Raw genomic sequence first — 57,671 nt, 5'->3', positions numbered from 1 at the left:
CCTTTCTCGTGACCGAAAAGTTCACTTTCGAGAAGGTTGTCCGGCAACGCGGCACAGTTCACCGCGAGGAACGTCTCTTCGCTACGCCGGCTGTATTGGTACAACGCGCGGGCAACCAGTTCTTTCCCTGTCCCGCTCTCGCCGCGGACAAGAATCGGAACGTCCTGCTTGGCGACCTTCCCGATCGCTTTGAACACATCGAGCATCGCGGGCGAGCGACCGATGAACAACTCGCCGCTGGCATCAGCCGATTCGTCGTCCGCCGAAATCGCGACGGGAACGCTGCTGATCTGTCGCTGCTCGATCGCCTTCTCGACCAGGTCTCGCAACGGGTCGACCGCGAGAGGTTTGGCGATGTAGTCGAACGCGCCCAACTGCATCGCTTCGATCGCGGTGTTACTGGCCGCCTCAATCGTCATGAAGATCACCGGGATGCGGCGGTCGTATTCGCGGATTTCGCAGAACACCGCCAACCCGTTCTGATCGGGCAGCTGGATATCCAACAGGACGGCGTCGAAATCACCCGCTTTCAGCTTTTCCATCCCCTCGGCCGCAGATGACGCGGTTTCGACATCGGCTATCGACGCGAGGGATTTCTGCGCAAGCGTCAGAATGAGACGATCATCGTCGATAACTAATAAACTCGGCATGGTTTTGCACCAAGAGGATTTGGGCTGCGTTTGATCCACCTTCGATGGCGAATTCTTTGGAACAGCAATTCCAGCGGACATAGATTTGCACCTGCGAGTTTACGCGATGAGTGAATCGGGTGTCGATCGGTTCAAAATGAGGACACCCCATTAGGAGAAGAATTCATGGACTCGGCCCTAAAAGGAGAACCGGGAACTTCTTTGATAAAACAGCGAACCACGGTCAGAAATGGCTCGAACAAACGCCACCGGCCGGACAAAGCGAGAGGCGGCGATTAGGGGCAGCACGATGGATTTCAACAACAACTCGCCCACCACAGACGACTCGTAGCGAAACTCGCGGAGAGTTTCGGCAGGTCCTGGGAATCACCGAAAGTCTTGGCGACTTTCGCTACGGCATTTGCCCTGACTCTTGGCCGTGGAACGCGACGAGCCCACCGCGGCGAACGGTGGGCTGGCGATGCCGCGGTGGTTGCGGCCTACGGTTTCAGTTTCCATCCGACAATGACGCCGAGGCCGAACGCCCAGCAAGCGGCAACGTCGGGATTTTCGCGTGCGTACTGCTTCGCGATACTGAACAGATCCTGAGCCGGCTCACGGACGAAGTGACGGGCGGCGTCCTGGGCCACTTCACCGGCCTGGCTGGCTGCTCGGGAAGCGGCCTGACGTGCCTGATCGGAGACCTGTTCCGTGTGGGTTGCGGTGGGATGATGAGTTGCGGTGGGATTAACGGACTGCGACATGAGATTTACCTATGGGAAAGGGGGTTACGTTCGAGGAAACGATCGGAGTAATGGGATTCGTCGTACCCGCCCTCGTTTGATGGGCGGCGGGAAGCGGCGTGCGGGTCGTCGAATGACTCGCGGCGGAATTGGTTCCGCGGTGAGCTCTCGGGTGCGATCAACGTCGCCTTGAGCCATCGCAGGTTTTCTGCGAACTCGGACTTGGTTTCCGCCATCGCATCGCTCGCCGCTTGAACCGCTCGCAGGGCGAGCCACCCGAGCACCGCGACCACTACGAAGACCAGCAGGCAAACCACCAACATCGCCCCACCGTCAGACAGTTCCGTGAACTCACCGAGCAGCAAGCCGAACGCGATCATCAACACCGTCAACGCGGATCCCGCCAGGACGGCGGCAGTAACCGCAAAAACAATCGACCGGGTGAGCTTTCGTTTTGCTTCTTGCGAATCGACCGAAATCAACTGCATCTGCAACTCGAATAACTCACACACGTCTTGCGCGACGCGTCGGAAACTCGATGGTCTGGATGAAGGGTTATCTTGCATTGGGGTCACCAATTCTTTCTTTTCACGAGCCAACCAACGGTCAGCCCAAATACGAGTGCGGCGGACAGCGCCGCGACTGGCTGTTTCTCAACGAACCGCTCGAGCACACGCACGGGCCGCTGTTCGTCTTCTTCGACTGCGACGGCGTGGTGGCGGGCGACATCGGGACGGTTCTGGATGGGAGCAATCATTGACGGATCTCCGGGTGTGGGCTCATCGAGTCGACGGGTGCGCTGGAAGGCATCGCACCGCCCGCTGAGAACTTGGTGGCGATTTGGTTCGCAGCCACCGTTGCGGCTTGACGCATCAACAGTGTCGCGAAGGCGCCAGCAACCCCGCCGAGCAGACCTCGCTTGGTTGGCTCTGCCGGCGGTGCTGATGTCTCGTGACGGACGACCACCGGGGCCGATCGCTTGGCGGGCACGACCAGGTAGCCGAGCACGGCGGTTGCCGCCATGACCGCGAGCGGCCGACGCGACACGTGGTACTTCCAATCCGACAGTTGCTTCACGCGCTCGCGAGCGTCGTCGACGTCATAGGGCAGTTCGCTGCGAATCTCGCGCATCGAGGCGCGAATTGCTTCGGACTGACGGCGTGTTGCGGTCGTGACAGCCATGACTATTTCTTTCGGCCGAGGAAGAACAACGCACCGGCGGCGATCCCCAACCCGAAGGCGATCGCCATCGATTCGGCAGGTCGCGTTCGAACCGTATGGGCGACCTTGGCGGAGTAGTCCGACGAATACGCGGCGATCCGGTCGGCTTGCTGGCGTGCGTATTGGGTCGCCTCATCGGCCATCCGCTGAGCCGTGTCGGCATACTGCTGAACGGTCTCGGCGGCTTGGTCGCTCATCGAACCGTTGAACATTCCGTCGATGAAGTTTTCGATCTCACGACGCGTTGCACCGGTCTTCTGCTGGACGACTCCGACGAGCTGGTCGGCGTTGCCTTCGGCTTGACTCAGGTCGTCATCGGTGAGTTGCCCCCAATGCTCTTTGAGGCGTCCTTTGACTTCGTTCCAGTGGCCTTTGATTTCTTCTCGATTCATAGCAATCTCCTTCCAAAAAGTTGTGCGGTTTTCAGCCCTGCGATTCTCTGTTGGGCGAGCGGTGGAGACTGAGTTGCATTCGGCGTGCCACTTTTGAAAACACGCTACAGATTAGGAAACCGCGTCGACAAATGGCCGATAAACGCACACGCTGAACGCTCGGCGATCGCCAACGGACAACTCGAAAACGCGGGTTGCAGGCGGAGTTACCTGCGAATCAGTCATTCGTGGGTGCGGCCATTCCGCTCCGCTATCTGTACTTTGGAGCGACGTTCCTTCCGCCGTCCGGATTTGCTATCTTCGCGTCGTTGTGAAATCCACCTCCTTTGCCAACACTACTACTTCATGTCCGCATCCCCACCCGCAAACTCGCCCGCTGTCGATACTTCGGTGAATTCGAACGGATCGCCTCGTCGTCCTGTCACGAGTGTCGTGATCACCGGATTAGGCGTTATCAGCCCGCTGGGCAACACACCGGACGAACTGGTCGACGGTCTGAATGCCGGCAAATCCGGGATCGCAGCCTTCACCCAAGTACCGACCGAGGCGTTTTCGGCGAGCTATGGTGCCGAGGCGACTCAGTTCACCGGGCACATCAGCGACTACGGTCCGCTCGAAAAGGCGCTGCAGCGGACGATCCGCAAAGGTAGCAAAGTGATGTGCCGCGAGATCGAAATGGGGGTCGCATCGGCCCAGTTGGCTCTGCATGACGCCGGACACTCGGCCGAAACATTCGACCGCGACCGTACCGGTGTGCTGTTCGGTTCCGACTACATCATGTCGTTGCCGGACGAATACACCGCCGGGATCGCCGCGTGCATCGAGGACGGGGAATTCAACTTCGCCAAATGGGGCGAGTTGGGACTGCCGAAGGTCAACCCGCTGTGGTTGTTGAAATACCTCCCCAACATGCCGGCGTCGCATATCGCGATCTACAACGATCTACGCGGTCCGAATAACTCACTGACCCTGCGGGAAGCCTCCGGTGGAGCAGCGATCGCGGAAGCCACCTCGACCATCTTGCGCGGCCATGCCGAAGCGTTGGTCGTCGGCGCGACCGGTTCACGTGTCCACCCGCTGCGGACCTTGCACGCGTCGCTGCAGGAAAAACTCGCCGGCAATCGCGACGACTGCGACACGATGTCGCGACCGTTCGATTCCAGCCGCGACGGCAGCGTTCTTGGCGAAGGCGCCGCCTCGATGCTCTGTGAAGCTCGCGAACACGCCGAAGCACGCGGCGCCAATATCCTCGGAGAAGTACTCGGCTACGGCACCAGTGCGGTGGGCGAGAGCGGCGGGCCACGCCCGATTCAAATCGCGATCGCCAACGCACTCAAAGCGACCCTGCGATCGGCCAAAGCAGCCGGCCACGGCGAAACGCCGATCGGACATATTCACGCTCACGGTTTGTCGGATGTCGACATCGACAAAGATGAAGCCGCTGCGATCTGCGAAGTGTTCGGCGACGCGAAAACACAACCACCGGTCACGACCGCCAAAGGCCACTTCGGCAACCTCGGTGCCGGTGGCGGCATGGTCGAAATCATCGCCAGCCTCAAAAGCCTCGGCGGCGACCTGTTCCCGATTCGCAACCTCGAATCGCTCGATGAAAACTGCCCGATCAACGCGGTCAACGCCCCTGGCGTTCCAGCCGGCGACAGCTTCATCAGCGTCAACGTGACGCCTCAAGGCCAAGCCTCCGCAGTCTGGATCCGCAAAGCATCCTGAGAGCCTTGTGCCGCGTCACGATCAAGAATGAGGATTCAAAGGCGTAGCAAAAGTCGCCAAGACTTTCGGTAATTCACGAGCCCTCCCGAAACTCTTGGCGGGCTGTTGATTTATTCGTTTAACGGGCAGCCAAAGGCGACCTGCTTGCCACTGCACGTCGCCTACGGCTACCGGTTAAACGAAAACAGGTTGACTCTTGAATTAAATCGACAAACCGTTGGCGAGTTTCGCGACCCGAAAACGAGGCTTTGACGCACCACTAGGATCACGGCAACCGAATCCAGACGCTCGGCACAGACACCGTTGGAGTCCAGCCTTTAGGCGATCCGGAGCTGATCGTGGCTGGTAATGCACCAGGGCGTCTTCTCTATTTGCCCAACCGCGCCTCGAAGATGGCGCGTTCTTTCTCGGCAAGCTCTTTTACAGAAGACAGGTTCATTCCAGGACTCGTCTTTTTCCTCGCGGGATTGCGCCGCGGCATTTCGGCCGACATTCCCTTCAATGCGAGATCCAATCGATGGTTGAGAGCAGCCAGCCTTTCGGGAGTAGTCGCCGCAAGATCCTTTTGCTCGTAGGGATCATCCTTCAAGTTATAAAGCAAGCATCCCCCGGTTTCGTCGTTGAAAAACCGTATCAGTTTCCATCCGTCGACAATGATCGCCGAGTACGGTCCGGTGGCGTGTGTGTAATGGGGAAAGTGAAAGACGAGAGGACGGTCCTCCAGCTCAGTCCCCTTCGTGAGATGCGGCATCAGGTTGATCCCATCAACGTGTTGCTGCGGGCGTTGCGGCAATCCGGTCGCGGCCAACATCGTGGGATAGAGATCCATCGCGATCACACGCTCTTGCGAAACCGTCGGCTTGATTTTCCCGGACCACTTCACGATGAACGGCACCCGCGTGCCGGCTTCGAACGGAAAACTCTTGCCACCCATGAGCGGATAGTTCGATGTGGCGCGCGGCGTCCAACCGCCGTTATCTGACGTAAACAAAACCAGCGTTTTTTCTTCCAAGCCCAACTCCTGCAGCGCCGCGGACAAACGTCCAATGCTTTCATCGATCGATTCCATCACCGCCGCGTATTGGGGATTGTTCTGATCGGTGGCGGGTTTGTTTTGATAGTGGCCTACCTTTTCGGGTTTGGGATGGATAGGTGCGTGGGCCAAATAGTGAGAGAGTACCGCCAGAAAAGGTCGGTCTTTGTTTTTGGTCATGAAGTCGATGCATTGGTCGGTGAGCACGTCGGCCAAGTAGGCCTCGGGATCAACTCCCTCCATGTTGGCACCGTAGTCTTTGAAGGTTTTCATCCAGTGGCCCGACTTTCCCGTCCCCACCGCTTGGACGCGATACCCCTTCGCCACCTGAAAGCCGCGGTCGTCCGGATAGTAGTTCGGACATTCGCCGATATGCCATTTTCCGAAAAAGCCCGTCCGGTAGCCGCCGTCGACAAAGGCTTCCGCGAAAATCACCTCCGAAATGGGCAAGACATGACGGTTCCGCGCTTCGAGCGCCCGATGGTCAGCCCCGGAATACTTGCTCGTGTCATGCAAGCGGTCGTCCGGCCCGGGCGGTCCATGAAACACGTTCGTCAATTTCGTACGCGCGGGATACTTGCCGGAAAAGAGCGCACCACGCGAAGGTGCGCACACTACCGACGCCGAATAGCCGTTCAGAAAGCGGGCGCCCTCGGCCGCCATGCGGTCAAGATTCGGCGTTTCGTAAAAGGTGCTGCCGGCGCACCCCATATCCTTCCACCCCATGTCATCGACCAAAACCAACAGGATGTTAGGCCGTTCCCCCTGTGCCCCCTGTGCCCCCTGTGCCATCCAAAAGAACAGCATGACCAATATCCATGATTGCAGAGATGCAACGACGCAAAGGTGACCCAAACCCGCGACTTCGCGTGTTGCGTGCTGACCAGCAACGCGTCGTTTCCGTTCGCTCAATTTGACCCACTGGATTGTTTCCACGATCGTCCTTCGTTCTTACTGCGTTGACTTGAATCACCGGTTCTATTTCCCGAGGCCCTCGTTGCCTATCACCAGAGAGCGGGGAGAGGTAGCGTTTAACTTACCCCTCGTCGGCTGAAGTCGAACGGGAGAGGATCAGACATCTGTTCCCAACGGAGCCTTCCACTGACGCTGGAACGAGCGATCGGATCGGATCGCGTCCTTGTGAGGAAACGTTCGCGAAGAACGCTCCTTAAAACCTCGAAAACGTGGCAACCGACCACGCCGCAAACTCTATCGACTATGCTGGAGTCTCCTACCTCCAGCCCTCGATATTCCTCCCGGCGCTATGACTCAATCGGTATCCGCTCCCTCGCGTTTTCTGCATCATTTTCTCCTGTGGACCATCGCGATTGCCTGCGTCAGCACCCGGGTTGTACTCCCGCGAGACGCGCACCTGTCCGCCGCCGACGGGCCGACCGAACAGACGTCCGACGCGTCTGACTCTTCCGATCCACCACTCAATGTTCTCGTCCTCTACGCGGACGATTGGCGTTTTGACACGCTCGGTGTTGCGGGCAATCCGATCGTGCAAACACCGAATCTCGATCAACTCGCCGGAGAGTCCATTCGGTTTACCCACAACTGCGTCACGACGGCGATCTGCGGAGTCAGCCGCGCGTGTTTGTTCACCGGGCAAATGATGTCGCGTCACGGTTGCTTCGGGTTCAAAGCCTTCCAAACTCCGTGGGAAGAAACCTACCCCGGTTTGCTTCGCCAGAACGGCTACCACGTCGGGCATGTTGGAAAGTGGCACAACGGCAAATTCCCTGCAGAGCATTTCGACTTCGGACGTTCCTACTACGGCAGACACTGGTTCAAACAACCCGACGGGTCTGAGATTCACGTCACCGCGAAGAACGAAAACGACGCCCTCGAGTTTCTCGAAACACGCCCCAAAGACAAACCGTTTTGCCTGACGGTCGCATTCTTCGCCACGCATGCCCAAGACGGCCACCCCGATCAGTTTCTCCCGCAACCCGAAAGCATGTCGTTGTATCAGGACGTCGAAATCCCCGTCCCGGTCAACGCCACACAAGAATCGTTCGAGCGTCTACCTGAATTCGTCGGCAACGAAAAGAACGAAGGCCGCAACCGATGGCATTGGCGGTTCGACACGCCGGAGAAGTTCCAACGGATGATGAAAAACTACTACCGTCTGGCAACCGAAGTTGACAGCACCTGCGGGCGGATCCTGCAGCAACTCGAAGAAGACGGTGTTCGTGATCGGACGCTGGTCATCTTCACCACCGACAACGGATACTACCACGCCGAACATGGTCTGGCGGACAAGTGGTACCCACACCAAGAAAGCATCCGTGTCCCCCTGATCATCAACGACCCACGACTCCCGGACGATCGACAGGGACAAACCAACGACGAATTCACGCTCAGCATTGATCTCGCGCCAACGATTCTCTCCGCAGTCGGCGTTGATGCTCCCGATGGAATGCAAGGCCGCGACATCAGCCAACTGTATCTCGAAGATCCCTCATCGCTCGCCGAACAACCTTGGCGAACGGAGTTCTTCTACGAACACCCGACGATCCGCAGCAAGGACTTCATCCCGTATTCCGAAGCACTCGTGCGGAAAGATTGGAAGTATTTTTACTGGCCCGAATTCGATCGCGAGCAGTTGTTTCACATCGCCACCGACCCGCTCGAGGAAAACGACCTCGCCGCCAACCCGGAACACGAAGCCAAACTGATCGAAATGCGTACGCGATTTGCCAAACTGAAAGCTCAGGCGAAATAGGGTCAAGCGGCAGGCTGCTTGCCTAGCCACCGCACCGCTGCGATCAGGCAGCCGGTGCCTGCGGCCAAACACAGCCATACCGGAACGCCAAACGCGACCGGAAGGGTTCCCGTCACGACGCAAACACCGCCGGCGAGCAACGCGTAGGGCATCTGTGTCCTGACATGCAGGACGTGATCGCAATCACAGGCCCGGCTCGATAGGACCGTGGTGTCGGAGATCGGCGAGCAGTGGTCTCCAAAGATCGCTCCCGCCAACACGCCGCTGAATGTCGCCAACGCGAGTGGTGAGTTCACAACGTCGCTCGCCAAGTTCGAATTCGCCTGCATGTCCAGCACGAGACTGACCGCGATCGGCGTCACAATCGCCATCGTTCCCCAACTCGTGCCCGTCGAAAACGCGATCACTCCCGCGAGCAGAAACACACACGTCGGAAGGATCCGGATGTCAATCGCGTCGGTCAGAACGCTCGCGAGGAAACCTCCCGTGTCCAACGCCTCTTTCCCGGTCATGGCGGACAACGCCCACGCCAACCACAGCACAAACATCGCCGGCATCATCTGAGCCGCACCACTGCCAACCCCACGAAAGACCTGGGTTTTCGAAACGCCGGTGCCGACAAATGCGAACAACAACGCGGTCGCCAACCCCGCACCGCCACCAACCATCAACGCCAAATACGAATCGCCGGAACCGATCACGTCTCCGGCACGGCGGAGCCAACCGACCGCACCATCTGTCGCACCGCTTGCCTCCTGCACCGCGACGGCAGCCGACACGTCGCCCTCGCTCAAACTGGCCATCCCGGTGTAGATCAATGTCGCCAACACCGCCGCCAAACAAACCAACACGGGCGAGAACGCTGCCCCCATGTCCGACCACCGCGTCTTCGGATCGGGAGCCCGAGCTGCATCTTCAAGATGACCATGTTGTTCTTTTGCGGCATCCTTCAACGCCGCCTGTTCGGCTGCGTGCATCGGCCCAAAATCTCGACCGGTACGCGCGATCACGAACACGAGAAAAAGTGCAAACCACGGATAGAACCGATACGGAATGCTCTGCAAAAAGAAATCAAATACGGCGATCGAAGCCTCGCCGTTGTTCGCCGAGTAAACGGATGCATCGATGCCCGCCTGCAGATAGCTGAGCTCCGTGGCCACCCAGGTACTCACCAGAGCCAAACCGGCCACCGGTGCCGCGGTGCTGTCGACCAAATACGCGAGTTTGGCTCGCGAAAGACCGAACCGGTCCGAAGTCGAACGCATCGTCCCTCCGACGAGCAACGTGTTCGCGTAGTCGTCGAAGAACACCGCCAGCCCGGTCGCGGCGATCATCCCCTGTGCCCCGCGGCGGTCGCGAACCCGACTCGCCAACCGAGCAATCGTGCGTTTCATCGCGCCGGAAACTTCGATCACACCGACCATCATCCCGAGCAGCAGCGTGAACACCAACACGCGCAGATGATCACCGTCCCAAACCGAGTCCCAAATACTGCGGACGAAGATTGCGCACGTCGTCAGAACCAAACCCGATTCCGGCGTGCCCCACGCGAGCAACCCGGCACCCAGCAGGATCCCGGCCGCCAACGGCAACAACACATGCCGCGTGAGCAACGCCAAAACGATCGCCAACAGCGGCGGCAGAAGACTCGTGTACCCGTATTCCAAGAGAACGATGCTCGACGGTGGACAGTGATCACATGAAAACGATTCGGGGCGGCACGCTGACCGCCGCCCCTAACGTATCCCATTGACCGACCAACGTCATGCAAAGACGCACGGCGAATACACGTATCGGGGAAATCACCCCGCACACGCCCGTACGGTCAGAAAACCCGCAAACGCGGCGCTACTTCACGACCAGGTTCACCATGCGTCCGGGAACGGCGATCTCTTTGACGACGTTCTTTTCACCGATCGCGGCTTGGACCTGCTCGTCACCCTTGGCGGCTTCGATCATCTGATCCTTGCTCGCATCGGGCGGCACGTTGATCTTCGCTTTCAGCTTACCATTGATCTGCACCGGAATTTCGATGCTCGATTCCTTCAACGCCTCTTCGTCCCACTGCGGCCACGGCTCTCTCGAAATGGATTCCTCGTGACCGAGCAATCGCCACAACTCTTCGGCAATATGCGGTGCGTAGGGATGCAACAGAACGAGGAACGTTTCCATCGCCGCACGTGGTCGTTTCTCGCTGCGGGTGAAGTGATTGGAGAACTCCATCATCTTCGCGATCGCGGTATTGAAACTCATCGCCTCGGTGTCTTCGGTCACCTTGCGAATCGTTTGATGCAGGACACGCAGTTGCTCTTCGTCGCAAGGTTCGTCAACGATGGCACCGGAGAGTTGCAACTCATCGGCTTTGTCGTCGACCATCAATCGCCAAACGCGATCAAGGAATCCACGGACGCCACCCACCCCGGTCATCACCCACGGCTTGGTCGCCTCGAGCGGTCCCATGAACATTTCATACAGCCGTAGCGAGTCGGCACCGTAATCACGAACAACGCCATCCGGGTTGACCACGTTGCCTCGTGTTTTACTCATCTTGAATGCACGGCTGTCGATTTTGATCGACGGGTCGGACTTCAGAACGAAGCCTTCGCCTTTCTTCTCGACGTCGTCTTCGGCGATCTTCACCGACTCAACCACGCGGCCGTCTTTGGTCACTCGGTTGCCCTCTGCGTCACGACGAACGTTCTTCACCGACACCGGTTTCCCGTCGTCATCGACATAGCCTGAGAATTCGACTTCGCCGAGGATCATCCCTTGGTTGACCAGTTTGCGAAACGGTTCGGGGCATGTCACATATCCACGGTCATAGAGCACCTTGTGCCAGAACCGCGAGTACAACAGGTGCAACACCGCGTGCTCGGCACCACCGACATACAAATCGACCGGCATCCATGCTTTCTCGAGTTCCGGATCGATAAGCTGTTTTTCGTTCTTCGGATCGATGTATCGCAGGTAGTACCAACAGGAACCTGCCCATTGCGGCATCGTGTTGGTTTCGCGGCGGTAACGCTTGCCATCGATTTCCACGATCAACCAATCGTCATCGGCTTTCGCCAACGGCGGCTCGGGACGTCCGTGCGGTTTGAAGTCTTCGAGTTCCGGAAGGGTGACAGGCAATTGTTCTTCGGGAACCGCGCGTTTCATCCCGGTCGGATTTCCCTCGGCGTCGATCTCGTGGAGGATCGGGAACGGTTCGCCCCAGAAACGTTGGCGACTGAACAACCAATCTCGCAGTTTAAAATTGACCGCTTCGCGTGCGAGCCCTTCTTCGGCCAACCGGGCCGTCAACGCTTTCTTCACCTCGGCGGTGGACTTGCCGTTAAACTCGCCGCTGTTGATCGCTTCGCCTTCAGCGGCGAAGCAGGCTTTGCCGGCAAGGATTTCTTCGCGTTGTTCGTGATCTTTGGGCGGATTCACAACCGGGATCACCGGCAAATCGAACGCCACGGCAAACTCGAAGTCACGCACGTCGTGAGCGGGAACCGCCATGATCGCACCCGTCCCGTATCCAGCGAGAACATAGTCCGCGACCCAAACCGGAATGGCTCTTCCGTCGGCGGGATTGATCGCATGCGAACCGGTGAAGACGCCGGTCTTCGCTCGGTCACCGTCGGTTCGCTCGCGGTCACTTTTGAAGGACGCCTTCTCGCAGTACTCGTCGACTTCCGATTTTTGTTCGGGAGTTACCAATCGATCGATCAACGGGTGTTCGGGCGAAACGACCATGTAGGTCGCACCGAACAGCGTATCGGGGCGAGTCGTGTAAACACGCAAACTGTCGCGTCCAGGTTCTCCGGGGAAACCATTGGTTGCCCGCGAGCGTTTCCACGCGACATAGGGACCGGTTTCGTCTTCGCCCGATGCACCTCCGGATTGCAAATAGAAGTCGACCTCCGCACCGGTACTGCGTCCGATCCAATCGAACTGCAATTTCTTGATCCCCGCCGGCCAATCGAGGTCATCAAGGCCCTCGAGCAGACGTTCGGCGTAGTCGGTGATCCGCAACATCCATTGCCGCAGCGGAATCCGTTTGACAGGATGCCCGCCGACTTCGCTCTTGCCGTCGACGACCTCTTCGTTGGCGAGCACCGTGCCGAGCTTCGCACACCAGTTCACCAGTGCGTCATCCTGGTAGGCCAACCGCCGTGAATCGCGGTACAGTTCGATCGCTTCCTCTCCTTGGGCGTCACCTCGTCCGGGATCGGCAGTTCCGCAATCGGGCGGCCTTTCTGCAGCTCGGTATCGAACCAGGTGTCATACAGAACGAGGAAAATCCACTGCGTCCAACGAAAGTACGCTTCGTCGGTCGTTGCTAAGACACGGTCCCAATCGTAGCTGAAACCGAGCATTTTGAGTTGGCGGGTGAAGTTGTCGATGTTTCGCTGCGTTTGCACCCGAGGGTGTTCGCCGGTGCGGATCGCATGCTCTTCGGCAGGCAAGCCGAAAGCATCGAATCCCATCGGGTGCAGAACGTTTTCGCCTCGTGCCCGCGCGAATCGCGAGATGATGTCCGTCGCGGTATAGCCCTCGGGGTGACCGACGTGCAAACCGTCTCCGCTGGGATAAGGAAACATGTCGAGCACATATCGTTTGGCCGCATCACTTTGAAGGTCCGCCTTGGACGGCGTCGCAAACGTATTGTGTTCGTCCCAATAGGATTGCCAGCGGGGTTCGATCTCGTTGGGGTTGTAGCGGACCATAGGTGGTTCAAAGAGCGTATGTCGAGGAAACGGGAAAACATGTCGCGGAAACCGGGAAACATCGCCCGGAATTAGAATCGCGATGCGTCTCGACGACAACGCCTTGACGGCGACTCAGGCGTCGGCGTTCTCCGCCTCGTAGCTGGCTCGCCAAAGTATCCGACGGTTCACCTCGACGTCGCGTCACCCGGGCTGGCAGCCTCTCGCGAAGTCTGGCCACTCCGGCTACGGGGATTTTGGTAATTCCATCGGCGCATAAAAAAAGCGGACGACATCTCGAATTGGTGTCGCCCGCTCTGATCGTATCAACATGGTTACCGTTGCGGCTTAGTAGCAGCAAGGATCGCAAGGAACGCAGCACTTTGCTGCTTTACGAGCGGCGCAACGCTCTTTCAAACGAGCGAAGAAGCCCTTGCGTGGTGGCTCGCAGCAAGGATCGCAAGGATCACAGCAAACTGGTTCTGGTGCTGGGCAGCAAACAGGAGCTGGTGCTGGCTCTGGGCAGCAAACAGGTGCTGGAGCTGGCTCTGGGCAGCAAACAGGTGCTGGGGCAGGTTCTGGGCAGCAGACAGGTGCTGGCTCAGGGCAGACAGGCGCAGGTGCTGGGCAGCAAACTGGTTCTGGCTCCGGGCAGCAAACTGGTTCGCAGCAGTCAGACTTCTTCTTGAAGCAACCAAACAGACCAGCGTCGGCTTGAGGAGCAGCAACGGAACTGACAACGGCGAGCAATGCAACAGCCAAGATCGTACGAATCATTTTAACTCTCTCCAAAATGGGGGTGTGTCTCTCGTCGGACGACGAGGCAATTTGGGGAGAGTTTACGGGCTAAGCCCATTGCGTCAACTGGGCAAAACATCCGGCGCCCCCAAATCGACGCCACCTTCCGACCGAGCCGCTGAAGTGCCCGCCTCGTAAGCACTAACGCACGCCGTTAACGACGATTTAGTGCACATGTGCGTGCGGATCGCGGTCGTGATGCTCTTGATTGACGTGAACATGCAGTTGGGGGTGATTGCGGAACAACCACGACCATCCGGTCTCGGTAACGGCGGGATCATCGAGATACAGCGACTCGAGCCTCGGGAGAGTGGTCAATGTTTTCAAACCGTCGTCGGTCACGGGCACCCCGATTAAGTGCAGTCCACGCAACGTTTTGAGTTCGGCGATCGCCCGACAACACTCGTTGCTCAGCCGAGGCGAACCGAGCCGGAGCTGTTTTAATTTTGGCAGTTTTTGTAGTTTTCGAACGCCCTCGGTGGTAATTCTGGAGTGCGGCAGGTTCAGCAACCACAACTTTTTGCTGCCCGTCAGACTGACGATCCCTTCGTCGGTAACTGGCGACAACCGCAGTCTCAGATGCTCCAGGTCGGGTAATTGTGCGATGATATCGAGCCCTTTGTCGGTGACAACACCCTGGTCGATCAGCACCGTATTGAGGCGTGCGAACGTCTTTGCCGGCTGTGCAGTATCGCGCGAACCGGCAGTGTGACGGTCGAATTCATCGTCCTTCGAGTGTTCCGCTGCGGCGCGCTGGGCAGCGGACTCCCGGGCGTCCTCATCTTCGGCGGACGAACCAGCCACCTGGGCAGATTCCTCGGCCAAAATTCTTTGCTGTTCCGCCGCGTCGATGGACTCTTGGATGAGCGTGTCGAGAGGCAGTTCGTCTAACAGCTCATCGTTGATCTCGAGATCAAAGAAATAGAGCCGATTGGACTCCCCTTTAAGGATCGATTCGACCTGCTCGGCGAACTGTTCTCGGCTAGACGTCTCGACGGTCGGCGTGGTTTGCTCGGCAACCGGTTCTTCGTCCTGCAGGCCTTTCCAGACAAGCACCGCCAAGACGACTACGAGCAAAAACCCCGCCATCCCGATCAGCGGTTTCTTCATACGACGGAGCACCGCCAATCGACCGCCGGGTGATTGCTCCGCGGCGGAGTCGCCGTCGACTTCCTCCGCAACATCGCCAGTGGTGTCGGTATCCCCAGCCGTTGCGGCGGGATTCTCTTTAGCATCGTCAGGGGGCGCGTTCATGACAACAAAACTAGCGTCACTCGCAGCCGGACGTCAAAGGAGGTTTTATCAGAACCACCGCCGGGTCAGACGGTGGCCATTTTGTATCGGTGCATCGGGGCGTCGAAAAATCGAACACCCCGATGCATTCGCGTTTTCGTTGGGAAACTGAACTGCCGGGACGATTGACCCAGTAATCTTCGCGGCAGGATAAACATTTCCGTCAGCCAGGCTGATTGAGAAGCAATTCCCGCAAATCAACGACTCAACAACGAAAACCTTTGTCTTGGTTACTCGTGTTGGTGGGTATCAACTCCAGCTACCGTCTGTCAACGTTGTTTTGCTGAATTCTTTTCGAACCGCTCGACCTGCTCGTACAGATGCCACTGTCCGGGGTCGTCGATCAGGCAGCCCCGCTCGATCAAAAGTGCTTCGCCTGGATTGCCCATCCGGGCCAAAATTTCGGCGAGCGTGTCTCGGTAGATCGAACTATCGGGTTCAAATCGAACCGCGTGACGAGCCAATTCGAGCGATTTGGGCAGTTCGATGCTGTTCATCGCCGCCCCCCAAGCCACGTTGTTGGCCGTCACGGCATCGGCCGGGAAAGACCGCAAGTGATCATCCGCGGCGGCGAGCATCCGCCCGATCGACTGCTCGACTTCTTCCCGCATGCCAATTTGTTGCAATTTGGGCAGGATCGCTTCAGCAGTCGTGATGTCCATTCGGTCGAGTTGGTGCAGTCGTTCGAGCAGCTTCTGGGCGTACTCCTGACGTTCATCGCTCGGTGAACGAGTCATTTCAACGATCGCGAGTTCGAGCTGCTCCCGGGCGATCAGCCTCGGATAAACCAAGTACAACTGCGGGCGAAATTCGACCCCGGTCAATGTTCCCGCAAAAGCAATGTCGAACCATCTCACCGCCCGCTGACGCAGTTCGAGCCCTTCTTCGGTCAACGGTTCGATCTGTTTCGACTGCATCGCGGACTGTGTCTTGGACACGTCGGTCGCGGTCGCTTTTCCGGCGAACTTCTGATAGTTGCGTGCGATGTCGATCAACGACTGCGTTTCGTCGGAAGTGATCGCCGTGATCATCAGCAATGACCGGTACACCGCATCGGCCGCCTCCCACTGACCACACTCGGCCAACACATCGGCGATCTGCTGCCGCATGTCCGTCGATGGGGTACACGCCATCGCCTGGATTTGTTTCAAAATCGCATCCGCCGTGTCGGTGTCGCCGCGATCGCGAGCCAACCGAAACTGTTCGCCGACGGCACGAACCCCGGTCATCACATCGTCACGGTAACGCAGGTTTCCGTCGGTTTGCGCCGATGCGACCGCGTCCCAAATTCGTTCGAAGGTTTCGAAATCCGAAGCGATCGTTCCGCCGAGCCGATACTCCTTGGCGAGCGTGTAGGTCGCTTCCAAGTCACCGGTGGCGGCCTGTTTTTCTAGGAACGGTTCGGCGAGGTCCGCCCGACCGTGAGCGAGAAACAAATCGCTCCAAACCTCCGGCGCTCCGACGAAGAAGTCCTCGAGGTTCGGATCCGCGTTCACCTTCCGACGCAGCGATCCGTCTTGCAACGCCTGGAAAAGTCCGGCGATGAGTTGTGAGTGTTTGCGTCGGTCCTGCTCCTCCGCGCGGGCGATCTCACACGCGATACGAAAGGCGGATTTCGCGGTGACGTCGGGCGATTGCAAGCGAACATAATGCGACAGGATCTCGAGCAATTGAAACTCGTCCGACACGGCAATCCGGCTGATCAAACTTTGGCTGACCACCGACGCTTCGTTTTCCCAAGGACGCATCCCCAGGTCAATCATCCAATCGGAATGCGTCGTCCACAAAAGGGCCAACAACACATAATCGCGTACCAGATACTCGCTCGATCGGTTGACCCGTTTGGCGTGCAGGTTCTTCAGTGACAACCGATCGGCGATCCGCCACGCGGCCTCATCGTGGCTGACTTCATCGAACAATCGAATCAGCGTGAACATGGTATCGATCTCGGGTGCCAACCCGGTCTCGCTCAACCGCGCCGCTTCGGCGAGCCGTGCCGAATCGTCCGAAATCGATGCTTCATAAAGATCGCGTTGAGCGTCGATGGCGGTGTCGATCCACGATTCGAGCTGCGTGTCGATCTGGTCGGCAGGGAACCCCAAAAGAGCCAACGCGTCGGCGGCGCGTGACGCATCCATCGCCACGATCGCGGCGTTCGCCTTGTCCATCTCGCCGAGAACGTTCAGGGCCGCGTCGACTTCACCGTGAATCAACAAGGAACGCCACACGAGATTTTTGACGTCTCCGGCGATCGGTGCGGAGGGATCACCGCCGAACGAAACCAAACCTTCCACCGCGGCGGCGCGAGTTTGCTCATCGTGACAACGATCCGCGGCGATCAACGCGTCGGACCAATGACGAATCGCTTCTTCGCGGTAGAGCGTCATTTGCGGCGTCTCCTTGCGGTCGTCTTCCGGTTGGCTCTGACGCAGTCGCTCGGCCGCCTTCTCGAACGCTTGAGCCGATGACCGAGCCGCCGAGGCAATCGCCTCCCACTGCGACGTCACCATCCGAACGACGCGGACGAGTGGTTGCTGTTTCCGCGACAGCAAACCGGCCACGGGGTCACCCACACGATTCGAAGCCACCAACTCGCGTTGTTGTAATTCGCGATCGGCCTTTCGAGCGACCTTCATCGCCTCATCAATTTCGCCATCGAGGAGATGCAGAAGACAGTCCGCCTGAGCAGCCAACTCCGGCGTCCAGGCTTCCATCGCCGGCGTTTTGAGGCGCCGCCCTTCGGTCCGCCCGTTCGCGTCGTCGGCAAACAAGCGTGCCCAGTCGCGGCGGCAAACCGCCATCTCTTTGGTGCTGCAGGCGACGTCGAGAAACTCGAGCAGTTGTCCCGTCTGCTGCGTCTGCACCGCCACTCGGGCGTAGATCGGAAACCGTTGATCGAGCGTCATGGAGACCCGCGCGGCGACCGATTCGAATTCGAGCGTTCCGGTGGCCTCTTTCATCGCGATCGTCGCGGCGTCGAAACGTCCTTCCTCGAGCAGCAATTCGATCGCCTCGACCGGCTGCAATCCGGCGAGCTGCTTGGCGAGCCCCGGCGGCGTGTCGGCGAGGATCCCGCGTTGCCATCGCCCGAGCACCCACCGCGCCCGTTCGGCGGTTTCTAACTCCTCGCTGCGTGCGGCCGCTAAAACGGCATCTCGGTACCGGTCTCGATCGAACCACAACTCGAGCGTCGAGCGGCGGCGCAGCGAAAAGTCTCCCCCGCCGAGCGGCCCGAGTGTTTCGGCCCCCGTCGGAGATCCCGACCGAGAACCCGACGGCGCCCCCGAAAGAGCTTCCGCAGAGCTTTCTGCAGACCGATTCGGTGAGTCCACCTGGTCCGCCCCGCGGGCACCCCCGCCGGTCACCAGCAGACACCCAAACGCCAGCGACGCGAACGCGATCGCTGGACGCCCCACACGTTCGGACCGGTCAAAGAAATCGATGATGTTCATGACCACGATGATACTCAAGAAATATGAACGCCGGCGAGCGATCGCCACAAACACGCGGGCGACCAGGCTCTAAGATAGCAAAATTGCGATTTCACATTCTGTCCCCTGCAACCTGTCACCTGCAACGGAAACACCATGCGTCCTTTTCCCCACGCTTTCGCACGCAGAGAGCCCCGCCGATGCGGTCGATTCACCCGCCAAACGCCTTCCCGCGGACAGCCCGGCGCCGAGCTGAGCCAACCGGATCTCGATGAGAGCCCGCAAAACCCACACGGCCGAGTTGCGAGTTGGCACCGTGTGGTTTTCTCGGCAGTGATCCTCACCGTCGTTGCTACAGGGGCGGGCTCGGCAGCCGATGCCTCGGAATCGGCCGATCCCGATGCCAAGGAGGCTACTCAGCCGAACGTGTTGTTCATGATTTCGGACGACCTCAACTGCCGAATCGGCTGCTACGGCGATCCCGACGTTTTGACGCCGAACCTGGACCGCCTCGCCGCACGTGGGGTTCGCTTTGAGAACGCATACTGTCAATTTCCACTGTGCGGGCCCTCACGCAACTCGATGCTCTGCGGGTTGTACCCCGACTCGACCGGGATCTTGGCGAACTCGCAGATCTTTCGCGAAACCATCCCCTCCCACCAATCACTCCCACACGCCTTCCGCCTGGGCGGCTACTTCTCCGCGAGAATCGGAAAACTGTATCACTACAACGTCCCTCGCAGCGTCGGCACCAACGGACACGACGACCCCGCGTCGTGGGAGATGGAAATCAACCCGATGGGCTGCGATCGTTCCGTCGAGGAACCCGACATCTTTTCGCTCAAGAAAGGTAGCTATGGCGGGACGTTGTCCTGGTACGCGTCACCCCGCCCCGACGGACAACACACCGACGCGTTGCTCGCCGAGGAAGCCGACTGGGTTCTCGAACGATGCTCCAAAAGAAATGACCGTCCCTTTTTTCTCGCGGTCGGTTTCTATCGTCCCCACACACCCTACGTGGCTCCCGAAAAATACTTCCGGCACTACCAACTCGACGAAATGCCGTTGGCCGAAAACGTCGACGAAGATCTCCGTGACGTCCCACCGGCGAGCCTGCTGAGCCACAAGAAAGAACACGAACTCCTCAACGATCCGCTTCGGCGACAAGCCATCCAGGCCTACTACGCGAGCATCACGTTCATGGACGCACAAGTCGGCAAGGTACTCGACTCACTCGAACGACACGGCCTGGCCGACAACACGATTATCGTCTTCACCAGCGACCACGGGTATCACCTCGGTGCCAAAGGCTTGTGGCAGAAAAGGAGTTTGTTCGAGGAGTCCGCTCGCGTCCCGTTGATCATTTCCACACCGCAGGGCCGCAGTCAAGGCAAAGTCGCAACTGCCCCGGTCGGGTTGATCGATCTCTATCCGACGCTCGCCGACTTATGCCAAGTCGATGCACCGGAGAACCTTCAGGGTCAATCGCTGCGTCCGATGCTCGACGATGTCACTCACGCCGGACGCGGGTACACGATCTCGCAGGTGACGCGGAAATGGGGTAAGCAAAAAAGCCTCTTCTTCGGGTACACGATCCGAACCCAACAATATCGTTTGACCCTTTGGGACGACGCCAAGCAAGGTGTCGAACTCTACGACCACCGTGCCGATCCGGCAGAGCGAAATAACCTCGCGTACGACGAATCGGCTCCCGACTCGAAAACGCAAAACCAGGAGATTCTCTCGACGATTGAGTCCCTCACGCGGCTACTTCACGACGAGATCGCTCGCGGCATGCCCGACGACGGACGCCCTGCACCAAAGCCCCGCAAATGGGTAATCGACCTGACGAATCCCTAAATACCGGCTCACGCTGCCAACCCTGAACACCGCGCGGCTTCGAACACGAGTCCGTCCGCAACTCGGCGACTCGTCCTTTCAGCCAGCTTTTATTCAGCGTAGTGGATCTTGTTAAAGATCCTGCTGCATGAGGATCTTTGACAAGATCCACTACCACCTGCCGACAACAAACTACGTCGGGCTCGAGAGCATTTCGCAATCCGACGTGTCCGATCCCTGTCTCTGAATTCGTCTGGATTCAGGCCACCGCAGTCTGGCGACATCGGCTACATCACGCTTGAAAATTCTCTAGCAACGCTCTGGCAGCAGGGCGGCCGCGGCGGCGTCGAGAACAAAGTGCACGTCGGCGTGGTTTTGCAGAAAAGACGCCGGGTTGCCGGTCGTCACCGGTCCTGTGACCGCATCGGCGACCGCGTCGGCTTTTGATTCACCGGTCGCCAACAAGACGATTTTGCGGGCACGCAGGATGGTCGAAATGCCCATCGTGATCGCCCGCCGAGGCACGTCGCTTTCATCACGAAAGAATCGCGAGTTGCTGCGGATCGTTGACGCCGCGAGGTCCACCACTCGGGTGACCGAATCCTCCGCCGTCCCCGGTTCGTTGAAACCGATATGCCCGTTCGTCCCGATGCCCAGCAGTTGCAGATCCACGCCGCCGGCCGATCGCACCAACATTTCATACTGTTCGGCAGACTGACCGAGATCGTCCGCCCGTGTGTTCGGCAGATGGGTGCGACCGCGATCGACGTTCACCTGGCCGAACAAGTGTTCGTTCATATAGTGAGCGTAACTTTGCGGGTGTCCTGGCGACAGCCCCACGTACTCGTCCAGATTGAATGTGGTCGCTCCGGCAAAGTCCAACCCCGTGTCATGATGCCTTCGGACCAACTCTGCATAGACTTCCAAAGGCGTCGAGCCTGTCGCCAAACCGAGTACACAAGTTGGTTTTTCGCGAAGAATAGTGGAAATGCAGTCCGCAACGGCGCGTGAGGCGTCATCATGACTAGGGTAGACGGTGCACTGGATCCCCACGTGTTGGGCCTTTTGCTGAAGGAATTCGGGTCGTGACGCCTCCCGTCTCCCGGGACAGGCTCCGGCGGCGGGGAGTCTAACATGGCCCTACAGGAAAACCACGCCGCAGGGTACAACAAGCACTCTCGCGCAGGCGTTCTGCGCCGAGAAACATCGGTATCACCCCCTCTGAAACCGGCCTTAGTAGCACTTCAACGTCATGGCGAGAATCGGAATCGTTTTCGGATTGCTACTATTTGGCCTCACAATCGCGGGCCTGAGCACGACAACGCAGAAGACATACACGCAGTTCATTCCGATGATGTTCGGAATCCCGCTGCTGTTCCTCGGCGTGGTGGCGTTGAACCCGCATCGTCGACGTGAATCCGTATTTGTTGCGTTATTGCTGGCTCTTTTGTGCACGGTCCTGGGCAGCGGTAGGTTGATTTCGCTGTTCTTCGCGTGGATGTCGGGGGATCACATCAACCCGCTTTCGTTGCGGTTGGTGGCCGGGATGACCCTCATCGGTGGAATCTTCGTCGTCGTTGCCGAACGTTGGCGACGGACGCGAACCCAACGGGGTTCAACACCGGCGTCAACCGATCGAACGAGCGTTTCCGTCGAATCGGCAAAATCGGCGGCCGAGGCGGTCGACCAATCGGCAACCGTCACAAGGGCGAGAACCGACAACGAAAACCCGTACCAATCGCCCGCGATCTTAGACGCATCCGGCCCCGTCTCGCCATCGACCTCCGCCCCAACTAGCAAACTGACCGACCGTACCCCGAAATGACAGCTCCTTCCGTGTCCCCCACCCCCATCGCCATGTACGACACCACCTTGCGAGACGGATCGCAGGGAGAAGGTGTGAGTTTTTCGCTGCAGGACAAACTGAACATCGCACAGCGGCTCGCCGAAATCGGGATCGAATTCATCGAAGGCGGCTACCCGCTGTCCAATGAAAAGGACGTCGCGTTCTTCGAAAAGGTCCGCGACCTCGACCTGGGTAACAGCAAAGTCTGCGCGTTCGGAATGACCCGCCGACGCAGCATGAAGGCGGAAAACGACCCCGGCATGAAGGCACTCGTCGCCGCCGGCACACCGTGCTGCACCATGGTGGGAAAGACCTGGGACTATCACGCCACGGAAGTCCTGCGGGTCACGCTCGATGAGAACCTCGCGATGATCGGCGAGAGTGCCGAGTTCCTCGCCAAACACAGCGAGGTCCTCTACGACGCCGAGCATTTCTTCGACGGCTACAAAGCCAACCCGAAGTACGCCATCGAAACCCTCCGCGCCGCTGCCTCGGCCGGTGCCAAATGGTTGGTCCTGTGTGACACCAATGGCGGTTCGCTTCCCGAAGAAGTCGCCGCGATCACCACCGCTGCTCGCGAAGGATTGAGCGACTACGACGTGCAATTCGGCATTCACTGTCACAACGACAGCGAACTCGCCGTTGCCAATTCACTCACCGCCTTGGACGCCGGTGCGACCCAGGTCCAAGGGACGATCAACGGGATCGGCGAACGCTGCGGCAACGTCGACCTGATCGCGATCATCGCGAACCTCGGACTGAAGAAACCCAACTACGAGGTGCTCGGCGGCCGACCGCTCACCCAACTCACCGAACTGAGCCGGTTTGTCTACGAGACCGCAAACCTGCAGTGGCGAGGCAACCAACCCTTCGTCGGCCAAAGTGCGTTCGCCCACAAAGGCGGCATGCACGTGCACGCGATCAACAAAGCCGCGAAAACCTACGAACACATCGACCCCGAACTGGTCGGCAACGAACGACGGATCCTCGTCAGCGAACTGTCCGGACGCAGTAACATCGAAGCCGTCGCTGGCAAACACAACCTCGGCGAAGACAAGGAGTTGATGAACAAAATCCTCGCCGAAGTCGTGCGGTTGGAAAACCAAGGCTACCAATTCGAATCGGCGACCGCGTCCTTCGATTTGTTGATCAAACGAGTCAGCGGCACGTTCACGCCGCACTTTGAAACGATCAAATACCGAATCGTCGCCGGTGATCGTGATGTCGAGAACCATGTCGCGTTCGCCGAAGCGATCATCAAACTGAAAGTCGGCGACACCCTTTGGTTCGACGCCGCCGAAGGTCACGGCCCGGTCAACGCCCTCGACGCCGGACTCCGCAAAGCACTCACCGGTGCCTATCCACAACTCGGCGAAGTCAGCCTAATCGATTACAAAGTCCGCGTCGTCGACTCGGCATCCGGGACGGCGGCCTCTATCCGCGTCAACATCGAGAGCACCGACGGCAAAGAAACCTGGGGCACGATCGGCGTCAGCGATAACATTATCGAGGCGAGCTGGAGAGCACTCGTCGATAGCGTCGAATACAAACTGCACCGCGAAGCCGCGGCATCCAAACCCGCGTTGGCGCAGACGGTCGGTTCTTGAACCCTCCCGGTCGGCTCGCCAAGATCCGGGCTGACCTGCCCGAACATCCGACCGTCCTTGATGTCCCTATCAGCAATAACGCCGTCCGCGAAAGCCAATCGTTTTCTTATCACTCGCACACCAATAGCAGGATGCTACTAGCTCGTCGCTACTAGCTGAACGCTAGAAACCTTCAGCCTATCCCGTCCTTCCATGATTCCGATTCGTTTTGATCACGCCGACGCCGCCCAAGGAATCCTTCAACAATGGGAATCGGCAAAGTGCTCGCACGCGGAAGCATCCAGCGACAAACCTCCTTTCTCGGTCGTCATCCCGCCGCCCAACGTGACCGGCGCTCTGCACCTCGGCCACGGACTCAACAACACTCTGCAGGACATTGTCGTTCGTCGCAAACGCATGCAAGGATTCGAAACCTTGTGGATGCCCGGCACCGACCATGCCGGGATCGCGACCCAAGCGGTGGTGGAACGCCGGCTCAAAGAGAACGAAAACAAAACGCGACACGACCTCGGACGTGAGGCGCTCGTCGAGCGTATCTGGCAATGGAAGGATCAGTACGAACAACGCATCCTCGACCAACTCAAACGCATGGGCTGCAGTTGCGATTGGGAGCGACTTCGCTTCACGCTCGATCCGGTCTGCGCCGCCGCGGTTCGCGCCACATTCTTCGACCTGTTCGGTAAACAACTCATTTATCGCGGCAAACGTTTGGTGAACTGGGACACGTTCCTGCAAACGGCCGTTTCCGATGACGAAGTTTTCAACGAAACCAAAAAGGGACACTTCTATCATTTGAAGTACACCGTCATCGATCCGAAACCGGGTGAACCCGAGACCATCGAAATCGCGACGACTCGCCCCGAAACCATGCTCGGCGATACCGCAGTGGCCGTGCACCCCGATCCCGCCACGGCATTGGATCGAGTTGCAGAAGGACTCAAGGAAAAGCTCGCCGACGCGAGCGACAAGGAAAAACCCGCCATCGAAAAACAAATCGATGCACTGGAGAAACGCCGTGCCGAAATGCTCGACGCGCTCATCCAATTGCGTGACATGGCCGCCGACGGACGACACGTTCGACTACCGCTGCTCGATCGCGAAATCCCGATCGTAGCCGATGAGTGGGCCAAACCCGAAATGGGTACCGGTTGCGTGAAGATCACACCGGCCCACGACCCGAACGATTACGAAGTCGGGCTGCGTTGCGAATTGCCCATGATCAACGTGCTCAACCCAGACGGCACGATCAACGCCGAAGGCGGCAAGTACGAAGGGCTGACCATTCCGAAAGCCCGCAAAGCCGTGGTCGCCGACATGGATGAACTCGGACTGCTCGGCGATGTCGAAGACCGCGACATCGAACTGCCTACGAGCGACCGCAGCAAAACGCCGATCGAACCCTACCTCGCCGACCAATGGTTCGTTGCCATGGACAGCCTCGCGCAGTCAGCGATGGACGCCGTGACCGACGAGCGAGTGCAGATCTTCCCGGAACGTTATCGCAAAGGCTATCTGGACTGGCTCAGCGAGAAACGCGACTGGCCCGTCAGCCGACAACTGTGGTGGGGACACCGCATTCCGATTTGGTCCAAAGGCGGACTCTCTCAAACCGAAGCCAACGAACTGTCGAGTAAACTCGATAAACTCGCCGAACAGCATCCAGACCAAATCAAACATCGCATCGATCCCGACGGCGAAGAAACCAAAGCCGTGTTCGTTTGCATCCGCGACGAAGACGAAACGGTTGAATCCGATGTCAAAGCACTCGGGCTCGAACAAGACCCCGACGTGCTCGACACATGGTTCTCGTCCGCATTGTGGCCGCACAGCACCCTCGGGTGGCCGGCCGAAACCGCGGAACTGGCAAAGTTCTACCCAACCTCGACGCTGATCACCTCGCGTGACATCATCACGTTGTGGGTCGCGCGGATGGTGTTGATGGGGCTCAATAACGTCGGCGAGATCCCCTTCAACGAAGTGTTCATCCACCCCAAAATTCTCGACGGACTCGGCGAAACCATGTCGAAGTCCAAGGGCAACGGCGTGGACCCCAACGACGTGATCGATAAATTCGGTCCCGACGCGTTGCGGTTCGGCCTCGCCCGTCTCGCCGGTGACACCCAAGACGTACGGATGCCGGTGCAGTACGAATGCCCGGCGTGCGAAAAACTGATCGACCAAACCAAGAAGAACCGCTCGCTGCCGAAACTCGATTGCCCGGCCTGCGGCAAAGCCTTCTCGACCCAGTGGGCGGAAACCGAAGAAGACAAAGCCCTACCCAAGGGCGCGGTCGTCAGCGAACGGTTTGAAACGGCTCGGAACTTCGTCAACAAACTGTGGAACGCGTCGCGATTCGTGCTGATGAACCTCGAAGGATTCACGCCGCAACCGATCGACGTGCCAACGCTTCCGATCGAGGACAAGTGGTTGCTCAGCCGCCTCGCAAGTGTGACGCAGCAGGTGAGTGATGGGATCGACCGGTATCAGTACAGCGATATCGCCGCGATCCTCTACAACTTTGCGTGGGACGAGTTCTGTAGTTTCTATGTCGAAATCGCCAAACCGCGCCTGAGCGACCCCGAGCAGAAAGTCGCGACTCAAAACGTGATCGCTCACGGACTCGATCAACTGCTGCGATTGCTCCATCCGATCATGCCATTCGTGACCGAATCGGTTTGGGGATATCTCGGTGAACTCGCTCCAACGCGTGGCGTCCCTGAACCGGCCGAGGCGGGTAAGTTTGTCATGACCAGTACCTGGCCCGTTGCCCAGTCGCATCATCACGACGTCCAGATCGAACGCCAATTCAGCGAGTTCCAACAGATCGTCGGGGCGATTCGTCAAATCCGCGCGTCGCAGAACATCAAACCGAGCGACACCGTTCCGGTTGCGATTCGTTGCGATCAGTCGTCACGTGAATTGCTCGAACCGATGAGCGCCTACTTCAAAGGACTCGCCTCGGCGGACATCGTAGCAATCGGCCCAGACGTGGAACCGTTTGAAACGGACGCCCACATCAAACTCACCGAAGTCAACGTGGACGTCCATGTCGACCTCGATAAGTTCATCGACACCGAAGCGGAACTGGCGCGACTTCAAAAGGCGGCAGAGAAAACCAAAGGGCAGATCACCGGCAAAGAAAACAAACTCAACAACGAGAGTTTTGTCAGCCGTGCCCCCAAAGAGATCGTCGATAAGGAACGCGAATCACTCGCCACTCTTCGCGAGCAATACTCGACTATCCTCAAAGACATCGCCCGTATGGAAGCCAAGAAATCCTAAGGATTAGGTCCGCTTCTCGCCCGGAACGCTTTCAAAAAAGACCAATCACGTAACGACCCAAAGTAGGCCGGATGAAGGAGGCTTTGCAACGCCCATCCGGCAATCGTGCGATTGCCGGAACGTCGCTGCACTTGGTCCAGCCTACGAACCACCAACTGAATTCTGGCGAACCCAGCTACTGAGATCGGGCACGTCAAATTTTAAAATGCTACTGCGATCGCGAGAGGAAACCTCGAATCGCTTCCAAGACTGCGACCTGCTTTCGCGGACTCATTGCCCCCACCGAAGTTACTGAGATCTTCCCCTCGCGGGTCTGCAACTCGACGACGCCCGCATGCGCGGCCCCGCCACCGCCCGTGTTCCGATTGACCGACGAAATCTGATTCAGAGGGACCTCGGTTTCCTTTCGATGAATCGGCCGAACGGATTGCACCAAGACGCTCGGTTCGCCGACTCGGAACGTTGCCACTTTGTATTCGAGCAGCGACATGGCAACGACCACGACGAAGGTAGGGATTGCGGCATCAACCCAACCGATCCGTCCACGCGCCGACTGAATCACCACGGCGCCGAGAACAACAATACAAAACGCGGCGATGAATGTGGGATAGCTTCGTATTACCAACGATCGGTCGTCAGCTTCAATTCGATTGATCATAGTTTTGGTTCGGGTTTTCAACGCGGCGAAACAGCCACGCAAATAGAATTCGCTCAGTCACGTCAGATTGTTTTCAGGCAGCAAAAATCAACCAACGAGGCGCGCCGTACAACATGAAATCTCAACACCTGGAGCGATTCAAAAAACGACGTAGCCGATGTCGCCAAACTTCGGTGGCCTGAATGCTGGCATAGTTAGCGACGGGGATCGGACACATCTAACCGAACCGCTTATTCGGCAACCGCATCGGCGGGCTGATACTTTGCGAGCCGGACGAAGATCGCGCAGAGCAGCCCGATCGCAGCCAACGCACTTTGGGGCGTCCAACACAGGAAAATCCCCATCAAGACTTTATCGAAATCGATCCCCAACTTCTGCCCGACGACCATCGCGACAACGATGAGCGAAATTGCACACGGCATGAGGATGATCACTCGTTGCTGCCATGACAAACGGCGCGGCAACATCGCGAGCAACACGAGGCCGAGTGGCCCGAGAGCATAGATGCACACCAACGTTTCTCGCCGCACCGCAAACCGAGTGGCGAGCATCGCCAACACCGCCGCCACCGTGGTCGCAATCATCAGGCTCTGGATACTGAACTGGATCGGTTGGTTGGCCTCGTTTTCATCGCGGACGTCCACGTCAGCAAACGCCGCAAGCATCAAATCATTCAGCCATGGGGACTTCCACGCGGCGAGAATCCCGATCGGCAAACTCATCACGAATGCAACGAGAATGTTCGCACCGATCATGGGGTAGTCGGCAAACAAACCGCCATAGGTGTTTCCCGACTCCCAAATTTCAAACGGGAAACCGATCGATTCCCCTCGCATCCGGACCTCACCGAGAAGGCTGCCCCAATGATCCGAACGCCAGAAATAAGATAACGCGTTCACGCTGGCCATCGCCAACATGCCGAATGCCAAACCGCGGATCAACCAACGTGGCTTCGCTCCGAAGGTCGCGATGAACTCGGCGCGTGCTCGCTCACGATCTTCTTCGGACGCATCAGACGTCTCGGTCATGAGCACACCCTCGGACAAACGCGAAGGTTTGTAGTCGGCGAACGACGGGCACGACACCCAACGGCGACAGCCCAACAGCGACGCTGGCTGAAGACGACGCTGCCCGAACACAAAAAAGGGGCACCCATACATGAAATCGGTGCCAGAAACGATCAATCGGCACCAGCAAGACGGCGTCGATACTGGGCTACGCCAACAGCGATCGTTTGCTGCTTGTCTCGATGCCGAGTCCTTGATCTAGTTTACGGTTGAGGCCGTAACGAAAAGTCGCGAAGACTTTCGGCGATTCACGGGCCCTACCAAAACTCATAGCGAGTTTAGCTACCCGCACACGAAGCCGTCCCGGGCCACTAGATCCTCGAATCTTTACTTAGCGAAGCTCTACTTAGCGGCTGCGAGCGAACGCAGTTCATCGAGTTCGACGCTCAAACGGTGACGCAATGGGCTTTCGTCACGCAGTTCCGTTTCGAGCAATTCTTCAGCTTTGTCGAACGTTTCTTCTGTCGGGTTGGGAGTGTTGACGATTTCGCGGAACATTCTTTCGACAGCGGATTCAGTAAGCACGGGAGTACCTTGTGTGGAGTGCGGGGGCGGACAGGGTCAGATCGATCGGGCGAAACCGGAGAGACCGAATGCACTCAAAATGAACGCATCCGATGCTCCATCATAAGATCACTTTGCCCGGCCACAAGTCCAACACACCAACGTTTCGAACCGTTCTCGGGGGGGTAGCGGACGATCAGTCCCACCACCACTGCCCGGGCTCGAGGTCGCTCGGTCCGGCCGCGTTCTTCTTATTCAGGTTCTCGCCACTGGCGTCGACTTCCATGCGATCGCTGTTGAACGCGACGCGCGGTTGCATGTTGACGCCACCACCGAGCGGTGTCATCAACGTATTTCCACGCCAAATCGCATTGACCGCTGTCTCGACTTTCTCAGGCGCGGTGTAGGTTTCGACGGGCAACTGCGACTCGTCGCCGAGTACCGGCATCGTCCAATCCGCTTGGGCATAGAAGTCTTGTTCTTGGATGTACGCGGCAGCGATCGCAAGATCGATCAACTGCTGCAACTCCGCGTAGACCCGCACTTTGCTGGCGATTTGCGGGTACTTATCGGTGAATTCCTTGGTGAACGCTTGGCTGGCGCGGTTTCCGCGGCCCGCCATGACGCGTTTCCCATTGCCCATCACTCGTTCGCCTTCGCCGACCAATTGGACACCACGTTCATTGATTCGCATTGCCATGCGATCGTCACTGACCGACACGCCGTCGTAGTTGGGTTGGAAATACCAACGCTCCAAAGCGTTCGCGGCCACCGCTTGAGGGCTGGTTCGCGAAACGTAGCTGCGAACCGGAACGGGCAATTGCTCCAAACCGATCCCGATCAACTTCATCCGGTAATCGGCCTCCACGAGCACGCGGGCGAAGTGTGTCGCCGCTGGGATGCCTTTGATCGTGACCGTTTGCAACCCGAGGTTTTGCTTGAGACCTTGGACCAAACGCATCGTGTCGCCACGGTTCGCTCGGCCACCGACCGCCGCGAGGAACTGCTGCATGCGTGCGAGCCCTTCGGGGGTTGGGTCGATCGACACCGAAATGACTCGCGTCGGCGGTGCGGACGGCGGGTAGGCTCGCAAAGCGGTCGCGACATCTTCGAGCAACAGCGTTGGCCGACCGGTATTCATGCCGACGAAACGCTCCGTCGGATCGGCCACGAAACCTTCGGCCGGCCCGGCGATTACGATGTCTTGGGTATCTGGGTAAAAGAACACGTACTTCACGGTCGTCAAACCGGCGACGGCGAGAATATCGTCAGGCAAATGACGATCCGCAGCAATGTGTTCGGCGACAACCTTCTCGAGACGATTGAGCGAAACCTTTCGCAGGTCGCTGCGACGCATGACGTCATCGGTCTCGGCTGCCCGGCGGGCCTGCATCAAACGCTGCCTCGCCAAACGAGGATCGACCGTTCGGACCTTCAGCACACCAGTGGCATCCACGTCCACACCGGCAATCGGGTTACCGAAGATGATGGTATCGCCGCCATCATCGCCACCATCCTGCGCGGTCGCAATCGAAGCGGTCGACGCGAAAACGGAAACAGCAAGAAGGCATCCGATCGCACGGAACAATGAATTGGAAAGACCGCAGGAAACCGGAGCGGGAAGGAAGCGGCGGAAAGTTGCGTTCATGAGTGGGCAGATTCGGCGTGGAAGAGACCACCGTCACGGAGGACGGCGGGGCGGTCAGCGACAGCGACTGTATATGGGACTCAGGATAGCTCGACGGTTTGATAACGGCAACAAAAACGCAGTCAAACCTGCGAAAACCTGTTCAAAGCCTCCCCTTTGTCGGCCAATCCGTCACCGCCCGGTCGGTCATCGGTGCGGGTCATGACGACTGCAACGACTTTGTGGACAGCGTCTCTGAGGGCAACCTGGCGTTGAAGACAACGGGGACCCTGAACATAACGGGGCCCCAGAGGACAACGCCCCGACTCCGCCACGAGTTCCTACTGGCCCGGTTCCTACTGGCCCGGTTCCTACTAGCCCGGTTCCTACTCGGCCCGGTTCCCACTCGGCCCGGCGCACGATCGAGCCCCGGTTGCTGGCCGCCGGCGAGCGTTGCCAGAGCCGTGCCGCGGATCGCTCACACGTGCGGCCGGATTGGGAAAGCCGCTCGACTCGAATCGGGATTCGCCGAAATGGCCTCACTCCGGACATCTTTCCCACACCGTACCGCTTTCCTCGCCCATGCGATTGGACACCGATACGGCTGAGATTCATCGAATTTCGACATCGAATCTTCACGATCGGGGCAGCGCCAGGGTAGCGTATGCGGCACCTGATGGAGCCCGATTTTCACCCCATAAGCAGAAGCCGATGACCCAAGACGACTTTGACGCCTCCGCCTCCGATTCCCCAATCGATCCCGCCCAAACCGATGCCGCCGCGCCGTCGGAAGCGTCGGCTACCCCCGCCACCACTCATCCACGTTTTGACGCGTCGGAAGTCTACGAAGACGTCCCCGACGAAGACGAAACCGCCGTCGCCACCGCGGACGCGAGCGATGCCGATACCGCTGCAATGTCGGATTCCTCGTCTCCAGAAGCCTCCTCGTCAGAATCACTGGCTTCCGATTCCCTGGCTTCCGATTCCCTGGCTTCCGATTCCCTGGCTTCCGATTCCCTGGCTTCCGATTCCCTGGCTTCCGATTCATCGACTGCCGACGAATATGAAGACGTCACCGACGGCCCAGTTGCCGCCGCGGCTACAGCCGAGTTGACTGCATCGGACGACCCCACCGCCGCGATCGATGACAGCCCGGCTTCGGACGATCCAGAAGCGGGCTTCAAACCTGCCGGCAGCGATGAGGAACTCGTCGAACTGCAACAACCTTTCGTCGGCCAATGGAACTCCCTCGTCAGCACGACGAACTGGGAAAAAGGCCGCATCATCAGCGAATGGCGAGAAGCCTTGATCGAAGCCGGTGCCCCGGTCACCGACTACTCCGACGAAGCATGGGCATCCCGCGTCGGTGGCGTGACGTCGCCGCACGTCGGAAGGCTCCGCCGTGTTCACGACCGGTTCGGCGATCAAGCCAAGACGTATCCGACGTTGTACTGGAGCCACTTCCTCGCCGCGTTGGACTGGGACGACGCCGCTCTCTGGCTGCAAGGTGCGGTGGAAGAGAAGTGGTCCGTTTCGATCATGCGTGAACAACGATGGAAAGCAAACGGAGCCGTCGAGTCGGATCGTCCCACCGGCAGCCAAGTCATCGAGGTCGACGTCGACGAGGACACTCCGGACATCGGTACCGCACCAGCCCAAGGCGGCGGATCGACACGCGATTACGACGGCGACACCGACGGCGTTGCATCCGGACCGGCCTACGAGGCCCCTGACTTCGGTGACGAATCGGAACTCGCGGCACTGCCCGAAGGCAACAACATGAACGACGCCAACCAAACCGAAGGTGGTGGCGGAGTCGGTGTTGCGGACGAGCCAGCCCCATCACCGATGCAGCCGTTCGCGGGACTTCCCGAACTGCCCGACGACCTCGCCGACGTCATCGAGTCACTCAAACTGTCGATCCTTCGCCACAAGTCGGCCGGGTTTGAAGAGGTGGAGGCCGATGTGATTCGACGTTACCTTGACGCGGTCAAAATGCTGATCGAGTCCTAACAGCCCCGAAGAAAGAGGCAGCTCCGGCGAAGGCCGGATCCAGCCAACGGAGCGGGCGCGAGTAAGCACCTGGGGGGCGTTGGGCCAGTCCGACCTGCGATCTCGCAGGGTCGCTTGCCCCCGAGGCCGGCGTCTTCCGATGGCCCCACGTTCATCCGGCTCACTGTGAAATAAACGCTCTGCACACTGCGAACGAAACGCTCTGCTTACCGCGAACGAAACAGGGACAGCCATGCTCTCCCTGCAGAAAGAGCCGCCACCTCACGCCTCGGTTCGGATCGACACACTGCGGGCGTGAGCGGTAAGGCCTTCCTTCTCGGCGATACGGACAACGTCGTCGGCGATCGCTTTGGTCGCGCCTTCGTCGAACATCGTCACACTGCCGGATCGCAGGAAGCTGTTGACCGACAGGCCTGCTGCCCATTTGCAGGTGCCGCCGGTGGGCAACACGTGGCTCGGTCCGGCCGCGTAGTCGCCCAACGCGACCGGCGTATGGTGGCCGAGGAACGCCGCACCGCTGTTGCGAATCGTTGCGATTTGGGCGTCCGGATCGGAGGTTTCGATGTGCAAGTGCTCGGGGGCGAACGAGTCAGTTAGCTCGCACGCCTGCTCGGCGTCTCGCACCAAAATCAACGCACCGAAATCTGACAACGCGTCCCGCGTCAGGTCGCTGCGTTCCAACTGAGCGAGTTGGGTCTGCAGTTCGCCACGTACCGAATCGATCAACGCTTCATCCCACGTGATCAAAATCGCCGACCCCGGCGAGTGTTCCGCTTGGGCGAGCAAGTCGGCTGCCACGTACGCGGGCGACGCGGTCGCATCCGCGATCACAATCACTTCACTCGGCCCAGCGAACGAATCGATGTCCACGGTGCCAAACACTTGTTTCTTGGCCAACGCGACAAACAAATTCCCCGGCCCAACGATCTTGTCGACCGCTGGCAACGCATCGCAACCGAACGCCATCGCGGCAACGGCCTGCGCGCCGCCGCAGCGGTAAACCTCCGTGATCCCCAGTTCGTGACACGTCGCGAGCATGTCTTTGTTGTACGCACCGAACGGTGTCGGCGGCGCGACCACGGCGATCTCATCGACACCGGCGACCTGGGCAGGCACTGCGGTCATCAACACCGTCGACGGATACGCGGCCGCTCCTCCGGGAACGCAGATCCCGACGCGTCGCATCGGCACGTACCGCTGGGTCAATCGGACTCCTGGTCGAGGCGTGATCGTGACGTCTTCGTGACGGATCGCTGACTGAAACTGCGTGATGTTTTCGCGGATGCGTCGGACCGAATCGAGAAACTCCGGCGCGGCCTCGGCGTGCGCGGACTGCAAATCCTCGGCCGGCACTCGCAACGTTTCCGCGGTCAACGATGCCCGGTCGAGCGACTCGGTGTACCGGAGCAGCGCCGCGGTTCCTTCGGACTGCACGTCGCGACAAATTGTTTCGACGACTTCCACCGGGGTGAGGGGTTTGCCGAAAACCGCCTGCGTCAGTTCCCTGCCTCGGGGGCTCACCAGATCACCGCGCGGGCTGAGTTTCTCCCGCAATTCGGCCAGGATTTCCAACCCGCCCTGGCGAGCGTCCACGAATCGGATCAAAGAATCGACGGTTTCGGAGGTCATGAAAATTTGTCGTGGGTTGTCAGATTTCGGATACGCTATGTGTAGTTTGAAGCCTTCTCGGGGTCGCCGTCGCTGCCGACGAATCGTTAAGCTAAACCCCGTGGCGGGCTTTCGCCAGAGCACCGGAGCACCAAGTGCACCGGAGCACTGAGGCCGTCGGCCAAGCTTCGACGAGGCTTCGACGAAACGTCCGCCAGGAATCGGACCTCCGCGTCATGCAAAGCAGACCGGATAACATCACGTCGACGGTATCCTTCCCACCCATTCCCGGCAATTGCATAAGAACGAACGCCATGATCGATCTGCGAAGTGACACCGTCACCCAACCGACCGCTGAGATGCGACGCGCCATGGCAAATGCGATCGTCGGCGACAACGTCATCGATGTTGATCCTACCGTGGATCAGCTCGAACGCGAGACCGCCGCGGTCCTCGGCAAAGCCGCCGCGCTGTTCATGCCCAGCGGCACGATGGCCAACCAAGTCGGCGTACGAGTCCACTGCGAACGCGGCACCGAGTTTCTCTGCGAAGCGGATTGTCACATCTATCAATACGAACAAGGTGCCTTCGCTCAGCTATCGGGGTTGGTGGCTCGGACGATCACGGGCGATTGTGGCGTGCTCGGCGTTGAACATCTGATCGGCACCATCCGCCCCGAAAACGAACACATGGTTCGCACCCGGTTGCTGTGTTTGGAAAACACGCACAACCGATGGGGAGGTCGCGTCGTTCCACAAGAGTCGATCGACGCGGCTTGTCTGTGGGCTCATGAACAGTCGCTGAAAACCCACCTCGACGGAGCTCGGATTTGGAACGCGTCGGCGGCAACGGGAATTGATGTCGCCCGATTGGCCGCGCCGTTTGACTCGGTCAGTGTTTGTTTCAGTAAAGGCCTCGGCGCTCCGGTCGGGTCCGCGTTGGCCGGTTCGCAGGCTTTCATCGACGAAGCCCGCCGGGCACGAAAACTGTTCGGGGGTGGCATGCGACAGGCGGGGATCATCGCTGCCGGAGCACTACACGCCCTCCACAATCATCGCGCACGTTTGCACTTTGATCACGAAGCGGCCCAACAGATCGCATACGAAGCCTCCCGTCTGCCAGCACTCTCCATCCGCGGCGGCCGCGTTGACACCAACATCGTGATCTTGGATATCGATCCGTTATGGGGCACCGCATCGGAGTTGCAGTCGCGACTGTTCGCATCCGGATTGGATTGCTTTGCGATTGATGACCAGGCGATCCGATTGGTGACACACATGAATGTCACGCCGGAACAGGTACAACGCGCCGGATGCATCCTGCGTGACGTGATGGCCATGGTCGGTACCATGCACTAGAGGTGCGTCACGATCACCAATAAGGGTTCAACGGCGTAGCGAAAACCGCCAAGACTTTCGGTGATTCGCGGAGCCTGCCGAAAGTCTTGGCGACTTTTGCTACGCCCTCTACCTCGATTTCTAGTTGCAGCAATGCTCTCGCATCTTGCGTAGGTCTCACGTTTCGTAGTGAATCTTACCGTGCTTCTGCGAGCGGCTGATTTTGTCGAGGCTGTATAACCCCGCGAGAATGAACTCGACGCAGGACGCACGCATCGCTTCGTTTTCGCTCGCGTTGACCTCAAAGGCTCGATCCCACGCGGGCGGCACGTGTTGCAAACGCTCGGCGTACAGACTGCTCGGCAGCAGGTCACCAACCTCCACACGCACTCCACCGCGAAAGATCTCGGCGATCTCCGCCAAACCGTGTTCCTCGATGTACTCACTGAACACCGTTTGAATCGCCTCGGCGATCACACTGTCGAGCACCTGTCGCTCGGTCATTTGATGCGTTCCCATCAAATCAAGTTCGAGCTTACCGAGCGAGCTCGCGTAGAGGTGCCCGAGGTCACTGATTCGTGGAACCGCCGGTGACTCACCGTGGACAATCCCGCGTTGACGGGCCGACGCGACGATCGTCCGAAAGTTTGCCAGCGAGAACCGCGCCGACACCCCGGAGGCTTGATCGATGTACTTGCTTTGCCGAGCCCGGTTGGTGATCTCCTCAATGATTTGGTACATGAACAACGGCACGTGGACGGGATACTCACCACCGAGGTCGTTGCCGATTTCCTGCTGCAGGATTTCGATCCCCTGATCACGCTCACGGGGATAGTGCGTTTGCACGATCGTCCCGATGCGGTCTTTCAATTGCGGAATCACCTTACCGCTGCGGTTGTACGTGGCAGGGTTCGCCGAGAACAGAATCATCACGTCGACGTCAAAGCGGATGGGATAGCCGCGGATTTGCACGTCGCGTTCTTCCAAGATATTGAACAGACCGACCTGGACGAGGTCATCGAGTTCGGGCAGTTCGTTCATCGCGAAGATGCCTCGGTGCATCCGTGGGATCAAACCGAACGAAAGCGCCTCCTCGGCACTCATGCTGACCCCGCCGGTCAGTTTGGCCGGATCGATCTCGCCGATGATGTCGGCAAACTTCGTCCCCGGACTGAGCCGTTCGGCATAGCGATCTTCTCGCGGCCACCATGCGATTGGGATGTCTTCGGGGGCACGTTCCTTCACGAGCCGACGACCGAGGGACGAAATCGGTGCCAACGGGTCCTCGTGGATCGGCAAATCAGGATGATCGATGTAGGGAACGTATGGATCGAGGAAGCGTGCGAGTTGCCGCATTAGACGACTTTTCGCCTGTCCCTTTTCGCCGAGAAATAAGATGTCGTGCCCGGCCAACAGCGCGAGATTGATCTCGGGAATCACCGTGTCCTCATAGCCGACAATCCCCGGATACAGATCTTCACCGGAAGCGAGCATCCGAGAAAAGTTATCCCGGATCTCTTCCTTAACGGTTTTGGACTTCCAGCCTTGGCTGAGAAGATCGCGGAGGTTGTCAGCAGCCGGGGGGGCCATGTTCGAATTCACAGGGCGGTCTCGAAAAGAAGGCACAAAACGACAGGAAGCGAAGAACCCGACAGCGTCGACGCCCCAATCAGCCGATCGGCGTTAGCCGCGGTTAACAAAGAACAACCGTCGCGAACGCCCGCAGGTCGATCAAATCACGGAGTCTTCAAACAGCTTGGCTTCGAGCAAATTGACTTGGAGCAAGTTGACTTCGAGCAGGTTATCTTCGGGCAGGTTCTTCAGTGTGGCAGACGGGCTCGCCCGACCGCCAACGGCATCTTACCGATTCGCCTAGTACACCTGTTTGCCCAGTAGACGGATTCGGTTGCTCCACTGGTTCAACTGCGACACCGGGGCGACTGCGACATCAGCACGGCTGGAGTTCCGGGCTAGCGATGTTTCGCCGGGTGCGGCCGCAAATCTTGCCTGCGGATCCCTCAATATCCAGCGTATGCCTCAATATTCTGCCGGCAACGCTTTTTCGGCAAACCAAACAGCGGGACGCTGCGTAGCTTCGAGACCTCCGGTTTCGCTGACCCGATTCCCGAAACATCCAACCGACCCGAGAACTCACGCCCCGAAGGCGTTCGCCGCGGACTGCGGAACCAATCGGATCGGTTCATTTATCTTTCCCAACTGCCATCTTTTCCTCCATTTGAGTTGCCGAGCATGATCGCTGGCCTACCTGATGCCCTCTCGTCCGTGACGTTTGGCCTTGGACAATCGAGTTTCCACTTCGATACGCTTCCAGCCGGCACGCTGGATTCTTTCCTGGTCCTTGGACAGATGGGCAAATGGATGCCCACTTTCGCGACTCCGATTTGGGTCCTGTCGATCGGGTTGTTACTCGGTGCCCTTTTGGTCGCAGTCGTTTACGGGGTTCTGGCGTTGCTTTCTCTGGTCCCGGCACTCGGGAAGATTGCGGATTCGCCTCGCCGGGGGGTCACATTCTCACTGATCGCCGGGGCGATTTTCTCAGCGATCCTCTGCGTGATTTATCTTCCGCAGGGCGGTGACAACCGACAATTGCTGGTCTTGCCACTGGTGACGATCGGCTTGGGTCTGGGATTCGGCCTGATCTACGGGATGTGGCACCGGACGCGTGCAGAATGGTTCTCGATGTTGGCGGAAGGCGTGATGCCGTACCTGCTCGGCACCGCTGGCGTTTTCTGCGTGCTCGGGCTGGCGTTGACTCCTTTCGTCGAGGATCCGCGAAAGATTCTCGAGAGCATCCCGTCGGTCAATGTGATGAGCGATGGAACCCAAATCGAAGTGGCAACAATTCAACCGGCATCTTCAGACGAGCCGGAATTTTTTGCCGCCGGAATCGAATACAACTTCCGCAACGTCGCTGAGCTGACCATCGAAAGTGACAAGAAGGTGTTCTTGTCGGACTCGGCAGATCCGGCCGCGTTCAGCCGCTCGCCGGTCGAACTGAACCCCGGCAGCAGCGAGGCAATCAAGTATCGCTATCAAGACCGGGAGCAACCACCGATCCCAGGCGATCCGGGCAAACTGCACATCTACAACCAAGAAATCGACCCCGCCCGCGTCGTATTCACCTTCAAGAACCTGCCTCAAGTTCCGCAGGCTTCTTCGATCGTGTTCGTGGGATTCATTTTCTTCCTGACGATCACGGCGTTAATGGCCACCCGACAGGCCGCACCGCGTGTCTGGGCGTTGGCACTCTCGACAGCGAAAAACGAGATGGCTCAACCGTTGTATCTGCTGCTGCTCGCGCTCGGAATCTTCGGCGTGCTGCTCTTCGGGATCTTCCCGTTCAACACGCTCGGTGATGACATCCGGTTGCTCAAAGACAGCGGCGTGACACTGATCATGATCATGGGCATGCTGCTCGCCGTGTGGAGTGCGGGAACGTCGGTCAGTGACGAAATCGAAGGTCGTACCGCATTGACCGTTCTGAGCAAACCGGTCAGCCGACGTTCGTTCATCCTCGGTAAATACACCGGCATCATGCTCAGCGTTTTGGTGCTGTTTGTGATCCTGTCGGCGGTGCTGTTGGTGGTGCTGAGTTACAAACCGATCTACGACGCACGCGAGACCAGCGAGAAGACGCCGGTGTGGCAGGTGGGGCATGAAGAAATCATGACGACTCTGCCTGTTTTGGGTTTGTATTTCATGGAAACGATGGCCATCGGTGGAGTCGCCGTGGCTCTGGCGACACGTCTGCCGTTGCTGGCAAACTTCATCACGTGCTTCTCGATTTACGTGATCGGTAACCTGACCAGTCCGCTGGTCGCGTCGGCGAAGGAGAATACGGAACTCGTCGGGTTTGTCGGCAAACTGATCGCGGTGGTGGTGCCGAACCTGAACTCGTTCAACGTCCAGGCGGCGGTGGATTCGGGTAACGCGGTGCCTCTGATCTACCTTGCCGGCGTGTTCAACTATCTCGTCGTGTTTGTGGTGGCGGTATGGATGCTAGCCATGCTGTTGTTTGAGGATCGCGATTTGGCGTAGGACACGGTTTGGCGCTGGAATGATCGATTGCGAACTGAACGATCCTGAATAGCCCAACCTTTTGGTGTAGACTCGGTTCACGGGCAGATCCCCCGCGAGTGCCTATTCCATGATGAGGATCAAAAGGCTATTTAACGTGAATCGATTTGCAACTTTGGCTCAACCCCGCCGCGAAGCCCCGTCCAAGGGGTCCGCGTCGCATTGGTTTTGGGCAATCATCGCCGGGTTCTCGATCCCGGTATTGATCGTCATCTTTGGCATGGTTGCCGCCTTGATCGAACACCGCGACCTGCCACGTCGCGGTGACGGTTTCACCCGCGAAGTCGCCGGTCAACACACCGTCGAACTGGGCACGTACCTGAACGTTCGCGTTCCCTCGTCGTTTGCCACGCAAGCTCCGTTCGCCCAATTGACCGAATTAGTCGTGATCGCGATCGCGATTTCGGCCGTGTTTTGCCTCGCGGTTTGGATGAACCGCCGAGCCTCGGATCGCCGAACCCGCGAGATCGTCAAATCGCTGCACCAACGGGTCCTCAAACAAAGCCTCCGGCGGGCCGAGAGCGAAGGTGCCGCGGCACAGCGGTCTCGGGCCAAACAATTGATCAGCAAAGACCTGCCGGAACTCGGTGTCGGGCTGTCGCTGTGGCATCGAGTGATCCCGCGCAGTGTTTTGATGTTGGTCGGATGCGTCGTGCTCGCGTTGCTGGTCAACGTTTGGCTGGCGATCCTCGCCGTGATCAGCGGTGCGGGACTGTGGCGTTTGTATTCGTGGATGCGCAGCCCGGATTGGTTGCAGATGTCTCGATTCGAAATCCCAAAAGTCCGAGAACGATTGGTGTCCCTCATAAGCGACGCGCCGATGATGGCGAGGTTGCAAGCCGGCGGGCTGGCCGATCATGCGTTTGAGGCTGAACTCGAATCACTCGACCGCTGGGTCGCCGGCGATGACGCGCGGCGTGGTCGTTTGTGGCCGGTGCTGATGTTCTCCGGCAGCATCGCGATCGCTTTGCTGGTCATGGGACTGGGCGCGAACATCCTCCACGGACAACAAGGGCTGAGCCTCCCCGCCTCGTTGGTACTGGGACTGGCGTTGACGGCGGCGGCCTTCTCGGCAGCACGACTGAGTGAACTGGCTCGCCAACTGCGACGCAGTTCGCGATCGTGCGAATCGATTTACCTCTATCTACAACGTGGCGACGATGTGGCCCCGAGCGAACGCCTGGTAGGACTCGCTGGCCTGCGTGATTCGGTGGACCTGCGTGACGTCTCGCTTAACGACGCCGGTGGGAAACCGATCCTCCGTGACCTGAGCTTGTCGCTGCGTCCGAAGTCGCTCGTGGCGCTGCTCGGTACCGACGACGTGTCCACTCAATCGCTCACCGAACTGTTGATGGGTTTCGGCCGCCCGCATAAAGGCCTAGTGGAAATCGACGGCATTTCACTGCGGGACATTCATCCGCAGGCACTCGCCAAGCAGGTCATGTGGATCGCCCCCGACGGGCCGTTGTGGGAAGGCACGATTACCGAAAACCTGATGGCAGGGCTGAGCAAATCGGTCGACAAACGCGACATGGTGAACGTGCTCGAAGAGCTCGGCATCTACGAACAGATCACTCGCCTGAGCGACGGACTCGACACCATGGTCGGCCCGGTCACGGAACTTCGCGAGGGACGTTCGAGCGACGGGCTCTCGATGAATTCACGCTACACGCTCGGGATCGCAAGGGCACTGCTTCATCGGCCACCGATTGTCTTGGCAAAGGAGCCTCCGGCACCGACCGAACATCTTTCGAACGACCCTTGTTTGCAGGCGATGAAGACGCTCTCGCAAGACGGTGCGTTGGTGTTGGTTCTGCCTCACCGGCTGCAGACACTTCGCCAGAGCGATCGTGTCGTTCTGCTCAACGGAGCCAACCTGGTCGGCGAAGGCGGGCACACGGAACTACTCAATTCCAGCGACCTGTACCGGCACCTGAATTATCTCTTGTTCAACCCTTACCGTCATCGCAGCGGCAACTAGATTGGCGAGCCCCCGGTCGGCTATCCTCTTCGGCTTCCAACACATCACTCGATCGCGAACGCATTGACGGACCAGGACATGGATGACGAGCCGCAAACCCCCGAGACACTCTTTCACACCGCGGTCGGCGTGGAAGGCGGACTGGGTGTGTTGGCGATTCTGCTGGGCTATTTCTTCGGTCCCGACGCCCGAGAACTCGTCCCATCTCTCGACCAACTCCCTGCCGTATTCGGCGGTATCGGGTTGGGCATCCTGGCGACGTTCCCGTTGCTGTTACTGATGGGCATCATTCGCCGGATCAAACACCCGGCGGTCGAACAGCTCGACCAATTGAGTGAGCATCCGATGATCGAGCTGATGCTGAAACTCGGGCCCGCCGAACTGCTCGTGATCAGCCTCTGCGCGGGCGTTGGTGAAGAACTGTTGTTTCGAGGTTGGCTGATGCCGGCACTCGCTCAATTGCTGCACGGCGAACCGATCAGCCTGCTCGGTGGCGATCCGGCCATCATTCGCCCTTGGTGGGCCTTCGGCGGATGGACATCGGAGATCGCGAACCGTGCCGGTGAGCAACCGTCGGCGATTTTCGAATCAGGTGCTCTCTCGTGGTCGGCATTGACGCAGTGGTGGTCCGAATCGATCGGATGGGAGATGACCGTCGCGTGGCTCCTCTCGTCGATCTCGTTCGGCTTTGTCCATCCGATCAGCAAACTGTACATCGGCGTGACCGCGTTGATGGGGCTGTACTTTGGGGCACTCCTGATCCTCACCGGTAATCTGATGATTCCGATCATCGCACACGCACTCTACGACGCGATTCAGTTATGGAGCGCGTCCGCCGAGGAAGCGTCGAAACAGGCGAAATCCGCGTAGAGTTGGTCCACGGTTTGAGCCGTGCTCGGCACACAGGCAAACACCGCATCACGCCCCGCCGAAATCGTACCGAACCGGTGATTGAGACGCATCGCACGTGCCCCGTTGAGGGTCGCCATCTGCAATACGTTGGCCGGATCAAGGTCCTGGCGATGCTCGAGCAGGAAACGCACCTCACGCCATAACTGCAGATCCGGATTGCTGGCCCGCGAGTCAGTCCCCAACGCCACGTTGACCCCGGCAACGATCAAATCAGCGACCGGATGACGACGGTGCTGAAAAAAGGCATGCGTTCGCGGGCAATAAACGACGCTCACCGCAGGCGACCGCGAAAGCACTGCGATTTCGCTCGGTTGCAGATCGTTTCCGTGCACCAACAGCGACGACGACGCCTTCGCCAACCGCTCGATCAAAGCCTTCACCGGTTCCGCATGTGGCCACGGAAAGAGACCTGAGAGATCGATACCCAATCGAGCGAGGCTGTCCGCAAACGGTCCCGTACCATTCTGCAAAAGCTCCCTCTCTGCGGGTGATTCGGCCACGTGCATCGCCAGCGGACACGCCCTGTCTCTCGACAGCCTTACACACCGCTCGATCAGTTCGAGCGGAGTCGAATACGGTGCGTGAGGACTGACGCCGGCAAGCTCTCCGAGTGAGTCGAGATGCTCTCCGGCCAAACCGAACTTTGCCTCGCCACGCTCCTTCGTCAGCCCGAGTACTTCCGCAAACGCGACCACCTCGCCACCGCGAGCGTGCTCCCGATCGATCCCGGGCCATGGCGTCGACGCGATTTCTCCGATCAACGCCGTTCCTCCCTGGATCGCCTCGGAGGCGCCACCGGTCACGATCGACTGCGGAGTCGCGTCTGCCATCCCTGCAGCCTCGGCCGCCGCTTGACGAGCACGCACCACGTGCACAATCCACTCGGCCAACTCCATCCCCGGCTGCCCGACCGGCGAGTCCAAGTCGCTGAATTCCAGGTGCGTGTGTGCGTTGACCAGACCAGGCAATATGGCGACGTCACCGAGGTCGCGAACGCAATCACCGACCGCCGAGTGGCCCGAGATGTCGCGTCGATCATCCGATGCGAACTGCAGCGATGTTGCAGGACGTGATTCGGTCGATGGCGTTCGATCGACCCGAACAATCCGTCCTTGAGAAACGACCACACGACCGTTCTCGAACGGCGGTTGGTCAATCGGCACGACCCACCGGGCACGCAGAGTCAGTTCGCCGTCGATCAGCCCTACTCCCCAAATCCGGGTCTCGCACAACGCCCGCGGTTAGGCGGGCAATCGATAGCCGACATTCGTCAGCCGTCGCCTTTGTTCGTCAGCTCTCGCGACCCGTTCGCCGATCTAGCTGGCAGCCGGATGGCTCGCTCCGACCGCGGGGCTGATTCGGCCCGGATCAAACGCTTTGTCGGGATCCATTTGGTAAGCGTCTTCCATCGCGTGCGGATCGTCGTCGAGGTGCTCGTCATGCTCGTGAACCGCCATCGACGAGATGAACAACACTGTCAAGAACGTGAAGATGAACGCCTGCAGGCAACACACGAACAACTCGAGCAACGTCAGACAGGTGCTGACAATCACGATCGGGAAACTAACCGCCAACGCTGTTCCGTCACCCGCCGCACGTGCAGCGAAGATCAGCCCGACGAACGCGGCGAGCACCAAGTGCCCTGCCATCATGGTTCCGAAAAGCCGCATCGCCAAAACGAAGCACTTGATCAACAAACTGAGGACTTCCAACACATACAGCAACAGGGCGATTGGCAACATCGCGATGCCACCGTCCCAACCGATCGGGTTGAAGTGGTTCAAGAAGTCCTTCACGCTTGTTTCGCGAATCCCGATGAAGACGATCGCGAAAAGCGAGGTCAATGCCAACACACCGGTCATCGCAAGGTTCCCGGTCGCACTTCCGCCCCAGTGAGAATAGTGCGGGTCGCCGGTCACCATCTGCAGGATGTAACCGAACGGGATCACGCCCATGATGTTGGCAAACAGGATGAAGAAGAACACCGTCCAGATGTAGTAGATGTACTTATCGGTCAGCCCACGCAGGTTCGGATAGGCCACCTCGTCCCGGATGAACGCACAAATCGTCTCGAAAAGCTGCGAGATCCGTCCACGTGTTTGATAACGCCCCAAGCCTTCACCGTGGTAGATGCTGATCTTTCGCGAGCACAGCACGCCGACGATGATCAGGCACAGACCGACGAAAGCCGACATCATCAAGTGATTCGTGATGAAAAACTCGTAGTATCCGTCACGAATGCCCAACGCCGGAACGTTCGTTTCGGCACTGCCCGCCGGGATTTTCAGCAAAGGCGAGTGGTGCAACGCGTGTGGGATCGCGTGGTCGGTCGGGTCGTGGCCGGCGGCGAGAAAATAGAACATGGAAGGTTGGTATGGCGAAGGTGAACCGGAAAAGCGTGTGGGGACGCGCGAGCGGGCCCGCAACCGTCATCGATTAGGATCCTCTCATTCAGACCGGGACGATCGATTCGTCCTAGCCCGATTTCGTCAACGGAAGCTCGCGAGACAGCGTAATCACTTCGGCCGACAACAGAACCAGGTGCCACGCTAACACCCAAATTCCGATCCTCGTCGATGATGCGTCCATGTAATAACTGCTGAATAAAAACAAAGCAACGGTGCCACCGATCCGAAACAACATTCCGATCAGAAAAGCCTGCCCTAAACGCTCGAGCGCGGCCGCTCGGGGAGGCAGCGACCGCGCCGTGATCGCCCCATTCTCACCGTCCTGCGGCGTCTCTCCATCGGAATGCTCCCCCCCGGCAGAATCGCCCACGTCCCGAGGCGGTCCACTCGCCGGAAACTCGCTTTCTGCCTGCGACGCCTCCAACGAGGCCTCAGGCGCCTTTAACGGCGACTCTAGACCAACCGCCGCCCCGGTAGGACCTTCCGAGCCGTTTTCCGCATCGCCTGCGGGAATCGTGATCGGCAACCCCGGCAGAATCGCACTCAACGCAACCATGCCGCTGACGATCGCGATGATCAGCATGTCGACGATCGAAAGCGTTCCCGATCCGCTCTCGGGACCGACCGCACCGATCACCCCCTCGATACCAACCGAAACCACTGCGACAATCAACCACACCCCCGCGACAACAAGCAAAACTTTGCGATAGGGCTGGATCAGGGGGACATCCATCGAGGCAAAAATCTCGTGCGATCGGAAGGGAACGTGACGAACGGTTCAGGGCCAACACGGTCTCCTGTGGCGTCCGCCGTTGCCAAAACCCTAACCTGCAAGTGGCAGGACGAAAACGCCGCTGAATTTTCCAAACAACGAAGGGCCCGCCACTCCGGACTCGCTTCAAAACGGAATTCGATTGGACCACCAACTCCCCACACCTCTTTCCGAACGTTGTCATTGGTGCGTGAGCCCAGATCGGGCGACACACCCTCCCGGAGAGTTTGTGCTGTACTGGATGCACAACGCCCTGCGGGTGCACGACAACCCGGCGTTGGACGTCGCCTCCCACCTGGCTCGTCAAAACGGTCTGCCGCTTCTGGTTTACCACGGATTGTCCGAGAAGTACCCGTACGCTTCGGATCGACATCATGCGTTCATCATGCAGGGCGCCCGGGACGTCCAACGCGAAATGGCCGAGGCGGGTTACACGTACGTATTCCACCTCGAACGGGCCGGCCATCGCGGCGCCCATCTTCGCGACCTTACACGCCGCGCCGCAGTCGTCGTCACCGAAACCATGCCGGTCGCCCCGTTGGTTCAGTGGGCCGAGCGTCTGCGATGCATCACGACCACGCCCCTCGTCAGCGTCGACACGACGTGCCTCGTACCGTTGTCGGTCGTCGCCGGGTTGGCGGCTGAAAAATCCAGCGAGTCGACCGATCCTCTCGCGCCAAGCGAACTCCTCCACCGACCGCCTCAGAACCCGTCTGAAAACGAAGACGAGTCCGGCTTCGCATCGCGAGCCCATGAACTCGCCGCCCCCTGGGTCGATCGAGCGTTCCGCTATCGGGAACTGGCTCAGTCCGCCTACGACGATCGTGTCGCGGCACCTTACCCATCCAACCTCTCCACGGATCCAAGCAGCGAACCGGCGCCGATTGACTCAACCACCGATCACAGGAAGTCGTCCGGCAACGAAGCCTCACCTGCGTCAGACGAGTCGGAAGAGTTACCGGAGGCCTACGTCGGCCCGCTCGGCCTCGAACCACTCGACTTACAAGACGCGTGTTTGGCCGAGTTGATCGGGCAGTGCAAAATCGACCACTCGATCGCGCCAGTGCCCGATTCACCCGGCGGCTCACGAGCAGGATACGCGCGATGGAACGCCTTTCGCGAAAACGGCCTCTCCTCCTACGACCAAACGCGAAACGACTCGGCCGACCCGCTGGCGGGCAGCCGCCTGAGTGCGTACCTGCACTACGGGATGGTTAGCCCGTTTCGAATCGCGAGAGAAGCGGCGGAGCTTTGCGGCATGAGCCCGAGCCCGACGTCGGACTGCAAAAGCGCCGGGGCACAGAAGTTCCTCGACGAGTTTTTGATTTGGCGAGAAATGTCGTTTCACTTTTGTGAACTCTACGCAGACAAACTCGACACGCTCGAGTCCTGCCCGGAATGGGCACAGACATCACTTCGCGAGCATGCCAGTGACGATCGCGAGTCGACTTACTCGTGGGAAGAACTCGCCCGTGGCAAAACACACGAGGCGCTGTGGAACGCCGCCCAACGCAGCCTGCTGCGTCACGGCGAACTGCACAACAACGTCCGCATGACATGGGGCAAAGCCCTTTTGCCGATGACCAAATGCCCGGAGCAAGCCCTTTGCTGCGCGATTGATTTGAACCATCGCTACGCTCTCGACGGCAGAAGCCCGGCCAGCTACGGAGGCATTCTCTGGTGCTTTGGGCAGTTCGACCGTCCTTTCAAACCGGCATCTCCGGTGTTCGGACTGGTACGCGCACGTTCGGTTGAGGAACACGCCCAACGGTTGGACCTGGATCGCTTTACCGTGCGCACCGACCGTCCGATTGCGGCAACACTGCCACGCGTGGCAGTGATCGGTGCCGGGCTCGGCGGATTGATGGCCGCGCGGACGATGGCCGATCATGGACTCGACGTGCACGTGTTCGAGAAATCACGCGGCGTCGGCGGGCGAATGGCAACGCGTCGCGGGGATGGCATCCCGTCCTTCGATCACGGCGCACAATACTTCACCGTCCGAGACGACCGCTTCGCACGTCACGTCCGCAGTTGGATCGCCAACGGCGTGGTTGCACCGTGGATGGGCCGGATTGTTGAACTGCGTCCCGGTGGCGAAGTCGTTGCCGAGAAACGCTCGCAGGTTCGTTACGTCGGTACACCCGCGATGAATTCAATCGCCAAACATCTCGCCGCGGATCTCGACATCACACTCGGTTGCCGGGTCGAGTCGCTGCGCCGTCACCACGATACCTGGGAATTGATTCAGGATGACCAAACCAGCCTCGGACGGTTTGACATCGTCGTCACGAACGGGCCACCGGCGCAGTCGGCGTCGCTTCTTCAAGGCCACACGGATCTCGCGGAAACCGCTGCGTCGGCACCCATGGTTCCCTGTTGGAGCGTGATGCTCCACTGCGAAGGGCTGTCTGATTTGAAATTTGACGGCGCGTTCATCAACGAAGGACCACTGCGATGGATCGCCCGCAACGATGCCAAACCGGGCCGCGAAAATTCGACGTCCTCCGCAGCATCGAGCTGGGTTCTCCACGCATCGGATGAGTGGTCGACCGAACATCTCGAGATCGATCGCGATGACGCTCAGCAGCAACTGATCAACGCATTCGAAGAGATCCTCGGTCGAAAAATTACCGCCGTGCATCACGTCGCCACCCATCGATGGCGATACGCCAACACCCGTAAAGCACTCGACGAACGTTGCCTTTGGGATCCGACCACGATGCTAGGTGCGTGCGGAGACTGGTGCGGCGGCCCGCGGGTCGAAGGCGCGTTCCTAAGTGGTTCAGCGATGGCCGGCGCGGTTCTGCGTTACGTCACCGTCGACCGCCCCGCCCCGGCAACGAGCCAATCGTCACACGGCACCAAACGCTCGGCAGTTTCCTAACGCATTTTGAAGTTTGACGTGCCTGATCCGTATAGCTGGATTCGCCGGAATTCAGTCCACCGAAGCCTAACGACATCGGCTACAACATTCTCAATGACGATTCAGCTACCGATTGAAACGCCGGTTTCTAAATGCCGGTCTCCAAACGCCGCGTTCTAACCTTCAGCGGATTCGGCGAGCACGTCACTGAGCTTTCCAGCCGGACGTAGTTCGTAGGTTTCGCCATCGATCTCGAGCGTCACTCGCCGGGCCGTAACGCCCGTGACTTTCCCACGAATCGAACCGATCTCGAACTCGTCACCGATCTTCAACTTCAACGTCTTGCCGCGGGTGCGGACGTTCATCCACGCGGTCCAGTCATCGCGTCCTTGCACAAGAGCGGTGAGGAACGTTTGGGTCGCGTCATCGAATCCCGGTGGAGGCGTTTCGGGTTTAGGTGGCGGCGGTGGCGATTGCATCTTAACGACCAAAGGCAACGTGGTCTCACGACGAGGATACCCGTTGTCGCTCGCGATCACCTGCACTTCGAATTGTTCTACAACCTCTTCGCCCTCTTTATTCTCGAGCGGCGGGTTCACGATCAAGCGTTCGGAATCACCATCCCACTCGACCCATTCAGGAAAATACCCTTCCACTCGCACACTCACCGCATCATCTTCAGGATCCGAGAACGAGAACTCGACCGGGTTTCTTTCCCCGCGAAATGCAACAATTCGCTCGTCACCGAGATACCGCGGCGGTTGGTTAGGAGGATGGAACAGGTTCCGGTTGAGAATCGTGTCGCGGGACTCAGCGAGCGACCGGGTGATTCTCCACGAAGGTTCTTCACTCGGCGGTGCAGGCGTTGCCTCGGCGATCGCCATCGAAACGGCATCCAACGTCAGAACAACACTCAACAGTTCCCCGCTATCGGTCTTGCCCTCGGCGCGTCGAACGCCCTGTCGAGATGGCGCGAACTGGAGTTCGCGAATTCGGTGCAACTGATCACGAGCCTGAATCGCGTAAACCAAATCGACCAGACCAGGCAAATCCGTCTTACCGGAAACCCGAAAGCCAAAACGCGTGTAAAGGTCGCCAACGGGCACCTCGCCCACCGGGTCAACGATCGCGTCGGCAATCCCAAGACGGCCAACCGTTTCGAGCAACCAAGATTGGTACGCACTCTTTGCCACTTCCGCATCGCTGGACAACGATCGCACCTTGTACTCGCCGAGTTGCCTCTCGGCCTCCGCACCGGCGAGCCACTGAGCCTGCAGCTTCTCGGTTTCATTCGCCAACGAGTTCAGCCGGTTTTGCCGGAACCGAACCGCCGAGCGATACTGATTAAACGCCCATTGAAAGCCCAACGCCAACAACAGACCGCCGATCGCGATTGAAAGAAAACGTTCACGCTGGTTCATGATCGTGCCTCCGTATTCTCGGCGGCGGTCATTTCGCTATCCGTCATCGTTACCTCGGTGCTATCCTCGGACGGTTCCTCGTTGCCCGGGGTCTCGGACGACTCATCGGAACCGTTTTGCGATGCATCCACTTGCTGCAACGCTTTCATACGTTCGTATCTCTTTTCACGCACCGCCGTCGGTGCGACCGCGATGGTTTCGATCATCTGCCAACGGTAGGCGTCATCGGTTGCCAACTGCGTGACCTTGTCGCCGGTGACTTGGTGCGTCTCATCGCGAATCGCCGTTTCGAAGGCATCAATGACTTCCGGTGATGTCACCAAGCCCGAGATCACAATCCGTCCGCCTCCCTCGCGAGGGTTAGAGACCGCATTGACTTCTTTGATGATCAACTCATCGGCGGGCGGCATCGTGGTTGCCAACCGTTCGAATTCATCGAGCCAATTCACATCGCTGTCGAGAAACTGATCGATCAATTCGGTACGCTCGATCATCTTGTCTGATGTCTTTGTTTTCGTTCGCAGTTCAGCGTTCGCCGCGGCCTGCGTCTCGATCTGCTCATCGAGCCTCGAGAGGTTGCCCCACAACATCCAAATCACTCCGAGTGCGAGAGCCATCGGGATCCCGACCATCGCAGCGACTTTGCGTTTGTCCGTCGTGACCTCAACCGTCTTTCGCGGGTTGAGAAAATCGATCAATTCACCGGGGTCGCCCGCGTCGGCCACGAGCAAACCGACCAAAGGAGCCAACCGCCCGACCATCGATCCTGTCGACGTTCGAATGCTCTCGTCGGCCCCCACGATTTCGAGAGGATCAATCAAACGTGTTTGACAGGGTATGTCCTGATGTTGGCCGATGCGTTCGGCGAGTTGTTTGATCTCGTCCGCGTGACGCTCTTTCGTTCCCCACATCACCAGATCGCACTGTTGCCCGGCCGCTCCACACGCGATCAAACTACGGCGAATCTCTCCGGCGAGTGAGTTCGTGCGAGCACTCGACACCACAGCCGAATCGGACGCCCGGGCCGGCAAACGAACCGAGCGGACGAACACGATTTCCCCACCGCGAAGCAATACGATCTCGGCCTCGTCGGCGACCAAATCGATCAATGCAATGATCGGCTCACTCTCGTCGGCATGATTCGTCCCCGACGCAACCTTCATCCGGTACAACGCCGCGGCGGCGATCGGCCGGAGTGCCACGCGTTGCAACGTCCAACCACCCGCCTCGATCGCTTGCCGGATCGGGTTGAGCTGGTTCGGTCCCGTCGCGGCGACGATCGCTTTGATGCCCTCGTCATCGACGTGGGTCGTGATGTAGTCGATCGCGGCACTGTCGCCGGCGGACGCGAATTGACGGATCGCTTGAAAGCGAACGACTTCCGGCAATTCCTCTAGCGGGACCGGCGGGAAGTCCATCTGACGCAGTTCGGCACGATCACGTCCGATCGCGACCAAGCACTCCCCTTTGTCCAGGGAGTGGTCTCGCATCGTATCGGCGAGGGCAGTGGCCAGTTCACGATCGCCAATTGGCACCACCGCAGCGGCACGCAACTTCACATGACGACCGCCAACATCGGCGGCCACCATCCGGATCTGTTCGTCGTCCCAATCGAGAGCAATTCGGAGCATAAGTGTTACAGGAGGGAGCAGAGGTTCATCGGTGGGGCACTCGCCCGAGCGTCTCGAAGGCCGCCCGGAGCGGCAAATCGGATAGAAATGACGCGAAGCGAGTGTGTGACGCGTAGTCTAGTTTGAACCCCAGTCTAGTCTCATCGACTCGCTCAAACTTTAAGAATTCGGCAGAGAAATCACCCGAGAACCGCGTCTCGAGTCGATTAAACCGGGCCTCGAAGCCAAACCGCTATCAAACCAACGGTTCGGTCCCACGGCGGTGATTCCAGACCGCATCAATATCCACGCAGCACGGAAATCTCGAACCCCCGGCCGAGATGCGTGAGGTCCCGATACGCGACCACCCGCGGATTGACGGTCGTCGCGTCGATAATCGCCTCGCCGCGTGCCGCCAAACCGGTCGTCTCGTCGAACCCGATCACCTGAGCCCGGAAAACGTCACCCCCGGCGGTCACCAACGGCATCAACGCCCGCATCTGATCGAGACTGACAATGCCCTCGGTCAGCGGCCATGTCTCGTGCGTGCGGTCCGTCGCCGAACCACTTCCATAGGCTCCCGCGCCAGCCCCCGATGCGTTTCGCGCCTCAAGAATCGCCGCCATCGTGTCAGCATCAACCAACGAAATCCCCGCCAAGATTTCTGCGGGGGCTTCATTCAGATTGATGCGCCCAGGCAACACATCAACGTCCTGAGTGCTGAGTTGGTCCATCAACAAAGGCAGGTACTCGGACATCAGCGTCGGATCGCTAATAAAAGGGGACATGTACACTACTGCCTCTTCACCGTCCCCGATGGTGACCTCCGCATCGATCAAGTCGAGAACCTGATTGATTTCGACAGCCGGACCGGCGGTGAGGTCGACATCCTCCATCACGTCAACCGACCACAGCTCCTTTTCCGATTCACTCGCGGAATCCGCCTCGTCGGAAACCTCGTCTCCTCCGCTGAGTGCGTTTGCCGCGAGAAGCGCCGTCGAATTCTCGATCGATGACTTGCCATACATGCGGTAGGCGACGATGAAAGACGCAAACGTTTCGTCACCGAGAGCCGTCAGCAACTCGTCATAGAGCACCTCGAGGTCTTCACCGTTGATGTTCACCCGCGGGTCGCCGGCCGCGGTCTTGTTGTTCTCGCCCCCGTGCACAGTTAGATATGCCGCCCACCCGAGCGCGCCCGAGGTATCGATGCTCGCTGCGGTGCGTTGCTGCTCGTCGAGGTCCAAAACACCGTTGCGGTTCGTATCGGCACCGAACAACAATTGCGGCGTGACTCCCCGCACCAACAACAACTCCTCAACACTTTTGAGCGGTTCGTTCGGGCAGGCGTATGGCGTGCTCAGCGAGGAATAATACTCATCCTCGCACCCCATCGCACGTGGCTCGGAATCCTCATCGATCCAATCCAAAATCGCATCGGCAATCGCCTCATCCATTCCCGGCAAGGTCAACAACAGTTCAACCGCGATATTTTCCGCGTCGAGCGTCTCGTCACTACCAGACGTTGCACCGGAGCCACCCGAGATCGCATCGCCGAGTATCCCGTCGGCCGCGGCACTCCCACCCGACAGCGTCGTCAGCATCCCGATCGCGTCGGAATTCTCTTCGAGAACGAGCAACGCGTTCACGTTGATCCGTGCCGATTCGTCCTGCAGCCCGAACCGGATCCCACCGAGCGATCCGGTATCGCTGATCCCCGGTGCGATAACCGAAAACCGCTGCACCGGACCATCGAGCTCGTTGGTGATCGCGATGGAACGAAACAGCGATGCGTTCTCGTAGACGCCGCCCATCTCGTCACGGTCGGCAGGAGGGCTCGCCAACACTAATCGTACGGTCTCGACACCTGTGTCCACGTTCAACCGCGCCTGCACCAAATCGCCTTGCAGGTATGCCGTCTCGTCCGCCGCCAACATCAACTCGGTGAATGAGTACACCGCCATTGTCGCGACCGCGACGACGACCAAGACGAGTACAAGAAAGAATCCGTGTCGGTGACGTGCTGACGTTCGGCTCATCAAATTAAACTGGAATATTGGAGTGAAATACTCGGCGGAAAAGGGTACCGCCAACCACGGGCGCGGGTATTGGATTCGCCAACAACCGCTTCGTTTCAATCAACCGTCAATCGCCTCTGCCGCCTGCACGACGACCAACATCGACTCAACGCGTCCGAGCGTCCGAGCGTCCGAGCGTCCTCTCAACGCGAAACCTGAACCTGGTATTCGCCACGGTTATCCGCTCGCTGATACCTGCCAATCTCTCCCGGCACATCGTTGATACGGAACAACAGCCAACTCGGCCGATCGATCTGCACCTCCCGAAACGCAACGGTTCCCGATACAACCCCGGAAACGTTCGATCGGACCGCCCCATTCGGTGCGGTATTGAGCGACTGGACCCGCAGCGGCGCGGTTTGCTTGTCTCCTGACGACGGAATCGGTAACACGCAAACTTGCAACTGCCCGATCGGTGCCCCACGGTGGTACCGCACTGTAATCCCCGCCGGCGTGCTGATCCAATCTCGGTGAACAATCGCGTTGGGGTCGTCATCAGAATCTTGCTGCAAGGTCGCCTCGGCAACCACCACACACTGCCCACTCGCCTGGACACGCACCGTCCCGGCGGGAAACCAAACTCCCGTCGATTGCCACCCTCGTCGAGAATCAACCGCGAGATTCACCGGTGCACCGTCATAACGAGGATCGTCCGTCGACAGATTGACACGGTACGCATCCCGATCGAACCCATACTCCAAATCATCCATCCACACCCGCCACCGGGCACGCACCGCCGGCCACTGATCGCCGATTTCCCGATAGAAACGAGTCGTGAACGACGGGGATTGATCACGACCATTCCGGGCCGCCGCGATAAACGCGTCGCGCGTTTCCGGATACGCCGTCAACATCAACGACGCCGCCCAACACCACGCGTAGGAGTTCACGTCCCCCTGCAGGTTCGTGGGCAATTTCATCACACTCGCGAGCGTTGGCAGCGAACCGGACTCGCGGCGTTTCTCAATCACCCGGTACCGCCCCCACATCGACGAATCCTCTCGACGACGGGGCAGTTCATTGACGCGAAAACTGGTCTCGGCCTGAGCCAGCAAACCAGCCTCTGCGCCGGAGAATCCTGAACGCAACGCCTCAGACCGGTCACGGTGGGTCGCGAGCAACTCGGCGGTGCCCTCCATGTACCAACTCGGGCCACCTCCGCCGAACAATTCAAACGCGAGCGCGTGCACGCCTTCGTGCAGCACCAAGTGCCGGTTGTAGTAAATGCTCGATTGACGCTGGATCCAAATCGCATCGGGCGTCGCAAAACCGTTTTTGAAATCGGGGATGTGGCCGGGCAACTTCCCATCGCGACGAAACGCGTCGACATCCTCCATCAAAAAACCGTCAATCCGCCACCCCGTGGCACGATCCGCCGGGAATCCCCAAAACGCCAACCACTGAGGCACTGCGGCATCAAACGCAGACACCAGGTCATCTAACAAACGCTCGTCCGCAACGTCGCTCGTTAACCTCAGATGCACTCCCTGCCGCGTCACGGTTTCGGCACCCGCGACGGCGGAAGCATTCCAAATGGAGAAAAAACCACCCAGGAGCAACACGAATTTTGAACAGTGCCACATTTTTCGCTTAACCCCAGTCGCCGTACCGATGGCGCAAAAATGAAGTCGGTGACGGTTCAAAACATCGTGATTTCTCGTTCATTCGCACCAGAATACCCGCCTGGGCCGAGAAAGAAAACGGAATCGCCTCGCCGGGATCACTTTGCCAAACCGATCCCGACAAATCCGTTACACCCAAAACGACCAACCACGAGATATTCTAATGTACACACTTGTTGATTCCCCACCCTCATCTTGTCTCTCATCGGATTGATACATGGACGCAGTCAGAGTTCTCGGAGCCATGCTCGGCAATCGAGCAGGCCGGACACCCCGTAATGGTCAAATCCTCGGCGAAGTGCTCAACGGAGTCGCCGCCATCACACGGTCAGCCCAGCCGCCGTCGAGACCTCATCCCGCCGATCGCGGACGCAGCCGATTCCCGACGTCACATCACGCGCCGTTCGAAGCGATGGTCCGCGACAGCGTGGCACGACGTCACCGACAAGGCGGGCGATTTCCTTCCCCGGCTGAACAATGGATCAACGGTGGAGGCCGAATCATCCCAGCCCCCCCGCCTCACCACGACCGTCACCATCACGATCACCACACCGGACTCGCCTACGACGCGAGGGCTCAACTGTTGATCACGGCGATGATCATGGCCTCCCAAGCCGACGGCCAGATCGACCCGCGTGAACAAGAAGAAATCATCTCGCAACTGCAACCACTCGATGCCACCGAAGCGGCCTTTCTGCGGCGAGAGTTCCAACGCCCTCATGACCTACACGCTTTCGCACGTTCAGTCCCCAACGGAATGGAGTACGAGGTGTACAGCGTTTCGCTGATGGCGATCGATGTCGACACCCGCGCCGAGGTCGCCTACCTCCGACAACTCGCAGAATGCCTTCGGATAAGCGGACCGGAGTGCCAATCGATCCATCGTCGCTACGGACACGGCGATCTCTTTTAAAAGTCGTTATTGAGAAGTCGAGCGATCCGGCCCGATCGCTTACTTCCAAATCTTCCAACACCGGTGTATCCGCCGGTTACGAAATTCATCCGGTACGGTTTGTTTGGAGATCTCATGAACCGTCGTCGCCGCGAGTGACTCGGTATCGAATTTGAACCGTCGGAAGTTCGTTGAGAAGAAGATGATTCCTCCCGGGCGGACCAACTTGAGGATGTCATTGAGCAGCGGCACCGCGCCTTCTTGAACGCTCCAATCCTGATCCGTTCGCTTGCTGTTGGAGAACGTGGGCGGATCGCAAACGACGAGGTCGTACACTTCCCCCGGACGATGCCGCCGAACGAATTCGCCGATATCCATAGCAGCAAATTGATGCTGCGGACCGGCGAGATTGTTGACCTGCAGGTTCTCCTGAGCCCAATCGAGATAGGTCTGCGACAAGTCCACACTCGTCGTCGACGCCGCTCCGCCCGATGCGGCATACGTCGTGAACGATCCCGTGTAGGCAAAAAGGTTCAGGAAGTGTTTTCCATCGGCTAGCTCGCGTACCATCTGCCGCGTCACCCGGTGATCGAGAAACAACCCCGTGTCGATGTAGTCGGCGAGATTGACCAGGAAGGTCAACCCGCCTTCCTGAACCGGGATCTTCCGATCGGTCTGAGCGACTTTCTCGTGCTGCGTCTTTCCCCGCTGCCGCGAACGTCGCTTCAGAAAAACATTCTCCCGAGGAACCTCGAGCGCGTCGCCGGCGGTCGCCGCCATCAGATCGAGCCAACTCGCGTGAGCAGCCGCATCACGGTCGTGCGGCCGTTCGAATTCGCTCAGGTGCAAATAGTTTTCGTAACGATCGACGACCAACGGAATTTCAGGAACGTCCCGCTCGTAAACCCGGTAACAGGTGATGTTGCGACG

At 59.0% G+C, this 57,671-nt stretch carries 42 protein-coding genes (1 of these 42 running past the window's edge); 15 read left to right on the top strand and 27 right to left on the bottom strand.

What is annotated here, in order from left to right; all coding sequences use genetic code 11:
• The 3 genes from RSSM_RS21260 to RSSM_RS21250 all read right to left on the bottom strand — a co-directional run.
• Positions 1-650 carry the start of a sigma-54-dependent transcriptional regulator gene (locus RSSM_RS21260; protein ID WP_044303207.1) on the bottom strand. Its footprint begins 808 nt before the window's first position, so the window shows 650 of its 1,458 coding nt (coding positions 1-650); it begins with the start codon at positions 648-650; the stop codon falls past the left edge of the window.
• Between the two features lie 479 nt (positions 651-1,129).
• Positions 1,130-1,393: a hypothetical protein gene (locus RSSM_RS21255; RefSeq protein WP_008683718.1), complete on the bottom strand. Its 264-nt coding sequence runs from the start codon at positions 1,391-1,393 to the stop codon at positions 1,130-1,132.
• A 5-nt stretch (positions 1,394-1,398) separates the two neighbouring features.
• Positions 1,399-1,938 carry a phage holin family protein gene (locus RSSM_RS21250; protein WP_044303196.1) on the bottom strand — a complete coding sequence of 180 codons (540 nt, stop codon included), beginning with the start codon at positions 1,936-1,938 and terminating at the stop codon, positions 1,399-1,401.
• Here RSSM_RS21250 and RSSM_RS34185 point away from each other — a divergent pair.
• A complete protein-coding gene (locus RSSM_RS34185; protein WP_173403173.1) occupies positions 1,911-2,132 on the top strand; it encodes a hypothetical protein in 222 nt (73 codons plus the stop codon). The two genes, RSSM_RS21250 and RSSM_RS34185, sit on opposite strands and share 28 nt — an antisense overlap.
• Here RSSM_RS34185 and RSSM_RS21240 read toward each other — a convergent pair.
• Both RSSM_RS21240 and RSSM_RS21235 read right to left on the bottom strand, forming a co-directional pair.
• Complete coding sequence (locus RSSM_RS21240; protein WP_008683712.1) at positions 2,126-2,554, bottom strand: hypothetical protein; 429 nt, start codon at positions 2,552-2,554, stop codon at positions 2,126-2,128. The genes RSSM_RS34185 and RSSM_RS21240 overlap by 7 nt on opposite strands.
• 2 nt (positions 2,555-2,556) lie before the next feature.
• The gene (locus tag RSSM_RS21235) at positions 2,557-2,985 is read right to left on the bottom strand and encodes a CsbD family protein (protein ID WP_008683711.1); all 429 of its coding nucleotides are present in this window, start codon (positions 2,983-2,985) and stop codon (positions 2,557-2,559) included.
• 345 nt (positions 2,986-3,330) lie between these two features.
• On the opposite strand from RSSM_RS21235, the gene RSSM_RS21230 reads away from it, so the two are divergent.
• Positions 3,331-4,713: a beta-ketoacyl-[acyl-carrier-protein] synthase family protein gene (locus RSSM_RS21230; RefSeq protein ID WP_008683709.1), complete on the top strand. Its 1,383-nt coding sequence runs from the start codon at positions 3,331-3,333 to the stop codon at positions 4,711-4,713.
• Between the two features lie 367 nt (positions 4,714-5,080).
• Here RSSM_RS21230 and RSSM_RS21225 read toward each other — a convergent pair whose 3' ends face one another.
• Entirely contained in the window at positions 5,081-6,553 is a 1,473-nt protein-coding gene (locus RSSM_RS21225) for a sulfatase (RefSeq protein WP_144060007.1), read from the bottom strand.
• Positions 6,554-7,010: 457 nt separating this feature from the next.
• Here RSSM_RS21225 and RSSM_RS21220 point away from each other — a divergent pair, with 457 nt between their 5' ends.
• A complete protein-coding gene (locus tag RSSM_RS21220; RefSeq protein WP_008683703.1) occupies positions 7,011-8,477 on the top strand; it encodes a sulfatase family protein in 1,467 nt (488 codons plus the stop codon).
• 2 nt (positions 8,478-8,479) lie between these two features.
• Here RSSM_RS21220 and RSSM_RS21215 read toward each other — a convergent pair whose 3' ends face one another.
• The 3 genes from RSSM_RS21215 to RSSM_RS35595 all read right to left on the bottom strand — a co-directional run bounded on the left by RSSM_RS21215 (position 8,480) and on the right by RSSM_RS35595 (position 13,192).
• Complete coding sequence (locus tag RSSM_RS21215; RefSeq protein WP_008683701.1) at positions 8,480-10,144, bottom strand: Na+/H+ antiporter NhaC family protein; 1,665 nt, start codon at positions 10,142-10,144, stop codon at positions 8,480-8,482.
• Between the two features lie 181 nt (positions 10,145-10,325).
• Positions 10,326-12,632 (bottom strand): leucine--tRNA ligase, encoded by a 2,307-nt coding sequence (gene leuS, locus RSSM_RS21210; RefSeq protein WP_449314187.1) that lies wholly within the window; start codon positions 12,630-12,632, stop codon positions 10,326-10,328.
• Positions 12,605-13,192: a class I tRNA ligase family protein gene (locus RSSM_RS35595; RefSeq protein WP_008683697.1), complete on the bottom strand. Its 588-nt coding sequence runs from the start codon at positions 13,190-13,192 to the stop codon at positions 12,605-12,607. The genes leuS and RSSM_RS35595 overlap by 28 nt, the downstream gene beginning before the upstream one ends.
• Positions 13,193-13,428: 236 nt before the next feature.
• Here RSSM_RS35595 and RSSM_RS34875 point away from each other — a divergent pair, with 236 nt between their 5' ends.
• Positions 13,429-13,860, top strand: a complete 432-nt coding sequence (locus tag RSSM_RS34875) for a hypothetical protein (RefSeq protein WP_160168162.1) — start codon at positions 13,429-13,431, stop codon at positions 13,858-13,860.
• A 274-nt stretch (positions 13,861-14,134) separates the two neighbouring features.
• Here the strand turns inward: RSSM_RS34875 and RSSM_RS21200 are convergent, their stop codons facing one another.
• Both RSSM_RS21200 and RSSM_RS21195 read right to left on the bottom strand, forming a co-directional pair.
• Entirely contained in the window at positions 14,135-15,223 is a 1,089-nt protein-coding gene (locus tag RSSM_RS21200) for a leucine-rich repeat domain-containing protein (RefSeq protein ID WP_008683693.1), read from the bottom strand.
• Positions 15,224-15,531: 308 nt separating this feature from the next.
• Positions 15,532-18,714, bottom strand: coding sequence for an O-linked GlcNAc transferase (locus RSSM_RS21195; RefSeq protein ID WP_236621288.1), 3,183 nt, complete (start codon positions 18,712-18,714; stop codon positions 15,532-15,534).
• A 135-nt stretch (positions 18,715-18,849) separates the two neighbouring features.
• On the opposite strand from RSSM_RS21195, the gene RSSM_RS21190 reads away from it, so the two are divergent.
• Positions 18,850-20,553: a sulfatase gene (locus tag RSSM_RS21190; protein WP_236621287.1), complete on the top strand. Its 1,704-nt coding sequence runs from the start codon at positions 18,850-18,852 to the stop codon at positions 20,551-20,553.
• A 288-nt stretch (positions 20,554-20,841) separates the two neighbouring features.
• On the opposite strand, the gene nagB is transcribed toward RSSM_RS21190, so the two are convergent.
• Complete coding sequence (gene nagB, locus RSSM_RS21185; RefSeq protein WP_008683685.1) at positions 20,842-21,585, bottom strand: glucosamine-6-phosphate deaminase; 744 nt, start codon at positions 21,583-21,585, stop codon at positions 20,842-20,844.
• A gap of 199 nt (positions 21,586-21,784) precedes the next feature.
• On the opposite strand from nagB, the gene RSSM_RS21180 reads away from it, so the two are divergent.
• The 3 genes from RSSM_RS21180 to RSSM_RS21170 all read left to right on the top strand — a co-directional run bounded on the left by RSSM_RS21180 (position 21,785) and on the right by RSSM_RS21170 (position 27,267).
• Positions 21,785-22,357: a hypothetical protein gene (locus tag RSSM_RS21180; RefSeq protein ID WP_008683683.1), complete on the top strand. Its 573-nt coding sequence runs from the start codon at positions 21,785-21,787 to the stop codon at positions 22,355-22,357.
• Positions 22,354-23,985, top strand: a complete 1,632-nt coding sequence (cimA, locus tag RSSM_RS21175) for a citramalate synthase (protein ID WP_044303193.1) — start codon at positions 22,354-22,356, stop codon at positions 23,983-23,985. The genes RSSM_RS21180 and cimA overlap by 4 nt, the downstream gene beginning before the upstream one ends.
• 192 nt (positions 23,986-24,177) lie before the next feature.
• Entirely contained in the window at positions 24,178-27,267 is a 3,090-nt protein-coding gene (locus RSSM_RS21170) for a valine--tRNA ligase (protein WP_008683679.1), read from the top strand.
• A 208-nt stretch (positions 27,268-27,475) separates the two neighbouring features.
• On the opposite strand, the gene RSSM_RS21165 is transcribed toward RSSM_RS21170, so the two are convergent.
• The 4 genes from RSSM_RS21165 to RSSM_RS21150 form a co-directional block, all read right to left on the bottom strand.
• Positions 27,476-27,925, bottom strand: coding sequence for a hypothetical protein (locus RSSM_RS21165; protein WP_008683677.1), 450 nt, complete (start codon positions 27,923-27,925; stop codon positions 27,476-27,478).
• 230 nt (positions 27,926-28,155) lie between these two features.
• Positions 28,156-28,953: a hypothetical protein gene (locus tag RSSM_RS21160; protein ID WP_144060005.1), complete on the bottom strand. Its 798-nt coding sequence runs from the start codon at positions 28,951-28,953 to the stop codon at positions 28,156-28,158.
• A 381-nt stretch (positions 28,954-29,334) separates the two neighbouring features.
• On the bottom strand, positions 29,335-29,517 hold the full coding sequence (locus RSSM_RS21155; RefSeq protein WP_044303192.1) for a hypothetical protein: 183 nt from the start codon (positions 29,515-29,517) through the stop codon (positions 29,335-29,337).
• A 175-nt stretch (positions 29,518-29,692) separates the two neighbouring features.
• Positions 29,693-31,144, bottom strand: coding sequence for a DUF1598 domain-containing protein (locus tag RSSM_RS21150; RefSeq protein WP_008683672.1), 1,452 nt, complete (start codon positions 31,142-31,144; stop codon positions 29,693-29,695).
• Between the two features lie 690 nt (positions 31,145-31,834).
• Here RSSM_RS21150 and RSSM_RS21145 point away from each other — a divergent pair.
• A complete protein-coding gene (locus RSSM_RS21145; protein ID WP_008683667.1) occupies positions 31,835-33,136 on the top strand; it encodes a hypothetical protein in 1,302 nt (433 codons plus the stop codon).
• Between the two features lie 261 nt (positions 33,137-33,397).
• Here RSSM_RS21145 and hisD read toward each other — a convergent pair whose 3' ends face one another.
• The gene (gene hisD / locus RSSM_RS21140) at positions 33,398-34,765 is read right to left on the bottom strand and encodes a histidinol dehydrogenase (protein WP_008683666.1); all 1,368 of its coding nucleotides are present in this window, start codon (positions 34,763-34,765) and stop codon (positions 33,398-33,400) included.
• 293 nt (positions 34,766-35,058) lie between these two features.
• Between hisD and RSSM_RS21135 the strand changes: the two genes are divergently transcribed.
• Positions 35,059-36,102 (top strand): threonine aldolase family protein, encoded by a 1,044-nt coding sequence (locus RSSM_RS21135; protein ID WP_008683664.1) that lies wholly within the window; start codon positions 35,059-35,061, stop codon positions 36,100-36,102.
• Between the two features lie 156 nt (positions 36,103-36,258).
• Here the strand turns inward: RSSM_RS21135 and RSSM_RS21130 are convergent, their stop codons facing one another.
• Positions 36,259-37,671, bottom strand: a complete 1,413-nt coding sequence (locus tag RSSM_RS21130) for a magnesium chelatase (RefSeq protein WP_085980016.1) — start codon at positions 37,669-37,671, stop codon at positions 36,259-36,261.
• 428 nt (positions 37,672-38,099) lie between these two features.
• On the bottom strand, positions 38,100-38,285 hold the full coding sequence (locus RSSM_RS33295) for a hypothetical protein (RefSeq protein WP_008683660.1): 186 nt from the start codon (positions 38,283-38,285) through the stop codon (positions 38,100-38,102).
• A 175-nt stretch (positions 38,286-38,460) separates the two neighbouring features.
• On the opposite strand from RSSM_RS33295, the gene RSSM_RS21125 reads away from it, so the two are divergent.
• From RSSM_RS21125 to RSSM_RS21115, 3 genes are all read left to right on the top strand, one after another.
• A complete protein-coding gene (locus RSSM_RS21125) occupies positions 38,461-40,140 on the top strand; it encodes an ABC transporter permease (RefSeq protein ID WP_236621286.1) in 1,680 nt (559 codons plus the stop codon).
• Between the two features lie 136 nt (positions 40,141-40,276).
• Positions 40,277-42,160 carry an ATP-binding cassette domain-containing protein gene (locus RSSM_RS21120; RefSeq protein ID WP_008683655.1) on the top strand — a complete coding sequence of 628 codons (1,884 nt, stop codon included), beginning with the start codon at positions 40,277-40,279 and terminating at the stop codon, positions 42,158-42,160.
• A gap of 78 nt (positions 42,161-42,238) precedes the next feature.
• Entirely contained in the window at positions 42,239-43,030 is a 792-nt protein-coding gene (locus RSSM_RS21115) for a CPBP family intramembrane glutamic endopeptidase (protein ID WP_008683653.1), read from the top strand.
• On the opposite strand, the gene RSSM_RS21110 is transcribed toward RSSM_RS21115, so the two are convergent.
• The 3 genes from RSSM_RS21110 to RSSM_RS21100 form a co-directional block, all read right to left on the bottom strand.
• The gene (locus RSSM_RS21110) at positions 42,976-44,304 is read right to left on the bottom strand and encodes an amidohydrolase family protein (RefSeq protein WP_236621285.1); all 1,329 of its coding nucleotides are present in this window, start codon (positions 44,302-44,304) and stop codon (positions 42,976-42,978) included. The two genes, RSSM_RS21115 and RSSM_RS21110, sit on opposite strands and share 55 nt — an antisense overlap.
• A gap of 84 nt (positions 44,305-44,388) precedes the next feature.
• Entirely contained in the window at positions 44,389-45,435 is a 1,047-nt protein-coding gene (atpB, locus tag RSSM_RS21105) for a F0F1 ATP synthase subunit A (RefSeq protein ID WP_008683652.1), read from the bottom strand.
• A gap of 112 nt (positions 45,436-45,547) precedes the next feature.
• Positions 45,548-46,213, bottom strand: coding sequence for a hypothetical protein (locus tag RSSM_RS21100; RefSeq protein ID WP_008683650.1), 666 nt, complete (start codon positions 46,211-46,213; stop codon positions 45,548-45,550).
• Between the two features lie 181 nt (positions 46,214-46,394).
• On the opposite strand from RSSM_RS21100, the gene RSSM_RS21095 reads away from it, so the two are divergent.
• Positions 46,395-49,139, top strand: a complete 2,745-nt coding sequence (locus tag RSSM_RS21095) for an FAD-dependent oxidoreductase (RefSeq protein ID WP_044303189.1) — start codon at positions 46,395-46,397, stop codon at positions 49,137-49,139.
• A 155-nt stretch (positions 49,140-49,294) separates the two neighbouring features.
• On the opposite strand, the gene RSSM_RS21090 is transcribed toward RSSM_RS21095, so the two are convergent.
• The 4 genes from RSSM_RS21090 to RSSM_RS21075 form a co-directional block, all read right to left on the bottom strand.
• Positions 49,295-50,539: a hypothetical protein gene (locus RSSM_RS21090; protein WP_008683645.1), complete on the bottom strand. Its 1,245-nt coding sequence runs from the start codon at positions 50,537-50,539 to the stop codon at positions 49,295-49,297.
• The gene (locus RSSM_RS21085) at positions 50,536-52,170 is read right to left on the bottom strand and encodes a type IV pilus biogenesis protein PilM (protein ID WP_008683643.1); all 1,635 of its coding nucleotides are present in this window, start codon (positions 52,168-52,170) and stop codon (positions 50,536-50,538) included. The genes RSSM_RS21090 and RSSM_RS21085 overlap by 4 nt, the downstream gene beginning before the upstream one ends.
• A 278-nt stretch (positions 52,171-52,448) precedes the next feature.
• Positions 52,449-54,188 carry a type II secretion system minor pseudopilin gene (locus RSSM_RS21080; RefSeq protein WP_008683642.1) on the bottom strand — a complete coding sequence of 580 codons (1,740 nt, stop codon included), beginning with the start codon at positions 54,186-54,188 and terminating at the stop codon, positions 52,449-52,451.
• A 182-nt stretch (positions 54,189-54,370) separates the two neighbouring features.
• Entirely contained in the window at positions 54,371-55,810 is a 1,440-nt protein-coding gene (locus tag RSSM_RS21075; protein ID WP_008683639.1) for a hypothetical protein, read from the bottom strand.
• Positions 55,811-56,066: 256 nt separating this feature from the next.
• Between RSSM_RS21075 and RSSM_RS31850 the strand changes: the two genes are divergently transcribed.
• Positions 56,067-56,762 carry a DUF533 domain-containing protein gene (locus RSSM_RS31850; RefSeq protein WP_144060004.1) on the top strand — a complete coding sequence of 232 codons (696 nt, stop codon included), beginning with the start codon at positions 56,067-56,069 and terminating at the stop codon, positions 56,760-56,762.
• 39 nt (positions 56,763-56,801) lie between these two features.
• Here the strand turns inward: RSSM_RS31850 and RSSM_RS21065 are convergent.
• The coding region (locus tag RSSM_RS21065) for a class I SAM-dependent methyltransferase (RefSeq protein WP_144060003.1) at positions 56,802-57,671 on the bottom strand (870 nt) is incomplete at its 5' end.

This window comes from Aporhodopirellula sallentina SM41 (genome assembly GCF_000346505.1).
Lineage (GTDB): Bacteria > Planctomycetota > Planctomycetia > Pirellulales > Pirellulaceae > Rhodopirellula > Rhodopirellula sallentina.
Note: the sequence above shows the minus strand (reverse complement) of the source record. Positions and strands in the feature narration are given on the sequence as shown.

Coding starts and splice junctions, on each gene's coding strand:
- RSSM_RS21255 (WP_008683718.1), bottom strand. CDS start 1,393: ATGTCGCAGTCCGTTAATCCCACCGCAACTCATCATCCCACCGCAACC.
- RSSM_RS34185 (WP_173403173.1), top strand. CDS start 1,911: ATGGTCTGGATGAAGGGTTATCTTGCATTGGGGTCACCAATTCTTTCT.
- RSSM_RS21250 (WP_044303196.1), bottom strand. CDS start 1,938: ATGCAAGATAACCCTTCATCCAGACCATCGAGTTTCCGACGCGTCGCG.
- RSSM_RS21240 (WP_008683712.1), bottom strand. CDS start 2,554: ATGGCTGTCACGACCGCAACACGCCGTCAGTCCGAAGCAATTCGCGCC.
- RSSM_RS21235 (WP_008683711.1), bottom strand. CDS start 2,985: ATGAATCGAGAAGAAATCAAAGGCCACTGGAACGAAGTCAAAGGACGC.
- RSSM_RS21230 (WP_008683709.1), top strand. CDS start 3,331: ATGTCCGCATCCCCACCCGCAAACTCGCCCGCTGTCGATACTTCGGTG.
- RSSM_RS21225 (WP_144060007.1), bottom strand. CDS start 6,553: ATGCTGTTCTTTTGGATGGCACAGGGGGCACAGGGGGCACAGGGGGAA.
- RSSM_RS21220 (WP_008683703.1), top strand. CDS start 7,011: ATGACTCAATCGGTATCCGCTCCCTCGCGTTTTCTGCATCATTTTCTC.
- RSSM_RS35595 (WP_008683697.1), bottom strand. CDS start 13,192: ATGGTCCGCTACAACCCCAACGAGATCGAACCCCGCTGGCAATCCTAT.
- RSSM_RS21200 (WP_008683693.1), bottom strand. CDS start 15,223: ATGAACGCGCCCCCTGACGATGCTAAAGAGAATCCCGCCGCAACGGCT.
- RSSM_RS21195 (WP_236621288.1), bottom strand. CDS start 18,714: ATGAACATCATCGATTTCTTTGACCGGTCCGAACGTGTGGGGCGTCCA.
- RSSM_RS21190 (WP_236621287.1), top strand. CDS start 18,850: ATGCGTCCTTTTCCCCACGCTTTCGCACGCAGAGAGCCCCGCCGATGC.
- RSSM_RS21180 (WP_008683683.1), top strand. CDS start 21,785: ATGGCGAGAATCGGAATCGTTTTCGGATTGCTACTATTTGGCCTCACA.
- cimA (WP_044303193.1), top strand. CDS start 22,354: ATGACAGCTCCTTCCGTGTCCCCCACCCCCATCGCCATGTACGACACC.
- RSSM_RS21170 (WP_008683679.1), top strand. CDS start 24,178: ATGATTCCGATTCGTTTTGATCACGCCGACGCCGCCCAAGGAATCCTT.
- RSSM_RS21165 (WP_008683677.1), bottom strand. CDS start 27,925: ATGATCAATCGAATTGAAGCTGACGACCGATCGTTGGTAATACGAAGC.
- RSSM_RS21160 (WP_144060005.1), bottom strand. CDS start 28,953: ATGACCGAGACGTCTGATGCGTCCGAAGAAGATCGTGAGCGAGCACGC.
- RSSM_RS21150 (WP_008683672.1), bottom strand. CDS start 31,144: ATGAACGCAACTTTCCGCCGCTTCCTTCCCGCTCCGGTTTCCTGCGGT.
- RSSM_RS21145 (WP_008683667.1), top strand. CDS start 31,835: ATGACCCAAGACGACTTTGACGCCTCCGCCTCCGATTCCCCAATCGAT.
- hisD (WP_008683666.1), bottom strand. CDS start 34,765: ATGACCTCCGAAACCGTCGATTCTTTGATCCGATTCGTGGACGCTCGC.
- RSSM_RS21135 (WP_008683664.1), top strand. CDS start 35,059: ATGATCGATCTGCGAAGTGACACCGTCACCCAACCGACCGCTGAGATG.
- RSSM_RS21130 (WP_085980016.1), bottom strand. CDS start 37,671: ATGGCCCCCCCGGCTGCTGACAACCTCCGCGATCTTCTCAGCCAAGGC.
- RSSM_RS33295 (WP_008683660.1), bottom strand. CDS start 38,285: ATGAACCGATCCGATTGGTTCCGCAGTCCGCGGCGAACGCCTTCGGGG.
- RSSM_RS21125 (WP_236621286.1), top strand. CDS start 38,461: ATGCCCACTTTCGCGACTCCGATTTGGGTCCTGTCGATCGGGTTGTTA.
- RSSM_RS21115 (WP_008683653.1), top strand. CDS start 42,239: ATGGATGACGAGCCGCAAACCCCCGAGACACTCTTTCACACCGCGGTC.
- atpB (WP_008683652.1), bottom strand. CDS start 45,435: ATGTTCTATTTTCTCGCCGCCGGCCACGACCCGACCGACCACGCGATC.
- RSSM_RS21100 (WP_008683650.1), bottom strand. CDS start 46,213: ATGGATGTCCCCCTGATCCAGCCCTATCGCAAAGTTTTGCTTGTTGTC.
- RSSM_RS21090 (WP_008683645.1), bottom strand. CDS start 50,539: ATGAACCAGCGTGAACGTTTTCTTTCAATCGCGATCGGCGGTCTGTTG.
- RSSM_RS21085 (WP_008683643.1), bottom strand. CDS start 52,170: ATGCTCCGAATTGCTCTCGATTGGGACGACGAACAGATCCGGATGGTG.
- RSSM_RS21080 (WP_008683642.1), bottom strand. CDS start 54,188: ATGAGCCGAACGTCAGCACGTCACCGACACGGATTCTTTCTTGTACTC.
- RSSM_RS21075 (WP_008683639.1), bottom strand. CDS start 55,810: ATGTGGCACTGTTCAAAATTCGTGTTGCTCCTGGGTGGTTTTTTCTCC.
- RSSM_RS31850 (WP_144060004.1), top strand. CDS start 56,067: ATGGACGCAGTCAGAGTTCTCGGAGCCATGCTCGGCAATCGAGCAGGC.